General features: G+C 59.4%; 42 protein-coding genes (2 of these 42 running past the window's edge). 21 read left to right on the top strand and 21 right to left on the bottom strand.

Features of this window, described 5'->3' with window-relative positions:
* The 10 genes from ACSMEV_RS09780 to ACSMEV_RS09825 form a co-directional block, all read left to right on the top strand.
* Positions 1-7: the 3' end of a mannose-1-phosphate guanylyltransferase/mannose-6-phosphate isomerase gene (locus tag ACSMEV_RS09780; protein ID WP_459208208.1), read on the top strand. Its footprint begins 1436 nt before the window's first position; the window shows 7 of its 1443 coding nt (coding positions 1437-1443); its start codon lies off the left edge, out of view; its stop codon occupies positions 5-7.
* Between the two features lie 129 nt (positions 8-136).
* On the top strand, positions 137-1498 hold the full coding sequence (locus tag ACSMEV_RS09785) for a phosphohexomutase domain-containing protein (protein WP_459208209.1): 1362 nt from the start codon (positions 137-139) through the stop codon (positions 1496-1498).
* 2 nt (positions 1499-1500) lie between these two features.
* Positions 1501-2295: an ABC transporter permease gene (locus ACSMEV_RS09790; protein WP_459208210.1), complete on the top strand. Its 795-nt coding sequence runs from the start codon at positions 1501-1503 to the stop codon at positions 2293-2295.
* Positions 2292-3506: an ABC transporter ATP-binding protein gene (locus ACSMEV_RS09795; protein ID WP_296265236.1), complete on the top strand. Its 1215-nt coding sequence runs from the start codon at positions 2292-2294 to the stop codon at positions 3504-3506. Before ACSMEV_RS09790 ends, ACSMEV_RS09795 begins: the two co-directional genes overlap by 4 nt.
* On the top strand, positions 3503-4999 hold the full coding sequence (locus ACSMEV_RS09800) for a class I SAM-dependent methyltransferase (RefSeq protein WP_459208211.1): 1497 nt from the start codon (positions 3503-3505) through the stop codon (positions 4997-4999). The genes ACSMEV_RS09795 and ACSMEV_RS09800 overlap by 4 nt, the downstream gene beginning before the upstream one ends.
* Entirely contained in the window at positions 4999-7521 is a 2523-nt protein-coding gene (locus ACSMEV_RS09805) for a glycosyltransferase family 4 protein (protein ID WP_459208212.1), read from the top strand. The genes ACSMEV_RS09800 and ACSMEV_RS09805 overlap by 1 nt, the downstream gene beginning before the upstream one ends.
* Positions 7522-7623: 102 nt before the next feature.
* Positions 7624-9198 carry a DUF6311 domain-containing protein gene (locus ACSMEV_RS09810; RefSeq protein ID WP_459208213.1) on the top strand — a complete coding sequence of 525 codons (1575 nt, stop codon included), beginning with the start codon at positions 7624-7626 and terminating at the stop codon, positions 9196-9198.
* The gene (locus tag ACSMEV_RS09815; RefSeq protein ID WP_459208214.1) at positions 9195-10139 is read left to right on the top strand and encodes a glycosyltransferase family 2 protein; all 945 of its coding nucleotides are present in this window, start codon (positions 9195-9197) and stop codon (positions 10137-10139) included. The genes ACSMEV_RS09810 and ACSMEV_RS09815 overlap by 4 nt, the downstream gene beginning before the upstream one ends.
* Positions 10136-10528 (top strand): GtrA family protein, encoded by a 393-nt coding sequence (locus ACSMEV_RS09820; protein ID WP_296265246.1) that lies wholly within the window; start codon positions 10136-10138, stop codon positions 10526-10528. Before ACSMEV_RS09815 ends, ACSMEV_RS09820 begins: the two co-directional genes overlap by 4 nt.
* Positions 10529-10677: 149 nt before the next feature.
* Positions 10678-11667 carry an acyltransferase family protein gene (locus ACSMEV_RS09825; RefSeq protein ID WP_459208215.1) on the top strand — a complete coding sequence of 330 codons (990 nt, stop codon included), beginning with the start codon at positions 10678-10680 and terminating at the stop codon, positions 11665-11667.
* A gap of 74 nt (positions 11668-11741) precedes the next feature.
* Here ACSMEV_RS09825 and ACSMEV_RS09830 read toward each other — a convergent pair whose 3' ends face one another.
* From ACSMEV_RS09830 to ACSMEV_RS09900, 15 genes are all read right to left on the bottom strand, one after another.
* Positions 11742-12884 (bottom strand): acyltransferase family protein, encoded by a 1143-nt coding sequence (locus tag ACSMEV_RS09830; RefSeq protein WP_459208216.1) that lies wholly within the window; start codon positions 12882-12884, stop codon positions 11742-11744.
* Positions 12885-13381: 497 nt separating this feature from the next.
* Positions 13382-14287, bottom strand: coding sequence for a dTDP-4-dehydrorhamnose reductase (gene rfbD / locus ACSMEV_RS09835; RefSeq protein ID WP_459208217.1), 906 nt, complete (start codon positions 14285-14287; stop codon positions 13382-13384).
* Positions 14284-15360, bottom strand: a complete 1077-nt coding sequence (gene rfbB, locus ACSMEV_RS09840) for a dTDP-glucose 4,6-dehydratase (protein WP_459208218.1) — start codon at positions 15358-15360, stop codon at positions 14284-14286. Before rfbB ends, rfbD begins: the two co-directional genes overlap by 4 nt.
* A gap of 322 nt (positions 15361-15682) precedes the next feature.
* Positions 15683-16231, bottom strand: coding sequence for a dTDP-4-dehydrorhamnose 3,5-epimerase (rfbC, locus tag ACSMEV_RS09845; RefSeq protein WP_459208219.1), 549 nt, complete (start codon positions 16229-16231; stop codon positions 15683-15685).
* Positions 16231-17112 (bottom strand): glucose-1-phosphate thymidylyltransferase RfbA, encoded by an 882-nt coding sequence (rfbA, locus tag ACSMEV_RS09850; RefSeq protein WP_459208220.1) that lies wholly within the window; start codon positions 17110-17112, stop codon positions 16231-16233. The genes rfbC and rfbA overlap by 1 nt, the downstream gene beginning before the upstream one ends.
* A 257-nt stretch (positions 17113-17369) precedes the next feature.
* The gene (locus tag ACSMEV_RS09855) at positions 17370-18410 is read right to left on the bottom strand and encodes a hypothetical protein (RefSeq protein WP_459208221.1); all 1041 of its coding nucleotides are present in this window, start codon (positions 18408-18410) and stop codon (positions 17370-17372) included.
* A gap of 358 nt (positions 18411-18768) precedes the next feature.
* Complete coding sequence (locus ACSMEV_RS09860; protein WP_459208222.1) at positions 18769-20163, bottom strand: glycosyltransferase family 2 protein; 1395 nt, start codon at positions 20161-20163, stop codon at positions 18769-18771.
* A 493-nt stretch (positions 20164-20656) separates the two neighbouring features.
* A complete protein-coding gene (locus tag ACSMEV_RS09865; RefSeq protein ID WP_459208223.1) occupies positions 20657-21982 on the bottom strand; it encodes a glycosyltransferase family 2 protein in 1326 nt (441 codons plus the stop codon).
* A 562-nt stretch (positions 21983-22544) separates the two neighbouring features.
* Positions 22545-26726, bottom strand: a complete 4182-nt coding sequence (locus tag ACSMEV_RS09870; protein WP_459208224.1) for a CDP-glycerol glycerophosphotransferase family protein — start codon at positions 26724-26726, stop codon at positions 22545-22547.
* The gene (gene tagD, locus ACSMEV_RS09875) at positions 26723-27112 is read right to left on the bottom strand and encodes a glycerol-3-phosphate cytidylyltransferase (protein ID WP_459208225.1); all 390 of its coding nucleotides are present in this window, start codon (positions 27110-27112) and stop codon (positions 26723-26725) included. The genes ACSMEV_RS09870 and tagD overlap by 4 nt, the downstream gene beginning before the upstream one ends.
* A gap of 10 nt (positions 27113-27122) precedes the next feature.
* Positions 27123-29681 carry a CDP-glycerol glycerophosphotransferase family protein gene (locus ACSMEV_RS09880; RefSeq protein WP_459208226.1) on the bottom strand — a complete coding sequence of 853 codons (2559 nt, stop codon included), beginning with the start codon at positions 29679-29681 and terminating at the stop codon, positions 27123-27125.
* Positions 29671-32163: a glycosyltransferase family 2 protein gene (locus ACSMEV_RS09885; RefSeq protein ID WP_459208227.1), complete on the bottom strand. Its 2493-nt coding sequence runs from the start codon at positions 32161-32163 to the stop codon at positions 29671-29673. Before ACSMEV_RS09885 ends, ACSMEV_RS09880 begins: the two co-directional genes overlap by 11 nt.
* Positions 32163-34616, bottom strand: a complete 2454-nt coding sequence (locus ACSMEV_RS09890; RefSeq protein ID WP_459208228.1) for a glycosyltransferase family 2 protein — start codon at positions 34614-34616, stop codon at positions 32163-32165. The genes ACSMEV_RS09885 and ACSMEV_RS09890 overlap by 1 nt, the downstream gene beginning before the upstream one ends.
* A 149-nt stretch (positions 34617-34765) precedes the next feature.
* Positions 34766-36211, bottom strand: a complete 1446-nt coding sequence (locus ACSMEV_RS09895; RefSeq protein WP_459208229.1) for a DUF4214 domain-containing protein — start codon at positions 36209-36211, stop codon at positions 34766-34768.
* 17 nt (positions 36212-36228) lie between these two features.
* A complete protein-coding gene (locus ACSMEV_RS09900) occupies positions 36229-37047 on the bottom strand; it encodes a hypothetical protein (RefSeq protein ID WP_459208320.1) in 819 nt (272 codons plus the stop codon).
* Between the two features lie 639 nt (positions 37048-37686).
* On the opposite strand from ACSMEV_RS09900, the gene ACSMEV_RS09905 reads away from it, so the two are divergent.
* The 11 genes from ACSMEV_RS09905 (at position 37687) to mqo (ending at position 53049) form a co-directional block, all read left to right on the top strand.
* Positions 37687-39537 carry a type I secretion system permease/ATPase gene (locus tag ACSMEV_RS09905; protein WP_459208230.1) on the top strand — a complete coding sequence of 617 codons (1851 nt, stop codon included), beginning with the start codon at positions 37687-37689 and terminating at the stop codon, positions 39535-39537.
* Between the two features lie 13 nt (positions 39538-39550).
* On the top strand, positions 39551-40876 hold the full coding sequence (locus tag ACSMEV_RS09910; protein ID WP_459208231.1) for an HlyD family type I secretion periplasmic adaptor subunit: 1326 nt from the start codon (positions 39551-39553) through the stop codon (positions 40874-40876).
* A complete protein-coding gene (locus ACSMEV_RS09915; protein ID WP_459208232.1) occupies positions 40873-42288 on the top strand; it encodes a TolC family outer membrane protein in 1416 nt (471 codons plus the stop codon). The genes ACSMEV_RS09910 and ACSMEV_RS09915 overlap by 4 nt, the downstream gene beginning before the upstream one ends.
* Before the next feature lie 515 nt (positions 42289-42803).
* Positions 42804-43835 (top strand): GDP-mannose 4,6-dehydratase, encoded by a 1032-nt coding sequence (gene gmd / locus ACSMEV_RS09920; RefSeq protein ID WP_296265280.1) that lies wholly within the window; start codon positions 42804-42806, stop codon positions 43833-43835.
* The gene (locus ACSMEV_RS09925) at positions 43835-44731 is read left to right on the top strand and encodes a GDP-mannose 4,6-dehydratase (protein WP_459208233.1); all 897 of its coding nucleotides are present in this window, start codon (positions 43835-43837) and stop codon (positions 44729-44731) included. The genes gmd and ACSMEV_RS09925 overlap by 1 nt, the downstream gene beginning before the upstream one ends.
* Complete coding sequence (locus tag ACSMEV_RS09930; RefSeq protein ID WP_459208234.1) at positions 44731-45876, top strand: glycosyltransferase family 4 protein; 1146 nt, start codon at positions 44731-44733, stop codon at positions 45874-45876. Before ACSMEV_RS09925 ends, ACSMEV_RS09930 begins: the two co-directional genes overlap by 1 nt.
* Positions 45873-46994 carry a glycosyltransferase family 4 protein gene (locus ACSMEV_RS09935; protein ID WP_459208235.1) on the top strand — a complete coding sequence of 374 codons (1122 nt, stop codon included), beginning with the start codon at positions 45873-45875 and terminating at the stop codon, positions 46992-46994. Before ACSMEV_RS09930 ends, ACSMEV_RS09935 begins: the two co-directional genes overlap by 4 nt.
* A complete protein-coding gene (locus ACSMEV_RS09940; RefSeq protein WP_459208236.1) occupies positions 46991-47980 on the top strand; it encodes a UDP-glucose 4-epimerase family protein in 990 nt (329 codons plus the stop codon). The genes ACSMEV_RS09935 and ACSMEV_RS09940 overlap by 4 nt, the downstream gene beginning before the upstream one ends.
* Complete coding sequence (locus tag ACSMEV_RS09945; RefSeq protein WP_459208237.1) at positions 47977-48987, top strand: MraY family glycosyltransferase; 1011 nt, start codon at positions 47977-47979, stop codon at positions 48985-48987. Before ACSMEV_RS09940 ends, ACSMEV_RS09945 begins: the two co-directional genes overlap by 4 nt.
* A gap of 115 nt (positions 48988-49102) precedes the next feature.
* A complete protein-coding gene (locus ACSMEV_RS09950) occupies positions 49103-51097 on the top strand; it encodes a polysaccharide biosynthesis protein (protein ID WP_459208238.1) in 1995 nt (664 codons plus the stop codon).
* A 305-nt stretch (positions 51098-51402) separates the two neighbouring features.
* Complete coding sequence (gene mqo, locus ACSMEV_RS09955; RefSeq protein WP_459208239.1) at positions 51403-53049, top strand: malate dehydrogenase (quinone); 1647 nt, start codon at positions 51403-51405, stop codon at positions 53047-53049.
* A 93-nt stretch (positions 53050-53142) separates the two neighbouring features.
* Here mqo and ACSMEV_RS09960 read toward each other — a convergent pair whose 3' ends face one another.
* From ACSMEV_RS09960 to moaA, 6 genes are all read right to left on the bottom strand, one after another.
* The gene (locus tag ACSMEV_RS09960; protein ID WP_459208321.1) at positions 53143-53544 is read right to left on the bottom strand and encodes a type II toxin-antitoxin system HicB family antitoxin; all 402 of its coding nucleotides are present in this window, start codon (positions 53542-53544) and stop codon (positions 53143-53145) included.
* Between the two features lie 35 nt (positions 53545-53579).
* A complete protein-coding gene (locus ACSMEV_RS09965; RefSeq protein WP_314490214.1) occupies positions 53580-53762 on the bottom strand; it encodes a type II toxin-antitoxin system HicA family toxin in 183 nt (60 codons plus the stop codon).
* 102 nt (positions 53763-53864) lie between these two features.
* The gene (locus ACSMEV_RS09970; protein ID WP_459208240.1) at positions 53865-54410 is read right to left on the bottom strand and encodes a lipocalin family protein; all 546 of its coding nucleotides are present in this window, start codon (positions 54408-54410) and stop codon (positions 53865-53867) included.
* Positions 54411-54520: 110 nt separating this feature from the next.
* Positions 54521-55810 (bottom strand): M18 family aminopeptidase, encoded by a 1290-nt coding sequence (locus tag ACSMEV_RS09975; RefSeq protein ID WP_459208241.1) that lies wholly within the window; start codon positions 55808-55810, stop codon positions 54521-54523.
* Between the two features lie 53 nt (positions 55811-55863).
* Positions 55864-56745 carry a LysR family transcriptional regulator gene (locus ACSMEV_RS09980; RefSeq protein ID WP_459208242.1) on the bottom strand — a complete coding sequence of 294 codons (882 nt, stop codon included), beginning with the start codon at positions 56743-56745 and terminating at the stop codon, positions 55864-55866.
* Between the two features lie 127 nt (positions 56746-56872).
* Positions 56873-57671 carry the 3' portion of a GTP 3',8-cyclase MoaA gene (moaA, locus tag ACSMEV_RS09985; RefSeq protein WP_459208243.1) on the bottom strand. It continues 200 nt past the right edge of the window, so only the last 799 of its 999 coding nucleotides appear in the window; the start codon falls outside the window, past its right edge — the gene reads right to left on this strand; the stop codon is at positions 56873-56875.

The following is a 57671-nucleotide window of genomic DNA, read 5'->3' on the forward strand; positions in this document are numbered from 1 at the left end:
CGGTTGACTCCCAGCGTCTCCCGCCCGGCCCGTGCTGCTCTTTCGAGCATCACGGGCCGTTGAGCATTGGCCGCCGCATAAGCGGCCAGCGTACACATCGATCGCTGCCTGCGGGCGGCTCGTCAAAGTGAGAACCATGCACCCATCTATCCAGACCCGTTGCTTCAAGGCCTACGACATCCGTGGGCAAGTACCTGCCGACCTCAACGAAGACGTCGCCTACCGCATCGGCCGTGCGCTGGTCGCCGAGCTGGGCGGCAAGCGCTACGTCGTAGGCCGTGACATGCGTCTGGAAAGCCCCATGCTCGCCCAGGCCCTGACCCGCGGCCTGACCGAGGCCGGCGCCGACGTGCTGGACATCGGCCTATGCGGCACCGAGGAAGTCTACTTCGCCACCAGCCACCTTATGGCCGATGGCGGCATCATGATCACCGCCAGCCACAACCCCAAGGGCTACAACGGCATGAAGCTGGTGCGCGAGCACTCCAAGCCGATCAGCGGCGACTCGGGGCTGTTCGCCATTCGCGACCGTGTCGAAGCCGGCGAACTGGGCGATGTGGCTGCCAGCAAGGGCCAAGTCCACGAGGCCTTCGACAAGACCGCCTACATCGACCATTTGCTGACCTACATCGACGTGTCGGCGCTCAAGCCGCTGAAAGTCCTGGCCGATCCAGGCAATGGCGCCGTAGGTCCGGTGATCGAACTGCTCAAGGCACGCCTGCCGTTGCACATCGACGTCATCAATGGCGAGCCGGATGGCGAATTCCCCAACGGCGTGCCTAACCCGCTGCTGCCGGAAAATCGTGAACTGACCCGCAACGCCGTGCTCGAGCGCCAAGCCGACCTAGGTTTGGCCTGGGATGGCGACTTCGACCGCTGCTTCTTCTTCGACGGCCAGGGCCGCTTCATCGAGGGCTACTACCTGGTCGGCCTGCTGGCCGAGATGCTGCTGCGCAAGCACCCAGGCAGCAAGATCATCCACGACCCGCGCCTGACCTGGAACACCATCGAACAGGTGCAGGCCGCCGGCGGCCACGCCATCCAAAGCAAGACCGGACACGCCTTCATCAAGGAACGCATGCGCGCCGAAGACGCGGTATACGGCGGCGAAATGAGCGCCCACCACTACTTCCGCGACTTCGCCTACTGCGACAGCGGCAACATTCCTTGGCTGCTGGTGGCCGAGCTGATGAGCGTCAGTGGCAAGACCTTGGCGCAACTGGTGGACGAGCGCATCGCGGCATTCCCGTGCAGTGGCGAGATCAACTACCAGGTCGACGACGTCAAGGCGTCGGTGGAGAAGGTCCTGGCCTTCTACCTGCCCCAGGCCCCGGAGGTCGACCGCACCGACGGCATCAGCGTGGCCTTCGCCGACTGGCGCTTCAGCCTGCGCGGTTCCAACACCGAGCCGTTGCTGCGCCTGAACGTCGAAAGCCGCGGTGATGAGGCTCTGGTGGCCCAGCGTGTCGCTGAAATCGAACGTCTGATTCAAGGATAACTATGTTTGGCATGATCCGAGGCGTCTGGGAATACCGGAGCTTTATCCTCACTTCCATCAAGAACGAGTTCATATCACGGTTCGCGCGCAGCAAGCTCGGTGGCCTGTGGATGATCATCCATCCGCTGGCCCAGGTGGCGATCTATGCCTTGATCCTGTCCAACGTGCTCGGCGCGCGCCTGCCGGGCATCGAGAACAAGTACGCCTATGCGCTCTACCTGATCGCCGGCATCCTGGCTTGGAACCTGTTCTCCGAGATCGTCGGGCGTTGCCTGACGGTGTTCATCGAGCAGGGCAACCTGATGAAGAAGATGCGCTTTCCGCGCATCGCCTTGCCGGTGATCGTGGTGGGTTCGTGTTTGCTGAACAACCTGCTGCTGTTTCTGGCGGTGTTGGTGATCTTCACGGTGCTCGGCCATGCGCCCAGTGTGCAGATGCTCTGGCTGTTGCCACTGACCTTGGTGATCGTCGCCCTGGGCGTGGGCATCGGCTTGGTGATCGGCGTGCTGAACGTGTTCCTGCGCGACATCGGGCAGGTCATTCCCATCGTCATGCAGGTCTGGTTCTGGTTCACACCGATCGTCTACTCGGTGAACATCATTCCCGATTACCTCAAGGGCACCGTCGGCATCAACCCGATGTATCCCATCGTTACCGCCTACCACAACGTCATGGTCTACAAGACCGCGCCTGACCTACAGCAGGTCGGCATGGTACTGCTGATCGCCCTCGGGCTCATGCTGGTAGGCCTGTTCCTGTTCCGTCGGGCCTCGCCTGAAATGGTGGATTCACTATGAGCCTCTTGCGTGTCGACAACGTCGGCAAAGCCTACCGCACCTACCGATCCGAGTGGCAGCGCATCGCGCGCTGGTGCTACGTGCCGGTCAAGCCGAGCCAGGAGCACTGGGTACTCAAGCATGTCAGCTTCGACATTCAGCCAGGCGAAGCCATCGGCTTGGTCGGCCAGAACGGCGCGGGCAAGTCCACCTTGTTGAAGATGATCACCGGCACCTTGCAACCCACCGAGGGCAAGGTGCAGGTCAATGGGCGGATTGCCGCGATCCTCGAACTGGGCATGGGCTTCAACGGTGAGTTGACCGGACGCCAGAACGCCTACCACGCGGCCGGCCTGATGGGGTTCAACACCGAGCAGATCGATGGCGTGATCGACGACATCGAAGCCTTCGCCGAGATCGGCGAGTACTTCGATCAGGCGGTACGCACCTACTCCAGCGGCATGCAGATGCGCGTGGCGTTTGCCGTGGCGACGGCCTTCCGCCCGGAGATCCTGATCATCGACGAAGCTTTGTCAGTCGGCGACAGCTATTTCCAGCACAAGAGCTTCGGGCGCATCAAGGCCTTCCAGAAGGCCGGTACCACGTTGTTGATCGTGTCTCACGACCGGGGCTCGATTCAGGCCTTGTGCAACCGCGCCATTCTGCTCGACGGCGGCACCGTGATCCGTGACGGTGCGCCGGAAGAGGTCATGGATTACTACAATGCCATCATCGCGCAGAAGGAAAACGCCACCGTCGAGGTGACGACCCTGGCCGAAGGCGGCGTGCAGACGCGTTCGGGCAACGGCAAGGCCAGCCTGGAGCGCATTGCACTCCACAACCACGAGGGCGCGCCGGTCGAGTACGTAGGCGTGGGCGACGAAGTGTGCTTGGCGATCGACGTGCGGATCAACGCGCCGCTGCCCGAACTGGTAGTTGGCTACGTGATCAAGGACCGGCTCGGCCAAGACGTCTACGGCACCAACACCCACCACCTCAAGTGCGTGCGCAGCGACCTGGAAGAAGGGCAGCGGCTGTCCTATCGCTTCCGTTTCCCGGCCAACCTGGGGGTGGGGTCGTACTCGGTGGCGGTGGCGCTGCACGCCAGCGACAACCACATCGCAAACAATTACGAGTGGCGCGACCTGGCGCTGCTCTTCAACGTCGTGAACATGTCGGAGAGTACCTTCGTGGGCCTGGCGTGGATTCCTCCGACCGTGGAGTGCAAATGATGGACGGTTTCTACAGGGGCTTCGAGGACCGCTATCGCGGTTCTCGGGAATTGATCAGCCAACGCCTCGAAGCGTACCTGCCGTTTCTCGCACCGCTCAAGGACCTGTATACGGACTACCCGGTACTCGACCTGGGCTGTGGGCGAGGGGAGTGGCTCGAACTGTTGACCCGTGAAGGCTATGCGCCCACAGGCGTCGACCTCGACGAAGGCATGCTCGAAGCCTGCCGCGCACTCGGCTTGCCGGCCCGCAACATCGATGCGCTCAGCGCCCTGCGCGAGTTGCCCGATGCCAGCCTGGTAGCCGTCACCGGATTCCACATCGCCGAGCATGTGCCGTTTCCTGTGCTGCAGGAACTGGTCGCCGAAGCCTTGCGCGTGCTGCGCCCGGCCGGTTTGCTGATCCTCGAGACGCCCAACGCCGAGAGCCTGGTCGTCGGCACCAACAGCTTCTACCTGGACCCGACCCACGAGCGACCGCTGCCCAGCCTGCTGGTATCGTTCCTGGCCGAGTACAGCGGGTTCGAGCGGGCCAAGATCGTGCGCTTGCAGGAGCCTGCCGAGTTGCACGACCAGAGCCGACGCTTGGGTGTGCTCGATGTGATCACCGGCACCAGCCCCGATTACGCCATCGTTGCGCAGAAGCAGGCCGAGCCTGAGGCCATGACGGCTTTCGACGAGACGTTCGAGGCCGCCTACGGGATGGCGCTGGACCAGCTGGCAGCGCGCTACGACCATGCCATGGAGCATCGCCTTGCAGGCCTTGAGAACGAAGTGGCCACGGCCCGTGCGCAGCTCATGACCCGCGAGCAGTTCAGCGAAGCGCTCGAGTATGCGCACCGCGAGCAGACCCAGCAGTTGAACAATGCGCATTGCCAGCAGACCGAACAGCTTCGCCTGATCCAGGAGCGCCATGCGCTCGACATGGATGCAATGCGCCAGCAGACGGTCCTGATGCAGGAGCAGAACGCCGAGCTCACGGCGCAGATCGCGACCTTGCAGACCAGCCTCGAACAGTCCCTGGGCAATGCCCATACCTGGTACCTGCGGGCCACCGACATGGAAGCCCAGCTCAACCAGTCCTTGGGCAATGCCCATACCTGGTTCCTGCGTTCGAACCAGCATGAGCAGTACGTGGAGTCGCTGCACAAGAGTACTTCGTGGCGGATTACGGGTCCGTTGCGTTTGCTGGGCCGTACCGTACGCACGCCCAAGCAGGTCGCACGCTCGGCGCTCGGCCGCAGCTTGCCCCATGCGCGGCTCTGGTTGGCACGACGTCCGGCAGTGCGAAGCAAGGTGATGGCCTTGCTCGGGCGTTGCCCACGGTTGACCGAAAAGCTGTACAACCTCTACCGCAGCACCCAGGCCCCACAGCCGTCCGCCGATGGCAGCGTCGCGCCGCTGCCGCCGATGGTCGACCAAGCCCCCCTGACAGCCAGAGGCCGCACCATCGAGCAGGCGCTCTGGGCCGCCATCAAGAAGAGCAAGAACTGATGCGTATCGTGATTGACATGCAAGGCGCTCAAACCGAGAGCCGTTTCCGAGGCATCGGCCGCTATAGCGTCTCGCTCGCCCAAGGCATCGTGCGCAACAGCGCCGGCCATGAGGTGTACTTGGTGCTCAACGGCATGCTCCCCGAAGGCATCGAGAGCATCCGCACCGCTTTTGCCGACCTGTTGCCGCAGAGCAATATCCGCGTGTGGTACGCCGATGGCCCGGTGTCGAACATTCATGCCGAGAATATCCCACGCAGTGAAGTCGCCGAGCGCATCCGTCAGGCCTGCATCGACGCATTGCAGCCGGACATCGTGCATATCACCAGCCCATTGGAAGGGTTCGTCGACGACGCAGTCATCGGCGACCCGCTGCTGGACAAGCACGCACTGGTCAGCGCCACGCTGTATGACCTGATTCCGCTGGTCAGCCCCAACCAGTACCTGACCCACGCCGGGTACAAGACCTACTACATGGACAAGGTCGAAGCCTTCAAGCACTACGACGTGCTGTTGCCGATCTCCGAGGCTGCGCGTGCAGAGGCCTTGTCGCTGCTGTCGCTCGACGAAGCCAACGTGGTCAACGTCTCCAGCGCAGCGGACGACATTTTCCACCCGATTCCGTTGAGCAGCGATGAGCGTAATGCCTTGGCAGCCAAGTTCAGCCTGCGCGACGCCTTCGTGCTGTATTCCGGCGGCGCCGACGAGCGCAAGAACCTGACGCGCCTGATCAAGGCCTTCACCCAGGTCAAGCGTGACCTCCCCGACATCCAGCTGGTGTTCGCCGGCAAGATGTCCAACCACATCATCGAGCGTTACCGTGCCGAAGCCCTGAGCGAAGGATTGCAGGCGGACGACCTGGTGTTCACCGGCTTCATCACCGACGATGAACTGGTCGCCCTGTACAACACCTGCCAGCTGTACGTGTTCCCGTCCTGGCACGAAGGCTTCGGCCTGCCGCCGCTCGAAGCCATGAAGTGCGGTGCGCCGGTGATCGGTGCCAACACCTCGAGCGTGCCGGAAGTGATTGGCTGGGAAGAAGCCACCTTCGACCCGATGAGCGTCAAGGCCATCGCCGCCAAGATGAAGCAGGCGCTGGTCGACGACGAGTTCCGTGCGGCGCTGACCGTGCATGGTCTGCAACGCGCCAAGCTGTTCTCTTGGGACCGTACCGGCAAGATCGCGGTCGAGGCTTTCGAGCGTGCGGTGGCCGAACGTGACCAACGCTCCGCCGAGGCTCAGCCGGTCGTCGACGCCGTCCCGGCCCTGATCGAATCGCTCCTGGCCACCGGACAGCTGCACAACGGCGGCCTGGACATCGCCCGACTGGCCAAAGCCATCGACTATTCCGTTCAAGGCCCTTCGGGCATGCCGCGGCTGTTGGTGGACATCTCGCAACTGTGCCGGCACGACGGCAAGAGCGGTATCCAGCGCGTGGTGCGCAGCATCCTGCTCGAGTGGCTGAGCCACCCGCCAGCCGGCTACCAGGTCCAGCCGGTGTACACCAAGGTCGAAGAGTCCTTCTACCGGTACGCGACCCAGTTCACTGCGCAGTTCCTCGGCCACGACGCCGGCCAGGCGCAGGACGAAGCGCTCGACTATCGCGCAGGCGACGTCTACATCTGCCTGGACCTGCTGCTGGACGTGCTACCCCAGCGCCAACCGTATTTCGACACCCTGCATGCCCATGGCGTCAGCGTCTACTTCGTGGTCTACGACTTGTTGATCCTGCAGATGCGCCATTGCTTCTCCGATCACCTGTACCAGCACTACTTGAACTGGATCGGCACCATTGCCCGCTACGACGGCGCCCTGTGCATTTCCCAAGCTGTGGCCGACGAACTGAGCGAATGGATGACCGAGCATGGCCCGGCGCGCCAGCGCCCGCTACGCATCGGCGCCTTCCACCTGGGGGCGGACATCGACCAGTCGGTACCGTCCACTGGCGTTCCCGAAGATCCGGCTTTGCACATCGAAGTGCTGGAAGCGAATCCGAACTTCCTCATGGTCGGCACGCTCGAGCCACGCAAGGGCCACGCCCAGGCGTTTGCCGCGTTCGAGCAGCTGTGGGAAGCGGATGTCAAAGCGAATCTGATCATCGTGGGCAAGCGCGGTTGGCTGGTCGACGACCTGGCCAGCCGTATCGAAGCGCACCCACAGTTTGGCAAGCGGCTGCTGTGGCTCGACGGGGTCAGCGATGAGTACCTGGAGCATGTCTACAACCACAGCCAGTGCCTGATCGCCGCCTCGATCGGCGAAGGGTTCGGCCTGCCGCTGATCGAAGCCGCGCAGCATGGCATGCCGATCATCGCCCGTGACCTGCCGGTATTCCGCGAAGTGGCTGGCGAACATGCCTTGTACTTCAAAGGCGACGAACCGCAGGTACTGGCCGAGACCGTCGAGCGCTGGCTCGAACTGTTCGCCACGGGCGCGCACCCGACTTCGACCGACATGCCGTGGCTGACCTGGAAGCAGAGCGCCACGCAATTGATCGACGAAATCAGCCGCTTGCAGCGGATCTGACAGCCTGAGCCTTGAAATTAGAATGAGTGAGATGTTTGCGTTATGGATTTGAAGCTTGTCTCAACCGGGAGGGCGGGCTTTGCGTTCGCGTTGGTATTTGGGTTGTGTTTCGTACTGCGTTACTTCCCCATCGACTTCATCCTGGGCACCAATTCGTATTGGCTAACCGAAGTCGATGACGTCACGCAGTATTTCGCGGGCTTCAATGCGTTCTTCACGGCGCCGTTCAGCTACCCGCTGCTGGCGTTCGATGGCATCAACTACCCACAGGGCACACGCGCGACCTTCGTCGATGCGATCCCTTTGTATGCCTTCCTGTTGAAGGTGTTCGTGCCGAAGAGCTTCGCCCCGTTCAACCCCTTCGGCATCTGGATCGGCCTGTGCTTCGTCGCACAGGCAGTCTGCGCCTGGTGGATCCTGCGCGAACTGTGCGTGCGCTCCTGGCTGGCGCTGGCGGCGCTGGTGGTTTGCCTGACCACGATGCCCGAGTTCACTTCGCGCATCGCGCACGTTTCGCTGATGTCGCAGTGGATCGTACTGTGCGCCCTGGCCATGTACTTCCGTTGCCGGCGGACCGAACAGGCCCACCATGTGGCCTGGAGCGTCCTGCTGGTGGCCGGTTTCTACGTCAACGTCTACCTGTTCGTCATGGCCAGCGCCATCTATGTGGCCAGTTGCCTGGGCAGCCCGCAGCGCTTCAAGCCCGGCTACGGGCTGCGCGCCTGTGCGCCGTTCCTGATCCTGGCGGCGAGTCTGCTGATCACGATCTTCCCGCTGGGCGCCGCCACGGTCGCCAAAGAGGGTGGTTTCGGGGTCTTCTCCATGAACGTGCTGTCGCCGTTGCATGGCGGGCGTCATGTGCACTTCCCCAACCCGGAGATGCCGGGGCAGGGCGAGGGCTTCAACTACCTGGGCCTGGGGGTGCTGCTGGCCTTCGCGCTGAGCTTCGTATTGAATGCCCGCAGCGCCAATGGCGTGTTCGCACGGCACAAGGCGCTCACGTGGCTGATGGTCTTGTTCACCCTGTATGCGTTGTCCAACGAGATCTACCTGGGCACCACCCATCTGGTGTCGCTCACCTATCCTGCCGTGCTCGATGTCATCACCACGCAGTTCCGCGCCTCGGGCCGTTTTTTCTGGCCAGTGGGTTTCTGCATCGTCGTCTTCTCCATCGTGTTCCTGTATCGCCGCCTGAGCGCCGGCCTGTTCGCGCTCGCCATGCTGGCGCTGCTGGCCTTGCAAGTGCATGACCTGGCGCCTTACCGCGGCCTGCTGGTGGCCGTGGCCAACCGTCCGGCAGCGGCCGTGCTCACGCAGCCGACCTGGGACCAGCAAGCCACTCCCGACGTGCAGTATTTGTACTTCTTCCCCAAGTTCAAGTGTGGGCGGGAGGATGTGTTGCAGACCCTGATGCCGACCATGCGCTACGCCGCGGTGCACAACATCAAGATCAACACCGGTTATGTGTCGCGCTCGAGTGCCAATTGCAGCGTCGAAAGCACACAGGCGGAGATCGCCGGGTCCGACGCCACGCATTCGCTGTACGTCTTCAATACGGGCGATTTCCCGGAAGTCGACCGCGTCAAACAGCTTTTCCCCGCTGACCGTCAGCCTGAGTGCAAGGTGATCGACTTTGCCCACGTCTGCCGTGTCGATTCTGCGAAGGTAACTCAATGACCGAAGTGAACAAGCGCACGATCTCGCTGGTATCGCCGTTCTACAACGAAGAGAAAGGCGTGCAGGCGTTCTTCACGCGCATCAACGAAGTGTTCGCCGAGCTGGCGGACCGTTACGACCTCGAAGTGATCGCCATCAACGACGGCAGCCGCGACAGCACCTACGACGAGCTGGTAAAGGCCAAGGCGAGCAACCCTTACCTGACCATCGTCGACCTGTCGCGCAACTTCGGCAAGGAAGCCGCGCTCTCGGCCGGTCTGGATTTCGCCACCGGCGATGCCGTTGTGCCGATCGACTCCGACCTGCAGCACCCGCCGGAAGTGATTCTGGACCTGGTGCGCAAATGGGAAGACGGCGCCGAAGTGGTGCTGGCCAAGCGCGTGGACCGCGAGACCGACCGCCCCATCCAGAAGGTGACGGCCAATTACTTCTACCGCGTGCACAACCGCATCTCCGACATCGATATCCCGGCGGACGTAGGCGATTTCCGCCTAATGGACCGCAAGGTGGTCGAAGCCTTGAAAACCCTGCCAGAGAGCCGTCGGTTCATGAAAGGGCTGTTCGCCTGGGTGGGCTTCCGCACGGCCACCGTCGAATACAAGGTGGCCGCACGCGAACACGGCGCCTCCAGCTTCAACACCTGGAAGCTCTGGAACTTCGCTATCGAAGGTATCACCAGTTTCAGTTCGGTGCCGCTGCGGGTCTGGACCTACCTGGGTTGCGCCGTCTCGGCCATCTCCTTCCTGTATGCCGCTTACTTGCTGATCAAGACCGTACTGTTCGGCAGCGATCTGCCCGGTTATGCCTCGATCATGATCACGGTGCTGTTCGCCAGCGGCGTGCAACTGATCGGTATCGGCGTGCTGGGCGAGTATGTGGGGCGCATCTTCACCGAGTCGAAGAACCGGCCGGTGTACATCGTGCGCGACGTGATCAAGTGAAGCACCTCATCCCACCGCGGTATCACGAGTTCATCCGCTTCGGCCTGGTCGGCGTCACCAACACCTTGGTGCACGCCGGCATCGTCGTCGCGCTGATGGAGTTGCTCGCACCGCCTGCGTTCGTCGCCAATGGCATCGCCTTCGGTTTTGCCAACGTGATGTCCTACCTGCTCAACAGCCGGTTCACCTTCAGAACGCCGGCCACCTTCTCGGGGTACCGGCGATTCTTGACGGTGTCGTTGGTATCGCTGGCGCTGACCCTGCTGATCACTTCTGGGGTGGAGTACGCAGGGCTCCATTACGCCGTGGGCCTGGTACTGGTGATTTTCATCGTGCCGGTGCTGAACTACCTGGTGTTGAAACTCTGGGCTTTCAAACCTGCCACCTGAAGCCTGAAGCACCCGCAAGACACGCTGGGCCCGAAGGACCGGGCCAGCGACCTACCGGCCTCACGATTAGTCCTGCCGGTAGATACCCGTAATGTCACAATGTCAGTACCATGCCGCCTTTAGGAAATTTCCTACAAGGCTATGCGAAAATGGGTTTTCTGAGGTTATTGCTGGCATGCCTGGTAGCGGTCAGCCACATGGGCATCGACGTCAAGGGCTGGAACGTCGGCGTCGGGTCGGTGGTGATCTTCTACATGCTGGCCGGGCACGTGGTGGCCAAGCTCTGGACACGGCGCCCGTACGACCGCCTCCTGCCTTCCCTGGGTTGGTTCTACAAGGACCGAGCCCTGCGGATCTTTCCTCTATACCTGTGTGCTCTGCTGGCCGGTGGGCTCGTGTGGGCGACAGGGGCGCATTCCTACTTCCTCAGCAAGACCCCCGGGTTCGTGGACTGGATGAGCAACCTGACGGTCGTCCCGCTGAACTACTACATGTGGACGGGCATAGATCGCTTCACGCTGATCCCTCCAGCCTGGTCGCTGGGCGCCGAACTGCAGTTCTACCTCATCCTGCCGTTGCTGATGCTGCTGCCCTGGCTGGGCATCTTCGCGGCGGTCGGTAGCCTGGTGGTGTTCTCGCTCGCGCAATACGGCTGGTTGAACACCGACATCTTCGGCTACAGGCTTTTGCTAGGCGTGCTGTTCATCTTCCTGAGCGGTGTGGCGATCGAAAAGCGTTCCCGCCTGGGCAACCTGGCCCTGGCCGGCGTGTGGATCGCCTTGCTGGCGTATGTCGTGGGCCTGCAAGCGCAAGGGATCCGACGCCCCTTCGACCATGAAGTGGCCGTGGGCTACCTCGTCGGTCTTCCCCTCATCCTGTGGCTCTCGGGCCTTCGGCTACCTGGCTGGGTAAATACCCTGCAACGGCACGCCGGCACCTTGTCGTATGGGGTGTTCGTCTTCCACTTCTCGATGATCTGGCTGGTGGAGCCTTACGCGCTGTCGAACGGACCCAAGGCAGGGCTGGTTTTGCTAGGGTCGCTGCTGTTGGCCGGTGTGTTCCACTATGGGATCGAGCGGCCCGTGTGGCAGCGGTTCAGGACCAAGCTGCCGGCTCGGAGAGGATTGCACGGGTATTGAAGGCCAATGAGAACGCGCATGAGCGCAGCCAGGAAGCGACTGGATGTGTTTGGCTCAACCTTGACTGGGCTGGACTATTTAGCTGGGAGTGCCTCTTGTTGCAACGACGAGTCGGTAGCGACCTTTTTACGGAACAGCTGTTTACCCCAACGCATCGTAGGCGTTTCCACAAAGCGATGCAGCCCGTAAGCCAGTACCAGCACGAAAATCAGTGTCACAAGCCCGGACAGGGGGAATGACAGACCTTGGTCCATCCAGAAGCGAATCGACAAGTAGCCGATGATCGAATGCAGCACGTAGATGGAGTAGCTGATATTGGCGATGAAATCGAGCGGCGGGATTGGCCGGAAATGACGTCGCAGCGCGTAACTCATGGAGAACAAGATCAGGCCATAGATATAGTTTTGCGGGACATTGGGCATTTGGGCCAGCCATTGCGTGTGGGGCCAGCAGACGATGAACAACGTCAGCAGAATCGCAACATATGCGACGAGCTGGCGAGTTGTGTAAGTACCGGTGAAGTGGTGGTAGAACCCAGTCCCAATGAACATGAAGATGACGCACATCAGCTCGGTCTTCAGCGACTCGATCAGGCCAATGAGCATCGGCCAGTCGCCGATCCCTTGAGGCAGTACCTCACAGGCTGCCAACACAAGCGCAGAGAACAGAACGATTGGGTAACCGTTGCCGCTTTTGATCGACCGATAAAGCAGTGCGGCAATGAGGTAAAACTTGATTTCGATGGACAACGTCCAGTTCACCAGATCGATCGAAGGATAAGACGCGTTGCCTTGGACAAGCAGAAGGTTGGCCAATAGACGGTCCAACGGCATCGCAAAGGTTTGGCCCCAATACCGGCTCGACAGGTAGACCAGGCCCAGCATGATGAAGGAGGCAACAATGTACGTCGGGTAGATCCGAAGCAACCTTGCAACTAGGAAAGGCCTAGGTGTCATACGATTGAGCGAGAACGGGATAACGAATCCGCTGATCAGAAAGAAGATCGAGACGCCAAAGGGGCCATAGTTGAAAGTGGGTAGCGTGAGCCAGACGATCATGCTCGAAGAAGGACCTTCGACGACAGGCGCATGTATGTAGGAAGCCACTGTTTCGCGGGCAAACCAGTAGATACCGCACCAGTGGACAATGATGACGGCGATGACTGCTAGCCCTCTAAGCTGGTTGGCGAAGATGGCTCGATCCGTAGGCTGTTGCATGAAGTTCTCCCTGAGGTGATGTGAGTCTAACATCACGAAGGGGGTGGCTAGACCTGCTTTAGGAAAATAAGTTCAATATTCGGATCTGTTGAGGGAGATCTGCGCTTCTTCTCGTTGTTCGGGTGCACGAGGGCGGGTTTCAGTGCAATGGGAAACGCAAGAAAGGTGTGGATTCGATGATCTCGTGATGCATGAGCAGGGTGACTTGTGATGTGAGTATCGCGAGCACGTGGTCGGGTGCGCCTTGACCGGCGTTGTCAAGGGCAGCATGAGATTTCACAGGGGCGTGGTGATGGCAGGTCAAACCGCTAGAAGTAAGATGAGAAGGCTACGCTCCATTGAGTAGAGCGCTCGGAGTTCGTAGGCAAACGCCTATGTGATAGGTGCCAAATCATGGCTGCCTTATACCGACAAGCGTGACAAATAAAAGGACACCTTGGCTAGGAGTAGTCCCATCACCGAGCTCCCGGCCGGACGAATATCACGAAGAGCTGGCGTTATTTGTCCAGGGCTTCCATGAGCATGCGGGTAACGCCCCCCTGCCAATCAGGCAAGTGCAGTGCGAATGCCTGGCTAAGCTTGGTGGTGTTCAAGCGTGAGTTCAACGGGCGGCTGGCCGGCGTAGGGTATTCGCTGGTGGTGATCGGGTTTACCGCTTCGACCGCAAGCGTTTCGCCATGCGCCCGAGCGAACTGGATGACGTAGCTGGCGTATTCGTGCCAAGTCGTTTCACCTGAAGGCACGAGGTGATAGATGCCACTCAGTTCCGGCTTGTGCCAAGCCTGTCGAAGTGTAGCCACGGCCACGTCTGCGAGCAGATCTGCGCCTGTCGGCACGCCCACCTGGTCGGCAATGACGTTGAGGGTGGTACGATCCTTGGCCAGGCGCAACATGGTCTTGGCGAAGTTGTTGCCCCTCGCGGCATACACCCAACTGGTGCGGAAAATCAGATGCTTGCAGCCCGACGCCTGGATCAGCCGCTCGCCTTCGAGCTTGGTCGCACCGTAGTAATTGACCGGCGCAACGTCGTCGCTCTCCTTCCACGGGGTAGAGCCGGTACCGTCGAAGACGTAGTCGGTGGAGTAGTGCACCAACCACGCGTCCAGGCGCTTGGCTTCCTCGGCCATCGACTGGCTGGCCAGCGCGTTGACGGTATGGGCCATCTCCCGTTCGCTTTCGGCTTTGTCGACGGCTGTGTAGGCCGCCGCATTGACGATGACCTGTGGCGACACCGCACGAATGGCCGCCCGCAGGCCGTCGAGGTCTGTCAGGTCGCCTGCCAGATCACCATAGGGCGTGGTAGCTCGGTGGCGATCGAGCGCCACTACTTCACCCAGCACGCTCAGCGCACGTTGCAGTTCCCACCCTACCTGGCCATTTTTACCCAGCAGCAGGATTCTCATGCCTGGTCCGTACGCTTGGCATAGTTGCTGTCGATCCACTGCTGGTAGCTGCCGCTTTTCACATGGGCCACCCACTCAGGGTTGTCCAGGTACCACTGCACGGTCTTGCGAATGCCGGACTCGAAGGTTTCTTCCGGGGTCCAGCCGAGCTCGCGCTGGATCTTGCTGGCATCGATCGCATAGCGCAGATCGTGGCCTGGGCGGTCCTGCACATAGGTCAGCAGGTCGGCGTGAGGGCGGAATTTGGAGTCGGGCTGCAGCTCGTCGAGCAGCGAGCATACGGTGCGCACCACTTCGATGTTCTGCTTCTCGTTGTGACCGCCGATGTTGTAGGTCTCACCGACGTCGCCTTCGGTGACCACTTTATAGAGCGCGCGGGCATGGTCTTCGACATACAGCCAGTCGCGGATCTGGTCGCCTTTGCCGTAGATGGGCAAGGGTTTGCCTTCCAGCGCATTGAGAATGACCAGCGGGATCAGCTTCTCGGGGAAGTGGCAGGGACCATAGTTGTTCGAACAGTTGGTCACCAACGTAGGCAAACCATAGGTGCGCGCCCAGGCGCGGACCAAGTGGTCCGAGCTGGCCTTGCTGGCGGAGTAGGGCGAGCTTGGCTGGTAAGGCGTGGTCTCGGTGAACAGATCTTCCGGGCCTTCCAGGTCGCCGTACACTTCATCGGTGGAGATGTGATGGAAGCGGAAGGCCGCCTTGCGCTGTTCGTCCAATGCGTTCCAGTAGCCGCGTGCCGCCTCCAGCAGCGCGTAGGTGCCGATGATGTTGGTCTGGATGAACTCCGACGGGCCGCTGATCGAACGGTCGACGTGGGATTCGGCGGCCAGGTGCATGACGGCGTCAGGCTGGTGGTCGCGGAACACGCGGTCGAGCGCTTCGCGGTCGCAGATGTCGACGCGCTCGAAGGCGTAACGGTCGCTCTGGTCGACCGATTGCAGCGACTCCAGATTGCCGGCGTACGTCAGCTTGTCGACGTTGACCACCGAGTCCGCTGTGTTGGAAATGATGTGTCGCACGACTGCCGAGCCGATGAAGCCGGCACCACCTGTTACTAAGATCTTCACAAGAGTTTCTACCTTGAGGTTCTGACAGGGAGCGGGGACTCAGCATGCTCCATGCGCGTATGGCGTGTTCGTAAAGAGGCTATACGGAATTCTATCCGATTGACGCGCCTCTTCGGCAGCGGTGCTGGCGGTCAGTTCCACAGGGGTTTGCAGTCGTCAGCGGTCTGGGCATTCAGGTTGCTGCAAGCTTTCTTGAGGCTGGCCATGGTAGAGCGGAAAACACCTCTGGTTTCGCCGGAGTGACCGGATCCGAGCAGCGAGAGGTCACACGTGTCGCAGGCGCAAGTTCGAGCCGCCGCCGGCGGCGGCTCGAACTGTCGGCTCATTCGAACAGATCAGCTTGAGCGAGGGGTAGGCCTTGCTGGTCCTTGCCCGACAATAGCGGCGTGCAGTCGGCAGGCCATTCGATCCCAATCTGCGGATCGTTCCAGGCAATGCAGCGTTCGCTATGCGTGGAATAGAAGTCGGTGGTCTTGTAAAGGAATTCAGCGGTGTCGCTCAAAGTGATGAAACCGTGGGCGAAGCCGGGTGGGATCCACAGTTGATTATGGTTCTGCGCCGAAAGGTGGGCGCCTACCCATTGCCCGAAGGTAGGTGAAGAACGACGAATATCCACCGCAACATCGAAGACCTCACCCTGCACCACGCGCACTAGCTTGCCTTGGGCATGGGGCGGCAGTTGGTAATGCAGGCCACGCAGCACGTGCTTGGAAGAGCGCGAGTGGTTGTCCTGCACGAAGTCCGGGTTCACACCAGTGGCGGCTTCGAAAGCGCGTGCGTTGAAGCTTTCGTAGAAAAAGCCGCGGTCGTCGCCAAACACTTTCGGCGTGAGCAACACGACTTCGGGGATTGCCAAGCGAACGGCCTGCATCAGAACACCCTCTCTTTCAAAATGCTTTGCAGGTACTGGCCATAGCCATTTTTGACCAGAGGCTGGGCCAGGCGCTCGAGCTGCTCGGCATCGATCCAACCCGCGCGGTAGCAGATCTCTTCCGGGCAGGCGACCTTGAGGCCCTGACGGCGTTCGAGAGTGGCGATGTATTGGCCGGCCTCCAGAAGGCTGTCGTGCGTGCCCGTGTCGAGCCAGGCATAGCCACGACCCATGATCTCGACGTGCAGCTTTTGCTGTTGCAGGTAGAGCATGTTCAAGTCGGTGATTTCCAGCTCGCCCCGGGCAGAGGGGCGCAGGCTACGGGCCAGGTCGACGACTTGGTTGTCGTAGAAGTACAGGCCGGTGACCGCATAGTTGGACTTCGGCGCGGCGGGCTTTTCCTCCAGCGACAGTACGCGGCCGTGCTGGTCGAAATCGGCGACCCCGTACCGTTCAGGGTCTTGCACGTGATAGGCGAACACCGAAGCGCCTTGGTCGCGGGCGTTGGCATTGCGTAGCAAGGATTGGAAGTCGTGACCGTAGAAGATGTTGTCGCCCAGTACCAGCGCCGATGGATCGTTACCGATGAAGTCGGCACCGATGGTGAACGCCTGGGCCAGGCCGTCTGGGCTGGGCTGTACGGCGTAGGCGAGGTTCAGGCCCCAGTGGCTGCCGTCGCCCAGGAGTTGCTGGAAGCGAGGGGTGTCTTGGGGGGTGGAGATGATCAGGATGTCGCGGATGCCGGCCAGCAGCAGGGTGCTGAGCGGGTAGTAGATCATTGGTTTGTCGTAGACAGGCAGCAGCTGTTTGGAGACGGAGAGGGTGGCGGGGTGGAGGCGGGTGCCGGAGCCACCCGCGAGTATGATGCCTTTGCGAGTCATGGGAGCCCTTAGTGCGATAGGAGAAACCAAAATGCTGAAAGAAAACTAACGCCCCACCAGCACGAAAAAAAAGGAAATGCTAGCACGCAAAAGTAATTGTGACTACGCTAGTTACAATGAATTAAATTTGAAAAGGTTGAGTGCGTTGCGACAGAAAGCGTGCAGAGTTTCGGATGTGGATACGTTCTAGCTTTTGACCAGATGAACAGGCAAAAGCTAGAAGTCGATCAATGAAGGCTCGGATTATGTTAGGGTTTCTATCGAGCCTGTGATGCCAGTGAAAAAGTTATGAACAGCAGTTGCCCTTCGGGATTTTCCTTCGTTTGAACCACTTGTAAAACTACTATACTGCCGTCACGCATGACCTGGATACCTTCGTTTTCATTTTTGTAGGCATGGACTCCCAGCTTAGAAAGCTCAGAGAACAAGGTAGCAGGGGAAACGTAGTTTGAGCTTCTGATGCTGCCGTCGCTATTGAATACATTGATGCCGTAGTAATGATAAGGTGTAGTGTCTGTCTTGTTCGACCAGTAGCCGCCCATGGACATAACGTAACCGTCATTCAAAACGGCAAATCCTTGATGTTTAGGGATGTTGAATTTTTCTGATTCTCTGTAGCCGGCATAACGTGCTGGGAAACTAATATCTTCTATGTGCTCAAAGTTTTCATCGAGAACAAAATATTCACCTCGACTTTGGCCGATTGAGTCAGGTGTGGTTTTGTATTTCTCTAAATACCAGCGATCATTTTTACGGTAAAAGCTTTGTGCGACATTGTCGTATAAGATGGCGAGTTTTTTTGTAGAGCCAAAGTCACCATTGGGCTCAATGAGCTGATAGCGTGCAAGTTGGTTGTTGGAGCGAATATAAGCAATGTCTCCCTCTTCAGTGTGGTCGACTATGATGGATTCCGAGATCGATGCCTGTGGCTCATCTATGATGTAAGTAGAAATTAAAGAGCCGGTGCTCCATTGATATTTTTCGATAACTCCCCGGGAAGGATGGCCGTTGGAGTACCTAATTAAATAGAGTAGATCGCGCGGCTCATCGATCTGGAAACCTTGCGGGTAGGTGTAGCGAGCGCCAATCAACGCGTTGACACTTTTATAAGATTCGGATTGAGCATTGATGATTTTGCTAATGCTCAACTTCCCTTCCAGGCTGTTGGTTACGGACGTTTTGAATGTTTTGACGACTTTGGAAACTGCAAGATTTTGTACATCATCTGATCCGGTAGCAGATGCAGACATAATGCTTAACAGTGAAGCGACACAGACGACAACGCTTGCTTTTTTCATCTGCTTACCTTGAGGTGAATTTAAAAGGTGGTGTGTGCGTTAATGTATTGACAAGCGGCCAAATAGAAAGTGCAATTTAGTTTAGTGTTGTAATTATTATAAATTGTTCATTGAGCTTGTTCGCCACTTTCAACTGCCTTCAGTTTACTTGCCAGTACGTTTAGCAGGGGCAGTTTAAAACATAAGGTATCCTAAAGCAGGAATTTGCCTAGTTCAGGAGGCTGGAGAGGTTGACATCGACCTGAATATGAAGGGCGTTGAAGGGTGACGCACGCTGAGAAAGATCGGTGCCAAGCCCTGGTCCAACGCTAGGCTTGCGTTTTTAGTCAATGCTTGGCACGTATCGCTTTATTGCTTATTAAAACCAGCTAACCTGGGGGTAAACTTCTTTAATGCGAAATGTCTCCCAGTCTGAAGCCGAGTCGCGATTGACGATAATCAGTCCATCTTTGGCGGCGCAAACATATTTGCCCTCAAATCTTAGAGAGATTCCATCATTATCCGACGTGATTACTTCAAAGCTCGAAGAGTTAGCGATATCTGGTTGCAAGAGGATTGACTTGTCCGCTTGAACAGTCGCATACAGATTGCCATCTATGTTTCTACACAGTAATCTTGCCATGCCGTCAACTTCGAAGATTTCGACAGGCATAATGTTAGACTCAGGTTTAGTGAGCTGTGCGGGGTCGGAGGCCGCAACGATTAATGAGTCATCGCATGAGAGGTAACGACTATGGGCCGTCTTGATTATCCTTCCCTGCCAAGACGAAATTTTTTGCCCCCGGTGGTGAACAGGATTGCTCACCAGGTTCAGAGCGTCTGATGAAGAACCGTAATTGTCCCAATCTATACGGGTGACAAACCCCAAAGATATGGCCTCGTCTAGCGTTTTGCCGGACATGACATAAAACTTCTTGTAGGCCTCCAAAAGCCCATCTTCGCCTTTTTCATCAAAATGTTTTTTGATGATCGCCAAGCGTCTTTTAAACCTAGCATTCATTAGCTTTGCCACATCCTTCTGAATCCTCAAAAGGCTTTTTTCTTTAAAAGAGGGGTACGACTGCCCTTCGAAGTGGAGCATGTCGAGCAAGTCCGTTTCCACGTTTTCGAATAAGCGTGCCGAAAGCGGAACGGGTCTATGAACAGACATACGCTTGATTTCAGGGGACTTTCTGACAAATGTCTTGCCAGTGGTTACGCCCCAGTACCCCCCCCAAGAAACCGATTTGACTTCTTCTTCGAAGAATTTCGACAAGATTGAATCATTTCTGGTGAAGCGTCTGAAGTAATAAGTTTTAAAATCTTCCTCTAGATCGGCAACTCTATCGTATACGGCTTCCAGGGTTCTTAATACTACAGAAAAAACATTTTCTGGAAAGGCGGATAATACGGAAGAAACTTCTTTTCTTGCGTAAACCAGTTCATCCACGTCGACATGCAATAGCCATTCTGAACTCATTCGTATGCGAGCAGCCAACATGTTGGCATGTTGACGAATCTCAACTGTGTCAGGGCGACTTTTGATCGGAGGTACTGGCGGAAGATCGGGCACACTGGTCCAGTACTCTTCGTCGCAGATGGTCGCCTCTACCCTAGAGCCGAATGAATCTTTGTCGTAATCTGAAAAGTTAGCGTCATCAAAAAAAACGTAGACTTTATCAGCACCCAATTTTAGATAGTGGCTAATAAAGGCATCGACTTGATGGCGGGGTGCTCTAATTGTAGATGCTACAGACCAGCTTCCCTTACTCACGCGAATCACCTTGCGATACGTATAATTCGCTTCGACTATACCTGCGTCAGGAGAAGCTGCAAAGCTTAGGATGACAATGGACGCTCCTGTCTTTCCCCACGCTGACCCAGAACGAGATCGAGACGCTTGATTGGGAGGCTCACCGGCTCAGTTTTCACAGTCAGCGATTTTTTCTAGCGAATGCCATATTCAATTACCGATAACAAACCTGTAATTTAACAGCTCATCGCCAGTCGGCGGTCGGCACTAAAGGAGTCATGCTCGCGCCCTTGTTGGCCAGGTTGGCATGAAACGTTTTAAAAATTCCGAATAACGTGTCGAATGTTATCACCTTTGTGAATCACAAATGCGGATTCTAAAAAGCAGTGAGTGTATTGCGCATCAATCTATCGTTGCAATCCTCTGCTCGTCAACTTTAAATTGAATTAACTTAAAACCACGTCATCGAAATCCTTGTAAAAAAGCCCGCTTTTTTTAGCGGGCTCCTAAGGTGTCAGGTTAGTTGAGGGCGAATCTCGTGGATATAGATTTTCTCCCAACTGGAGGCCTTGTCCTTATCTACAGAAACGTCAAGTCCTGGGGCGATTGACATGTATTTTCCATCAAGGCTGAGGACCGAATAGTGCCCTTTGTCTTGTATGTCGAAATAGCACTCGGCTGAGCCTGATTTAGAGATTGAAAGCTTGGAATCGATGACTTCAATCCTCAACAGATTGTGTTCTCCCTTCACAAACATCCTGGCTTTGTTGCCGTACACTTCAATTTCCACAGGTAGCAAGTTCTTTTTGGTGAGCAAATTAACAGCGGTAGCTGCTTTAATGACCTGCTCTGCAGTGTCATATACCACAAACGATCGATGCGCCGATCCGATTATGGTGCCACCCCAGTTGCTGATGCGAGCACCTGAGTCATAAATTGGGTTGTTCAACAAAAGTCGTTGGTCGGAAACTGCCCCTAGCTTCCAGTCTAGGTTTACGACAACGCCCAGTTTTATGGCTTTCTGGAGTTTTTCGGGCGCCATGACGTAAAAGTCTTTGTAGACTTCAAGCATTCCCTGCTCACCTTTGGTCTCATACTCACGCTTTATAATGTCGAGACGAACCTTGTAGGTGTTTGGCATGTGCTTCGCGACATTCTTGAAAACCCGAAGTTTGAACTTTTCTTTAAAAAGTTCATAGCTTTGGCCTTCGAAATGAAGCAGGTCGATGTAGTAGGTGGGAACGTTAGATGTTAGGGCAGAGTCTACCGGCATTGGCCAGTGAACTGACATGAATTTGACTTCGGGATGTTTCCTGAAGAAGGATTTGCCGATTATCGTGCCCCATAAACCATTGGTTGCACATTTTAGGAGCTCATCGCTGTAGAGCTCCTTCAAAAGATCCTTTTGCTTGACCGCTTTCTTGAAGTATGTGGTTTTGGTCTCTTCCCCAGGAGACTTTACCTCATTATAGACAGCCTCAAGCGTTCTCAAGAGTACAGAAAACACAGTGGTAGGATATGTGGAGAGCACTTCCTCAACGTTCTTCTTTGCATAGATGAATTCGTCGACATCTACGTGAAGAATCCATTCGGAATGCATGATCTCCCTGGCGAAAAGTGCATTGACGCCCTGCCTAATCTCAACCGCATCTGGACGACCCACTCGGTGAGACATAGGCGGCGCTTTATAGACGCTCTCCCAATAAGCGTCATTGCAAACAAACGAGATCACCTTGCCTGCAAAGCGTTCGATGTCGTAAGACGCATACTCCGGGTCATCGAAAAATACGTAAACTTTATCGGCACCAAGGCCTACATAGTGCTCCAAAAATTCATTCACTTGATATTCTGGTGCTCGGATGGTCGACACCACAGACCAGCTTCCATTCCTCACTAGGCTCACCTTGGGGTTTGTATAGTCGCAACGACTATACCTTCGCCAGGCATACATGCAAAGCGCTAGATGGCCATAAGCCTGCTGGAAATTTTTTCCAAATTGATCTACCTATGCGTCGGGAGTCCTCATGCCCCACGATTTCGAAAATAGGCGGCGGGACCAGCGTTTTTTACTCATCTTCAGGGATACTCAACTGAGGGTTGCCGGCCAAGCCAGGCGTTGTATTGCCGCCAATCTCTGTAGGCCCCCTTCGCATCTGGGCTATGCCACGGGCCCCGAGATAGTGCTTTATCAATAGTCGTATCTGAACTGTCGAATCTCAAATCTCCTACGAAGCCTGCAGCTGTGCGAGAATTTTCGAAAACCTGCATATGGGTATGAATGATTAAAATATAGTCAAATTGCAGAATGGTAGTTCTGGAGCGGCGTGAGCCGCCCCAGAGTGTTTGGGCATACATGACTCGTCATTTGAGCGAAGTCGATTACTATGAAGGCAAAGTCATTGCTAGATGGCTACAGCCCTTTTAAACATCTCTGCAACATTACTGTTGTATTGTTCAGCGCTGAATGCCTTGAACGTCAAAGGAGTTTTCAGGTGCTGCTTCATAGCATCGGCAAGTCCCGCTACGCTGTTTTCAACCAGTAACCCATACCCTGGAATTAAGATGCTATGCGGCCCTGGAATGTCTGTGGAGATTACGGGTTTGCCTAACACCAATGCCTCAATAATCGCCAAGCCTTGACCTTCATGGTCTGAGGAAAAAACAAATAGATCCAAAGACTTTATGAGTGGGTAAGGATTTTGTCTGATACCTGCCAACAGAACCCGATCTTCGAGGTCTAGTTCGGTGATGTGCTGTTGAAGATTAGACCATTGCGAACCGTCCCCGACAATGACGAGTTTGATGTCTGCCTTGGTTTCATTGTAAACCTGAGAAAATGCAGTGATCAGCTTATGATGCCCTTTCTCGGGTGATAGCCTGCCAACGGTTCCGAACGACTGAGACTCTCCTACCCAAGCCAAAATATCAGCATCCACAGGGCTGACTGATTTTGTAACGATTTCTTCGATATTGATAAAGTTGTCACAATATACAAACTTCTCTTCTGAGACGTTTGTCTGTGGCATCAGGTTTATGATGTTCTGATGATTGACGCTTTCAGAAACGGAAATGAGCTTGTCATAGCAGGGGTAGAGTTTGAATATCCCAGACAGAAATTCATATTTAGTAAGGTATTCTTCCATCATGTTGTTATGAAGGTATACGACTTTTTTGGAATTCTCAGGACCGTAGCCGAGCAATCCAGTCCAGAATTTCCCGTACCCTTCGAACTGAATCGTGACATCGAACTGCGCACAGCCAAAGACCCTTTTGAACTCTTTTCGCATGAGTTTGCGATAGACTTCCCACATTTCCTCTGAGTGAAGGGTGTCTTGTGTGTTAAACGTGTCCGCAACCAGCTTTTCCTCAGGCGAATAATTCACCATGCCTACTCGGCTTATGATCTGAACTTTCTTACTGACCGAAGCGAGTTTGTTGAGGCGATAAGGATCCGCTTCAATGGTGTCTGGGTCGATGACGAGCGTGATGCTGTATTTTTCGTCATCAATCGCGTTGATGAGGCTGAGACAAGATTGAGTGATGCCGTTTGGGGGTAGAGCGCCGGCATAAATCAGGATGGATTTTCTTGGATCTTTGAATCGGTCGAGCGCATAGGTCTTATCATTTTCAAAAATAAGGTTTATGGCGCGCTCTGTCGCATGCCCATTAGAGGCGTCAAAATACTTTGAGTTTTCATCTGTGATTACGAGTGGTTCTTGCGGCGTGCTGACAAGTTCTTCAATCTTTCTCACCAGGCTTTCACGTGTAGTAACCATCGAGCCAGGAATTGAATCAAGATCCAGATACATGCCCCTCGTGGAGCAGTATTCGTCATGGTCATAGGCATAGTAGATGATCGGTTTGCCAGTAGGCATGAAGTCGAAGCAGATGCTCGAGTAGTCAGTAATCAAGATGTCCACGATTGAAAGGAGCTCCGAGGTCTCGATATCTGAAGGCACTGACTTGAAGCCTTGCTCTGCTATCAGTTCTTCAGACATGTGGTGCCCACGGAACAGTACATTGCACGGGAGTCGCTCCAGCGTCTCCAAGTCATTCACCAGCTGTACCAAGTCAACGGTTGCCTCCGAAGTGGTTCCTCTCCAAGTGGGCGCATAGAGTACAGTAGGTAGCGAATCTTCGATTTTTAGCTTTTTAGCAAGCAAGGACTGTGCGCTAGGCTCTTTAAATATTACACGGTCGTTTCGAGGGTAACCTGTTTCTGCGATGATCCCTGTAAAGCTTCCAGCGATATCATGCGATCGAACCATGACATCTGAGGTATGTGAATTAGGGCTGATGAGGTGCGTGGCATGCAAAAAGTTTCTGGAGACATTCTTGTGCGCCATGAACGAATTCTTATTATCCTTGCCTAGCCCCTTCATGGGTGTGCCGTGCCAGGTATTCAGATAGATTTGCTCTGGACGCCGTACAAACCACGGCATGAATGTATTGTTGTTTATTAGATATTTTGCGGTTGCGATATATCGGCGGTATAAGTAGCTGTTCCGTTCAGCCAAGATCACCGTTTTGGATTTTTTCATTTCCGCAGGTGCAGTGCTGATGTCGGTAAGCGCCCAAACATGAGTTAGGTGCTTGTACTTGTCATTCGATGACAGTGCTTTATATATGGCGTAAGGATTGCAACTTACAGAGGCGCCGTGGAAGCTCTCGTAGAAAATCACGTTCTCTTCGATGGGGAGTGTTTCGATCAGCTCATTGTATTCGATGGCATTTCTCAGGCCGTTGTTCTTTTCGTACTTGGAATAATCGAAGCCGTAAGCCCGTTTAATAATTCTGCTTTGTTCAAACGCCTCGCTGGCTTGCTCGAATTCCTCTGCACACATCAATGAGTGGCCGAGCAAGTAATGCCACCTTTGGTTATGAACATTGCTGCGTGCGATCAACGCCTTGAAAGCCTCTGCCGCCCCTTGCCAATGGCCCTGCTTGTGAAGTTCCTGGGCAAGCTCGACATAGAGTTGTGCGTTGAATGACATTTTCTCGGAAATCGCACTGAGTGCGTATAGCCGATCCAGCAGTTCGATAGAGGTCTTCTGGCTTTCCTGGTCCTCGGCTGTCTTCTCGCTCGTTTCTTCCAAAATCTCAGGCTCAGCATAAGTAAGCCTTTCTTTGGTTGACTTCAAGAACGCTAAACAGGCCGCTTTGTGTTGCCCGGCAAGCTTCAGGGTATAGCCTTGACGATAGAACCAGTAGGCTTCGAGTTTGTTGCTGCGCGTCGCGGCAGTGCCGTATGCCTCTGCCGCGTCTGAGAATCGCTCAGCGCGTTCTAAGACGAATCCGAGCCGGTAATACCAGTAATTGTGCGTGGAGTCGAGACCGATCGCCAATTTGTAGTGGGTGATCGCAGCCTCCCAGTCGAAGCAACGGTCATAAGCCATGCCCAGTCTGTAGTAGAGCTCCGCATCGGTAGGCGTTTCCTCGAGTTGTTGGCTATAGCGTTGTGCTGCTTCCTTCCAGAGGCCGCGTGCTTGGTGGAGCGCTCCGACCCCAAAGCGATTGACCGTTGCGTCTTTGCTTAGCTGGATACTCTTTTTATAACAGGTTTCTGCTAAATCATTTTCTTGCAGCCGCTCATACAAGTGGCCCAATCGATAAAGCCAGTTGGAATTATTGGCTTCGATCGCAAGCGCCTTCTCATAGCACGCGGCTGCCTCTGCATAGCGGTTAAGCTTCTCGCATACTTCGGCATATCGGACCCACAAGTCCTGGCGTTGTGGCGACAATTCGCAGGCCGTCTGCAAGGTATCCGCCGCTTGCCACCATTTTTTCTGAGTCGTGTAAACGCGCGCAAGCGTTTCGAGATGTTCTGAAGCTTTGGACGTGGCGCAAATATGGCTGTAGATCAACTCGGCGTTCACGACGCGGCCAATGCGCTCCAAATAAGCGGCCACAGCCAAAGACGTCGTAAGGTCGGGCGAGCTACCCAGGAATACTTTGCACGCCTGATCCAGTTGGGAAAGTTCAAGCTTGCCGCCAGGCTTGATCGACAGATTGTTGGCGATACCGAACTCTAAATAATGGATCAGTGGGTTCAGTTCGCGTAGGTCGTTTTGCTGGTGTGTCAGCCAATACCAACCCGTATCGAAAGCTGCAGACGGGTTTCTGAATTCAGAAGCGCCATACGTCACAAAATGATCGAGGGGGTCTACGTTGCTGCCCGCGACGTCAGGGTAGGTTTTGACATAAAAATCCCGATCGAATAAAGACGAATCCGAGATCCTCTTCACGGCTGACATCTGCTCGGGATTTATGCCCGCAGCACGGACGGACTGCGTCATGGTCGAGCTCGCCAAGTCGCGGTCCTGTTTGAGCTCTACAAAATGCACAAAAGCGTTCTTTCCAATCGATTCAGGGTATTGCTTGTTGTACGAGACAGGATCGAAATCCTTTCGAGGAAGACGACCTTCTTGAGCACCATATAAAACGTAGTGATCAATTGGCGGAATACCGCTTGCCTTCACGTCCGGGTACGACTCATTGTAGAAGTCGTTGTCGAACAGGCCCGAGGCAGTCAGGACAGTTATTTCGCGCAGGATACGTTTGCGTTCAGCGTTCAGGTTATTCATACGAGTGACAGACTGGTTTTGATTTCGGTCGTGGAAATGGCTGGGGTACGGTCCAGGTAAATGACTTCGCAGTGCGCTTTGAGCATGTCGAATTTGCCTTCCCAGTCATTACCCATGACAAATATTTGCGCGTCATATTTACTGATATCGGAAACCTTCTGTTCCCAGTTCTCTTCTGGGAATACGAAGTCGACGTAGCGAATCGACTCGAGGACAATTTTCCGATTTTCATAATTGAGTAGAGAAGACTTGTGCTTGCCAGCGTTGAATTCGTCTGACGACAGGCCAACGATCAGTCGATCTCCTAGTTCGCGTGCGCGCTTGAGGAGGTTGATGTGGCCGCGGTGCAAGATGTCGAATGTCCCGTACGTGATAACCGTTTTCAATTCATACTCCTTAATCTATTAGTTGTTTAACTCGTTCGATCAGTCTTGCTGAGTTACGGTCATCACAGTGGTCAAAGAAAATCTTCTTCTTCCAATCGTAACTGGCGGTCCTCTCTGTAACGCAATCGGTTTCGGTAAGTTTCAAAGCCTCGTAGAGCGCCTCGAAGCTAAAGCAAACGGCGCCTGGAAACACATGCTCAAGCTCATAAAACAACCCACGCTCAACATCCGCGTAGTATTCATAGTCATAAGCGAAGCTCACCATCGGCTTGCCCGTCAGCATGAAGTCGATGAAGCAGCTCGAATAATCCGTGATCAACAAGCGCGCGGACCGGTATAGGACCTCGACGTTGCGGTAATGTTCATCACCCAGGTCAAGGGCGCCCAACGCTTGCAACTGTTCGGCGTAGGAGCCCGTCCGGTCGGCCATGTGCTCTCTGACGCCCAGCACCAGGTCGTGCGCGGCCAGCCACTGCCGTAACTGTGCAAGCTCTGCCTCTTTGAATTGATAACAGGCATTGCCTTGTCCGTTGCGGAACGTCGGCATGAACAACACCAGCCCGCGGCCGGCCAATTCAGCCTCCAGTCGCCGGCTTTCAGCTTGCAAATCGTTCGGCAACCGCTCGAACGCGCGCAGAATGAAGTCGTTGCGCGGCAACCCGGTCAGCCACACGTCGTTGTAGGTCAACGGGTAGAAGGCCGTTGCCATGGCCAACGTGTCGATGCTCGAAGAACTGATCACCGCTCTGCAGCGCGCATGCTCTTCAGCGATGGCGTCACGTTTGGTCTGTTGGTCCAGAGAGGCATAACCAATGCGTTTGAGCGGTATGCCGTGCCACAGATTGATCAAGTCGTGCAGGTCGCTCGACAACGGATAGACCAGGTTGCGCGTGGGCGTGTGTTTAATGAAAAGGATTTTAGCGCGCAAGAGATGGTATTGGCCTTCGGGGCTCTCCAACGGAACGACAATGACGTTGCGGCCCTCCAGCGTCACCGGTTTACCACGCGTGAGAACGATCTTGCGGATGCTTTCGTCGTCTTTGATCTCTTCGAACACCGCCCGCTCGTTGCCGGAGAACACGCCAGAGAAGGCGCACACCGGAAAGGCCCACCAGTGGTCGTATTTGGGCACATGGTGATCGGCTTCGATGAACTCGGCGTCCGTCAGTAGCGCCTCGGGGATCTGCTCGTCGTCGGCGAGCCTGGACGTGCCGATATACAGATTGTGTTCGAGCACCTCCGGGTCGGTGATCCGTACCAGGTTGCGTTCCATGGCCTCGACATTGGCCTTCGGCGCACAGGCCAGGATCTTGTCTTTCCACCGGTACAGCTTGGGCACTTGGTAGTGGTTGGCCGTCAGCAGGTAACGCTTGAAGAGGGGGAAACCCGCTTCCAGCAGTTTGAAGTGCTGATTGCTGTAGATGGGGTGGAAGGGGTACAGGCTTGGTATGAACGTGTCGAAGACGAAACCGCGCGTGATCAGGTAGCGGGTCAGACCGACCTCGTATTTGAGGATGACGTTCTGTTTGCTGGGCTGCCGGGTCACCGCAGCCAGTTGCCTGCGGAATCCTGGGTCGGCGACCACGGGCCGGCGATAGGCCACGAAATACGAGCCGATCAGGAAGTCGTAGGTGTCGTCTTCTTCGAACCGTTCGAGCAGGGAGACCCGTACCGTGTCCATCGGGATGGGATGCTTGAACTGGTTGCTGGGTATGGCCTTGGTCATGGCGATGCCTTTCGTCGCCTGCAACCCCCACCAGTCGCAGCGGCGCGCGTCCATACGCTCGAACACGGCGTCGAAATCGGTGACCAGATAACAGCTGTCGTTGGCCAACAGCAGCTCGTCGTATCGGTCGATGGTGTCCCACCCGACCAGTGACGTGGCCAGCAGAGAATAGGAGCCGAAGTCATAGCATTGATGACGCTTTGCCCATGCGCCTTTGACGATACCGGCCAGCTTGTCCAGCTCGCCTTCCTGCATCGCGCAGTCGGCGAGATAGAAGACATCGGCATGGGCACTGAGCGCACGCAAGTATTCGACGACGTACTCGTCGACCACACCGTCAGGGTCATACCCCGCGAACAGGCAGATGCGCTTGATCGGCCGCTCGAGGTGGGTGGCGGCCTGTGCGCTCGAGGCGAATGGCCCCTGCGGGCGTGGCGAGGCGCCTGCGGCTCGGCCGAGGTGCAGGAAGTGCGCCAGCGGGTTGACCGCATCGCTGGCCGGGTCCAGGTACGTCGACCAATACCACCACACATCGAACGCCGCGCAAGGTTTGCGCAGTTCTTTCCAGCCACTCTCACAGAAATGGTACAGCGCGTTTATGTCGCATTGGGCGACATCCGGATTGTTCGTCAGGTAGTAGTGGGTGTCGAAGTAGGCATTCGGATTACGGTTTTCCCGCGCACCGTGCCGCGCGAAATGCACCAGCGGGTCGATGCCGCTTGCGGCGACGTCCGGGTACTGCTCGAGGTAGTAGGCCGCATCGAAAGTACCTGAACGCCACAGGGTCGCGATGACCAGGTCCGATCCCGCTTCGGGTGGCGGTGGCGGGAGCTTAACCGACATGCGCTGTCTCCCGATCGCGTGGCGCGTGGCCAACCTGGGTCGACGCAGTGCGCCAGTCGAGTGCGTTGCCAACAGCCGGCTGCGCGTCTTCGTAGCAGACTTTGCCGCCACCGTGGCGTACCTCGCTCATGCGCGGCGGCAAAGCCAGCCCACCATAGGGGCCGCTGAGGTAATCGTGGCTGAGCGCAGGGTGATAGAAGGGGTCCTGCTCGCCTTTGGAGAACCAGCGCTCGGTGAAGTGCTTCTGTTCACGTTGGGCCCTGGCGCGTTTTTCCGGGGCGATGTCCTTGCCGCGGCTGGCCGACTCCGCATGGATGAGCTGTGCGTTCGCACACCACACGATCTTCAAGCCAAGTTCACGCACGCGCATGCAGAAGTCGACATCGTTGAAGGCGACCGGATAGCGCACTTCGTCCAGGCCACCCAAGGTCTGGAAGACCGAGGCATGGACCAACAGGCACGCGGCCGTCACGGCCGTTTGCTGCCGAGTCAGTTGATTGGTCGCCAGGTAGCCCGCGTCGTGCTCCGCCAATTGGTTGCCAGCATGTGCGGCCAGGCCGTTGATGCCCGCCACCACACCGCCATGCTGCACCATACGGTTGGGCCACAGCAGTTTGGCGCCCACGGCGCCCACACCGGGCCGCAACAGTTGGCTGACCATTTCCTTCAACCAGCCGGCGTCGAGGATCTCGATGTCGTTGTTGACCAGCCCGATGATCTGGCCGGTCGCGTGTTGCACGGCCGCATTGTTGATCTCGGAATAGTTGAACGGGTACGGATGTGGGACCACCTTGACGCCCCGGTCGGGCAGCTCGGCAAGGTAAGCGAGGGTTTCCGGCACAACCGACAGGTTGTCCATCACGATGATTTCGAGATCGGGGTAGTCCGTCTGGCTCAGCAACCCTTCGATACAAGTGCGCAGCAGAACAAGCTGATCCTTGGTCGGGATCACCAGGCTGACTTTCGGCAGCGAGGTCGGCAGGGGCCAGACGACTCGCAACAGGCTTGGGTAGTCAGGAAGTGGCGTTACCTGGGCGCCCGGCGCGAGCGTCTCGCACAGCCAACGGACCGCTTCCAGCCTGCGCGGACAAGGTGCCTCGAGTTCGGGGCTGCTGGCGCTGTCTGCATGGCGGTGGTAGAGCACCTGGGGGAGATGCGCCACATGGGCCTGCGCTTGTTCGGTGCTCAGGACCACGGCCGAGATCAGCAGGTGCCAATCGAACGCACGGTGTCCCGCGCTGTGCAACCGCTCCACGGCGTGGGCGATCGTATCCTTGTGGAAGACCGAGCCGCGCGTGAAGGTATCGGCGCCAAGAAAGGCATCCAGGTCCCAGACCGGCTTGAACCAAGGATGGCCCCGTTCCCCACTGGGCAGATCCTGGTCGCAATCGGCATAACCCCATGCGGCGCCCTCGGCCAACAGCAAACTCAGTTGCGCCAGGGCATCGGCCCTTAGGCGATCGCCGGCCCACAGCGGCACGATGCAGGTACAGCCTTCGCGCAGCAGTGCCAGCAGCGCCGGGGCGAGATCGTTCGCTTGCGTTTTGACAAGGTGCAGCGGGCTTTCACCAGAGGCGTTCAGGCTAGCCAGGGTATGCGCTTCGAGCGCGCAGCCGCTTTCTCCGATCAGTAGAACGCCGACCTCATGAGCTGCCGGCGCCTGCATGGCGCTCGGGCGCTGGAAGGCATCGGCCCAGGCGGAATACAGGTGCCAACCTGCACTTTTGGGCAGGCGCAGGCTCTGCTCCTTCGCCACCGCCTCGATCAGGCCGAGCAGCGGCTCGTCATGTCGTGCGGCCAGTTGCTTGACCAGGCCTTCGACCCCTTCGGGGGCGCAGCACAGCGTGATGGGACTTCCGGCCAGAGGTTCGCCCGACTCGCTCTCGATGCTCAACGTATGGGGCTTGCCGTCGGCGAAGGACCAGGGTAAATCCACCACGAAGCCATGGTCGCTGCTGTCTCGGTAGGCCAGGGCCTGACTGTGCTGGTCGCATACCACTTGCATCACCTGACGGTCACCTTCGCGAACGCGGATCGTCATGCGCCGCTGCGGTGCCTGCGGGTCCCACGCCCAGCCACCGATACGCAGGCCGCCGGTATGCCAGACCTGCGATGCGATCAACTCAGGCTCTTGGCCGAACGGGGCGGGGAGGGTGATGGCGCCTGCCAGCGAAACGGGTTCGTTGGCGACCTTGACGCTGATATGGCGCGCCTGGTTCAGCCAGCTTTGACGCAACTGCACGGCGAACCCATTGAACTGATCGCCTTGCGTCGCTTTGGTCTCGAACAGGTCGGCACGTGCGATGGCCACGCTGGCGCCGTCGATATGGATCTCGACGATGAGGCGCTGGCCAGGGTCCAGGGTATCCAGAGCCCATCCTTGCAGGACGTCGCCGTACAGTCCGGTGATCTGGCCCATGAATCGGGTCGCGGGAAGCGAAGCGGTGTCCGCTGGGGATTCGTCCAAGACGTGTCGTGACATCAGGCCGGCTCGGTAATGGAAAGGGAGTGGAAAGGGAGCAGGGCGGCAGCATCGCCCTGTGCCGTGAACGGTGCATGCAAAGGAAGGTCCAGATCCCGGGCAAGTGCCGCGGCGCGCCATCCCGACACGGGGCAGGCCTGTAGGCTGACCACGGCGCCGCAGCCCGACATCGCGGCGTTTTCCGCCATCGACAGTACGGCCAGGTCCGGCAAGGTATGCACCGCGCCCGTGGCGAGCAGGCGCTTGCTCCAGGGTTGTGTGGCTTCGATCAGAAAGAGGGCCGGCGACCGCTCCCGGGTGACCCGCTGGGCAAGCGCCAGCCATTGCATCGCTAGAGACTCGTCACTCAAGTCGTCGCCGATCAACCAGGTATTGGTCTGCATGTCGTTGTCGAGGGAGGCAGGTGCCGTCACGGCAGCCAGCACCAATTGGGCGCCGGGCAGGGCCGCCGCATGACGGACCAGGGATGCGTCCGAGGGCACTTCGATGCGCTGCGCCGAGGCGGCGAATCGAAGGCTGAGCTCGCTGGCGTTCGCGACGAGCAAGGCATCGTCGTGGCAGCGGATGCTACACGGTAGGCCCAGCTGGGTCGGCAAGTCGTAGACCGGCGAAGGCGCGTTTTTCAGCCCTTCGAACACCAGGTCGCTGAGCGGCAGACCGCGCAGATCTTCAATCAGGTGCGCCCATTCGCTCGGCGCATAGTCCAGGCTGATCTCCAGCGGCAGCAGTTGCGCATGGAGCGTGACCCAGTTGCGTAGACCGTCGCGGTGCCACGTCAGGCTGAAGGGCGCTTTCGGGCGATTACCGTCGTGCAGGTGCAGGGGTGAGCGGGCTTGCTTCGACAGGTCCTGGTGCTCGGCCAGCCAATGGGACAGCCGTGCACGCTGTAGCGCTTGCCGGGCGGGCTTGATCGGATCGCGTCGGCAGAAGGCTTCGTAGCGGGCTTCGGCATCGGGGTAGCGCTGGCGAAGGATGGCGTTGTTGTAGGCCACACGCAGGTTCTTCTCTTCGCCGAACGACACACCGCCTTGGTGCGCGACGAACACGTTCGGAGCGCCCAGGTGTTTCCAGCCAAAGCTGCGAGCGCGAAGGCACCAGTCGGTTTCTTCGCCGTAACCGCGCAACAGCTCGATCTCGTCCAGGTAACCGACCTGGGCGATGGCTTCGCGTTTGATGTACAGACAGAAACCACAGCCTGTCTCGATTTCGACAGGCGGCGCAGGGTTGCGCTTGGCGAGTGTGTCGAGTTCGGCATGCTGGGCGGCTGACGGCATCGGTTGGCTGATGCGGCTTCGCGGAAAACTCATCAGTTCGCCGTTATTGGTGAAGGGGGTGACCGAGGCCGTGCGTGGGTCGCTGTAGGCCACCTGACGCAACCGGTCGATCCAATCCCCATGCACTCGAGTGTCGGCGTTTAGCCAGATCACGTCTTTGTCCAGGCCCAACGCCATGGCGCGGTTCATGCTGCGGATGAAACCCAGGTTGGTAGGGTTCTGCACCAGGGTGATCTTGCTCTTGCCTGCCAGCACTTTCAGCGCCTTGCGCAGCGCGGGAAGGGGAGTGGCATCTTCGATCACCACGAGGCGGTGTGGCGTGCGGTTGAGCCGACGGGCTTCGATGGCGCTGTGGATGCATGCAAGCGTTTCTTCCAGGCCGTTGTAGACCGGGATGAGCACGTCCACGGCTGTGGGCTTGGCGAGGCGGGCGAGCGGTGTAGGGGGCGTCCAGGCCGGAATAGCCTGGACGGGGCTGCCTTGCAAGGGCTGGCCGGTCTTGAAGCGGGCGGCTACCACCGCGCCGGCCTTGGGCAGCTTGGCGCGGATGCCCCCATGGCTGGACGCGATGCCAGCGGCCGTCAGCAGCGCATCGGGGCGGCTGGCCGGCACATCGACCACTTGCCCGTTGAGCTCGAACTGTACGACACAAGCTTCACTTGGGTTTTTCAGATCGATTGCCCAGCCTTGGATTTCCTGCGCGCTCGGCTCGTAACGGACGACGCCCACAGGGCCAGGATGCTGCGTCTTGGTATCCAACAGCTTGAGCACGAGGCCCAGCTCTTGCGGCGAAGCGATCTCCGGCAATTGAGCAAGAATGAGGCGCTCGATCTGCTCCGGCGTGTCCGATTGGCTGCGCGCATGCCACAGGATCTGCCGCAGGCCGGCATCGTTAGGCTGTTTTTGCCAAGCGGCAGCCAGATAGCGGGTCGCGAGTTGCGGTTGCGCTTGGTCCAGCAGGCAGCGGCCTAGCAGCGCATGCAGGTCCGAGCGCTTGGGCAGGGCTTTGACGGCGTTGCTGAAATAAACGAATGCGAGCTTGGGTTGCTTGGGTAGTGCCTCGATACCTTTCCAGACGAGTGCTTCTGGACGGTACTCGGGTACGTGCAAGGCCCGGTCGAGCGCCGAGGCGGCGCTGGCGTGCTCGTGTGCCTGGCGATGCCGGTGAAAAATGTCCATGAGCGTTTCTCGCCCATGGTCGAGTTGTCTGGACATAAGCTGGCGTATTCGGGGGAGATAAATAAAAAGAGGGGCAACTCGAAAGTCACCCCTTTTCGCATACGTCCCGGCCTTGCGGCCGGGCGTATCCTTCACTACGACAGTGCTAGTTACACGTTACCGTGCAGAACTACCACGTTGTCGATGTGATCGACAGCTTCTTGCGAACCGACGATACCGATGGCGACGTCAGCGTGCGAAACGCCGGCAGCCAGAGCTTCGGTCCAAGCAGCCTTGCCGCCTTCGTCGGCAGTGCGGCCCAGGGCCGACTGGTACAGGGAGTCGACGAAGTCGCCGTTGGCTTTGTCCAGAGCTTCGGACGAACCAACGATGCTCTTCGCGACGTCTGCACGGCTTACACCGTTGTACAGAGCCGATACCCAGTTCTGCAGGCCGCCTTCTTCGGCTTCGCGACCCAGTACGTTGGTGTACAGGCTCGAAACGAATTCGCCGTTGGAAGCGTCCAGCTCTTGAGCTTCGGCCGAGACGGAGATGCTAGCGGCGACGTCTGCCAGCGAACCACCGTTCTGCAGCACTTCTTGCCAAACTTGCGAACCGCCTGCGTCAGCATCGCGACCCAGCAGAGCTTGGTACAGCTCGTTGACGTCAGCAGCGTTGACTGCGCCGCCGAATTCGGACGATTGCAGGAAGGTGTTGGCGATGTCGCTCAGCGAAGTGCCAGCGTTGACAGCTTCAACGAAGGTTTTCGCGCCGTCAGCGTCAGCGTCGCGGCCCAGCACGCCTTGGTACAGACGCAGCGCAGCAGCTTCAGCGTCGCTGTGAGCCAGTGCGATGGTGTCCAGAGTGCCGTCTTCGTTGTTGAAGGTCAGGAACTCAGCGTTGGTGATCGCGGCAGTTTGGTTGCCGGTCAGGTTGACGTTGAAGTTGTTGCCAACGGTCAGGTCGTAGTCGGAGCTCGAACCGTCCAGTTGAACGACGTCGAAGCCTGCGCCAGTGTCGACGACATCAGCGTGGTTGCTGCCGCTCAGGATGACGGTGTCATTGCCCGAACCGGTGGTCACGTTGTTGTTGCCCAGGCCAGCGATAACGGTGTTGTTGCCGTTGCCGGTGGTGATGGTGTCGTTGCCGTCGCCCGAATCGATCAGGGTGTTTTGGTCGCCTTTGACGTTGATGACGTCGTCGCCGTTACCGGTAGCGACTACCAGGTCGACAGCGGAAGCGTCGACTGCAACGCGTGCTTCGGAAGCAGCGAAGGTCTGAACGTCGCCAGCAGCGGCTTGACCTTGCAGGTTGACGACCAGGTTGGCATCGCTCTGCAGCACGTAAGCGCTGACGCCAGCGTTTTCAGCAGCGGCCAGGTCGACGACGACTTGGTCACCTTGAGCGCCTTCGACTTCGCCGAAGACGATGTCAGCGGTGCCGGAGGTCGGCAGCTGAACGGTGTTGCCAGTGATGCCGGCGATACCAACGGTGTCGGTGGAATCCAGGTTCAGGAGGCTGTTGATCGCTGCCAGGGTAGCGTCGGACAGGTTGGCGCTGTCGGCGGACAGGCTGGTTTGCAGATCGCTGCTCGATTGTGGGCTATCGTATTGCATGAGTAATTCCTGTTACATCAAGCCGATTGGCTTGCACTACTGAGAGTCTGCTCGGTTGCAGAGTTGTCCCACGGAGACTTATAGCGGGCAGCGTTCATCTTCGTAACGGGTTTGATACAGATATGCAGGGCTACCAAAGGTTCCATACCGGTAGGGCCGTGCATGATCTGGTTGGGCACGATCAGTTGCGGCGCATGGCCGCGGAACACGATGTGGCCCAGTAATTCGTAAAAATGGCGGTTCGGGCCGACCAGGCTGAAGCCTGCGGCTACCAGGCCAAGCGACTGATTGCGCATGCCTGTGTAGGCGCCGGTCGCCACGTTTGGCCTAGGGCCTGAGCCTGCGGTGGTCGAGGTATAGACCAAGTCGATGCCTTCGGGTTTGTTCGCCCACTCCACGCTGAAACCTTCGAGCAGGCGCGTGTCGTCTTGCTGGCCTATCCAACCTTTGCGCGACACTACATCGCCTTCGCCTTGCACGTAGGCAGTCAGCGTAAGAACGGCTGGTGCGTGATCGGATTCGATGGCGGTAGCCGGAACGGCGGTCGCGACAACAGCGAAGCTGCGCATGATGGCCGGCGAGGTGTCGATGCGATCGATGCGCAGGTCGATAGGTTCGATGGTGGCATCGAACATATGGTATTCGGTGATCAGGACGGTAGTAGCGCCGCCTTTGACGCGCGCTACGATGGTGTCGCCCAGCTTGTGCAGCATGTTCTTGCTGATGCCTTCGCCTGGGAAGAAGTCGATCGAGCCTTTGCCGAGCGGCGCTTGTTGCAGCGCGATGCAAACCGGTTTGTCCTGTGGAGGCTGCGACGCATAACGGAAAATGTACATTCCCGGCTCTAGTAGCGTCACGCGAGAGCTGATTTTCAAGCCGTCAAGGGTATGCGAAGGCAATGACATGGCTTTTCAAGCTCCTTTGAACATAAAGCACATCAAACTGCTGGAGAGGTGGAACCGGATTCCTGCAAATGCGCAGCGTGTATAGGGTTCCCTCCGATGCCGAAGGGTAAGCGATGGACAGATATTGTCAATCAATGTTCATAAAAAAAATTTCTTTATGTGGATAGAACTTACGGTTATTTGGGAGGGTCTGTCAGCGATCTGTGATGTGACCTACGTAAAATCGACATAAACGAACTTTCATGTAGAAAATGCTTAAAATTCAACCAGTTAAGTATAGTATCCGGGATTCGTTGCGTTACCCGTCAATATTCAAACGCGAGCGCCGGTTGTGATAAGCGTCACAATCGCCGACCGCGCACAGTTCGATACCCCCGGTATCGTTGTCCTGCTTCGAATGCCTTCGATCCAGGCGCTTGCTAACTGAAAAGTAGGTACTAGTTCATGCAGCTACCGCTTGTCGCTCGCACCGGTTAAGCCTGTCCTTTTCGTCCCCCGCCAGGCGCGCCCCTCTCTTCAAGGGGGTGTTACACTGCGCGCCGTTTTTGCCCTCGCGTTAGTACGGATGCCATGAGTCGTATAAAAGAAAATAACTTGCGTGCCGCCCTCCGGGCCTGCAAGAGCAGCTTTCTCTCCGTGGGCTTTTTCAGCCTGTTCGTGAACACGCTGATGCTGGTGCCCACCTTCTTCATGATTCAGGTGTCTGGTCGGGTCGTGCCGTCGAGCAGCGAGTCCACCCTGCTGATGCTGACGCTGATCATGACGGTGCTGATGATCACGCTGGGCTCGCTCGAGTGGGTGCGCTCGCGGATCATGGTGCGCATCAGCAACCGTCTGGACGTGTTGCTCAGCCGCGATGTGTACCGTGCCAGCTTCCGGCGCGCCCTCAATAGCGGCGGTGGCGACGCGACCGCCCAATCGCTCAATGACCTGACCTCGCTGCGGCAGTTCTTCACGGGTCCGGGGCTGTTCGCGTTCTTCGATGCGCCCTGGTTCCCCATCTATACCCTCGTGATGTTCCTGTTCCATCCGTGGTTCGGCTGGATGACGCTGGCGTGTGGCTTCATCCTGACTGTGCTGGCGTTCGTCAACCATCGGGTCACGGGCGATGCGCTGGCCGAGGCGAACAAGGAAAGCGTCGTGTCCAACATTGCCACCACCAAGACGCTGCGCAATGCCGAAGTGATCGAGTCGATGGGCATGCTCGACACCTTGATGAACCGTTGGGCCAAGCGGCAGCGCAAAGTGCTCAAGCTGCAATCGGACGCCAGCGACAAGGGCGGTGCAGTGAGCTCGGTGTCCAAGACGTTCCGTATGTGGGCGCAGTCGATCATGCTCGCGATGGGGGGGTATCTGGTGATCACTCACCAGATCAACCCAGGTTTGCTCATGGCAGGCTCTTTGCTGCTGGGTCGTGCGCTGGCCCCTATCGACATGATGATCGGAAGTTGGAAAGGCTTTGTCGCGGCCAAGGTGCAATACGACCGGTTGGACAAAGTGCTCGAAGATCAGAACGCCGAACCCGAGCGTATGAAGTTGCCGGCTCCGGAAGGCCACATCCAGGTCGAAAACCTTGTGTTGGCACCCCCGGGCAGCAAGACGCCGGTGCTGCGCAACATCAGCTTCGTGGCGCCGGCCGGTTCCATCGTCGGCATCATCGGCCCTAGCGCCGCCGGCAAGTCGACGCTGGTGCGTGGCCTGATGGGTATCTGGCCCAGCCAGCATGGCGTGGTGCGCCTCGACGGGGCAGACATCAGTGCCTGGGACAAGCATGACCTTGGGCCCTATGTCGGCTACCTGCCGCAGGACATCGAACTGTTCGAAGGCACCATCAGCGAGAACATCGCCCGCTTCGAGAAGGTCGACCCGGAAAAGGTCGTGGAAGCGGCGCAGACGGCCGGCGTGCACGAGATGATCCTCATGCAGCCCGACGGCTACGACACGGTCATCGGCAGCGATGGTGTCAACCTGTCCGGCGGTCAGCGCCAGCGCATCGGTCTGGCCCGCGCACTGTATGGCAAACCCCGTCTGATCGTGCTCGACGAGCCCAACTCGAACCTCGACGATGTGGGAGAAAAAGCGCTCGGTGTCGCGCTGCAGAAGATCAAGGAGAGTGGGGCGACGGTGTTCATCGTCTCGCACCGTCCCAACATTCTGTCGCGTCTGGATCGTGTGTTGGTGATGTCTGCCGGCACCATCACCCTGTACGGCGAGCGTGACAAGGTCATCGCCCAGTTGGCCCAGCAGCAGCAACAGGCGGGCACGCAGCCACGCATCACCAAGGGCGCCCCCGGCGCACCGGGCGCCTCGGCGGCGCCTGCACCTGCTCCTGCCGCACCGGGCACACCGCCTGCGCCACCCGCCGCGCCCGCCGGGGACACCCCAGCCGCGCCGTCCCCTGCAACCCCGAACGGCGTGTGAAAGGACTTCATCGATGACCAGCAAAGCCATAGCCCAGTTCGACCACAACTTCGATGACATGCCCACGTCCGACCGCGGCATCCGCCGCATCGGCCTGACCATCGTCCTGGTGACCTTCGGTATCTTCGGCACCTGGGCCGCGTTCGCGCCCCTGAGCAATGCCGTGCACGGCTCCGGTTTCGTGACCGTGCAGAGCTACCGCAAGACCGTGCAGCATCTGGAAGGCGGCATCGTCAAGGAGCTGCTGGCCCGAGACGGCGACAGCGTCAAGAAAGGCGACCCTGTCATCGTCCTGGACGAGTCCCAGCTCAGCGCCGAGTACGAATCCACGCGCAACCAATTGATCGTGGCACGCTACAAGGAAGCCCGCTTGCGGGCCGAGCGCGATCAGCTCGACACCATTCCGGCCGTCAAGCTTTCAGGCACCGATTCCGACCGTGCCCAGGAGGCGCTCGCTGGGGAGCAGCAGGTGTTCGTATCCCGCAAGGCCTCGCGCCTGGGCGAGATCTCGGTGCGTCGCGAGCAGATCAGTCAGCTCAAGGCGCAGATCGTGGGCCTGGAAGAGATGATCCGGACCAAACAGGGACTCGAGAAGTCCTATAGCGGCGAGATCGTCCAGCTCAAGGACCTGCTGGCCCAGGGCTTCGTCGACAACCAGCGCCTGCTGGAGTCGCAGCGCAAGCTCGACATGCTGCGCACGGAGGTGGCCGACCACAAGTCGAACATCGCCAAAACCAAATTGCAGATCAGCGAAACCGAGCTGCAAATCGTGCAGCTGGACAAGAAATTCAACGCCGACGTGGCCGACGAACTGGCCCAGGTGCAGGCCCAGGTCTTCGACCTGCAAGAAAAGGAGGCCGCGCTCCAGGACCGACTTTCGCGTGTGGTCATTCGCGCCCCGGAAAGCGGCATGGTGCTGGACATGAAGGTGCATACCGTAGGCGGTGTGGTACAGGCCGGTACGCCGTTGATGGATATCGTGCCGCTGTCGTCCGATCTGGTCATCGAGGCCAGAGTGGCGCCGGTCGACATCGACCGACTGGAGTTGGGCAAGACGGCCGATATCCGCTTCAGTGCCTTCAACAATGCGACCACGCCGGTCATCGAAGGCAAGCTCACGCGTATCTCGGCCGACCGTCTGACCGACGAGCGTACCGGCGACCCGTACTACCTGGTCCGCGTCAACGTCACCGAAGACGGTATGAAGAAGCTGGCCAACCGTAAGCTACAGCCCGGCATGCCGGCTGAAGTGCTGATCAATGCAGGCGACCGCACCATGCTCGAGTACCTCCTCAAGCCGGCGCGCAACATGTTCGCCGAATCGATGATCGAGGAATGATCGTGCTGCGTTTGTTACCCGGTGTAGTGCTGAGTCTCGCCATCGCACAGGCCATGGCCGCCGAGCCGGTGGTGCCCAAAGACGTTCCGCCCAAGCAGGTGTCGGCTTCGACCTATGCGCTGGACTTGGGGGCGTTGTACAAAGAGGCGCGGCTGGAAGATCCACGTGTGCTGGCGGCCTACCTGCGTGCACGGTCGGCCTCCGAGCAGCAGCGTGCTGCGTTGGGCGGCTTGCTGCCGCAGCTTTCCGCCAACAGCAGCGCCAACCGTATCCTGCGCAAGGACGAGACCGACCGTGAGATCTACAACAACAAAAGCAATTCGCTGACCCTCACCCAATACCTCTACAACAAGACGGCCTGGGAAACCTGGCAGAAGACCAAGAGCGTCACGCGCCAGCGCGACGAGCAGGCCGAAGATGCCCACTCCGAGGCTGCCGTCGAACTCGCCAAGCGCTATTTCGTGGCCTTGGCCGCCGACGACGAACTGGAACTGGTCCAGGCCGAGCGCCGCGCCACGCAGAAGAACCTCGACCGCGTGACGTCGATGTTCGAGCAGCAGATGGCCAAGATCACCGACAAGCTCGACCTCCAGGCGCGGGTGGATTTCCTCGCGGCCCAAGAGGTCGAGGCGCGCAATCAGGTGCAGGTGAGCCGCGAGGCGTTGTCCGAACTGGTGGGGCGACCGATCACCGAACGTTTGAGCCGGGTGCGCAGCGATGTGGCCCTGGAGGCACCGCCGCGGCCGTTGGAGAACTTCGTGGCCCAGGCGATCGAAACCAACCCGTTGCTCAAGGCGTACCAGTACGGTGCCGATGCGGCCAACGCCGCGGTGCGCGAAGGCAAGGGCGGGCATTACCCGCAGGTGTCGTTGAACCTGAGCGCCCAGCGCAGCGACGTGGGTTATGACAATACCCAAGCACCGCGCAGCGACAGCTATGTGGCGAGTGTCGGGATTTCGCTGCCTCTATACAGCGGCGGCTCGACGTCGGCACGGGTGCGTGGGCTGTACGACGACCAGTTGGCGGCCGAGCAGGATCTGGAGGCAGTCCGCCGCCAGGTGGTCAAAGAAACCACCACGTCCTATCTGACCGCCCAGGCGGCGGTCGAGAAGATCCGCGCCAACCGCAACGCGCTGTCCTCGGCCCAGCAGTCGAGCATCGCCGCGCAGAAGGCCTTCACCTACGGTGTGGTCAACGCAGTGGACGTGTTGAACAGCGTCCAGAGCGAGTTCAAGGCCCGCCGGGACCTGCTCAAGTCGCAGTACGACTTCATCACCAATCTGTTCATGCTGAACCGCTGGAGCGGGCAGTTGAACCAGGAGAGCGTCGACAGCGTGAACGTCTGGCTCAGCCCGGAACCGGACAAGGGATTGCCTGGCGGGGATCTGGCCAAGGCCGATACCAAGCGTTGAGTGAGCGAGGCAGGATAGGGGGGGCGGTTGAGGTGCCGGGTTTATCTGGCATCCGCTGTTGTGGTCGTTGGGCCGGCGTTGCCGGCCATCGCGGCTAAAGCCGCTCCCACACGGCCCTCAGCTGTACCCCAACCCCGGGTTGCACCCCCGACCGTGGACTGCACCTCCGACGTTGTGGGAGCGGCTTCAGCCGCGATGGGCCGCAACGCGGCCCCAATCCGGACACAACACCGATCCCGACTCAGCGCACAGACCTGCCCGACTCGCCTACCGCAACCAAACCGGATTCATCTCACATCCGCGAACGAAAAATCCGCTCTGCTGTCCTTACCCCGGCATGCGCATTCCGGCGAAAGCCGGCTTGTGCAATCCTGTCACATGATCTACGTCGAGCACGATGCTGCGGTAGATGTATACTCCCCACCCACCGTTCACGCCGGCCTGCTTGGCGGCCCTCGGGCTCGTCCTCGGCATTTGAATGCCCTTTATCGTACTAACGGAGTTGGTTAATTCGCATGAAAGCAATCGTCACTGGGATCACTGGTCAAGACGGCGCCTACCTGGCAGAACTGCTGTTGGAAAAGGGCTACACCGTCTATGGCACCTACCGCCGTACCAGCTCCGTCAACTTCTGGCGTATTGAAGAACTGGGCATCCAGAACAATCCCAACCTGCACCTGGTCGAGTACGACCTGACCGACCTGTCCGCCAGCATCCGCCTGCTGCAGACCACCGGCGCCACCGAGGTATACAACCTGGCCGCGCAGAGCTTCGTCGGCGTGTCGTTCGAACAGCCGCTGACCACCGCCGAAATCACCGGCCTGGGCGCTGTGAACCTGCTCGAAGCCATCCGTATCGTCAACCCGAAGGTGCGCTTCTACCAGGCCTCCACTTCGGAGATGTTCGGCAAGGTCCAGGCCATTCCGCAGATCGAGAGCACCCCGTTCTACCCACGCAGCCCTTATGGCGTGGCCAAGCTGTACGCGCACTGGATGACCATCAACTACCGCGAGTCGTACGGCATCTTCGCCACCAGCGGCATCCTGTTCAACCACGAGTCGCCGCTGCGTGGCCGTGAGTTCGTGACCCGCAAGATCACCGACACCGTCGCCAAGATCAAGCTGGGCCTGCAGGAAACCCTGGAGCTGGGCAACCTCGACGCCAAGCGCGACTGGGGCTTCGCCAAGGAATACGTCGAAGGCATGTGGCGCATGCTGCAAGCCGAAGAGCCGGACACCTTCGTCCTGGCCACCAACCGTACCGAAACCGTGCGCGACTTCGTCAGCATGGCCTTCAAGGCGGTCGACATCACCCTGAACTGGAAAGGCGAAGCCGAAGCCGAGCAGGGCATCTGCGCCGCGACCGGCAAAGTGCTGGTCTCGATCAATCCCAAGTTCTACCGCCCGACCGAAGTCGACCTGCTGATCGGCAACCCGGCCAAGGCCAAGGAAGTATTGGGCTGGGAGCCGAAGACCTCGCTCGAAGAGCTGTGCCGCATGATGGTCGAAGCCGACCTGCGCCGTAACGAGCAAGGGTTCTCGTTCTGATGACCCAGGCCAGCAAACGCGCACTGATCACCGGTATCCACGGTTTCACCGGCCGCTACATGGCCGCCGAACTCAAAGCCCATGGCTATGAAGTCGTCGGTACGGGCAGCCAAGCCTCCAACGAGCCGGGTTACGTTCAGGCCGACCTCACCGATGCGGTGGGGCTTCGCGCATTGCTGGCCGACCTGCAGCCCGATGTCGTCGTGCATCTGGCTGCGCTCGCCTTCGTCGGCCATGGTGTGGCCGATGCGTTCTATCAGGTCAACCTGATCGGCACGCGCAACCTCCTCGAGGCCATCGCCGCCTGCGGCAAGCGCCCGGACTGCGTGCTGCTCGCCAGCAGCGCCAACGTCTACGGCAACGCTTCCGACGGCATGCTCAGCGAGGCCACGCCACCGGCACCGGCGAACGACTACGCGGTAAGCAAGCTGGGCATGGAATACATGGCCAGCCTGTGGCAAGACCGCCTGCCCATCGTCATCACACGCCCCTTCAATTACTCGGGGGTCGGGCAGGGCGAGAATTTCCTGTTGTCCAAGATCGTGTCGCACTTCCGCCGTCGGGCGTCGGTGATCGAGTTGGGCAACCTCGATGTATGGCGCGATTTCAGCGATGTGCGCGCGGTGGTTGCGGCCTACCGCGGTTTGCTGGAAGTGGCGCCCATTGGCCAGACGGTCAATGTCAGTTCCGGCGTGGCGCACTCGCTGCGCGATGTCATCGCACTGTGCGAGCAGATCACTGGGCACAGCATGGAAGTCACTGTGAATCCTGCGTTCGTCCGGGCCAACGAGGTCAAGACGCTGACGGGTGACAACGCCCGGCTGCGCAGCCTGGTACCGGGATGGTCGACGCCGCCTTTGCGGGAGACGTTGGCCTGGATGCTGGATGGGCAATAATGAAGGTCGTGCTCTCCGTCGATCTCGTCCGCTTCCCGCTGACGGGCATTGGCCGCTACACCTACGAATTGGCACGGCACTTGGAAGCCAGCCCGGCAATCGACGAGCTGCGTTACATGGCGGGTCGGCACTTTCTGCCGAGTTTGCCCAATGCGTGCGATGCTTCTGACAGGCAGCACGGGCTAAAGCGCATCGTTCAGAAGATGCCGATCGCCATCGAGGCGTATCGTTGGCTGATGCCGCGCTTGAAAGCCCAGGCGCTCAAGGGGAAAGAGGATTTCCTCTACCATAGCCCCAATTATTACCTGCCGCCGTTCAAGGGGCTGAAGGTCGCCACGTTCCATGACCTGTCGCCGTTCACCTGGTCGCAATGCCATCCGCCGCACGTGGCTCGTTTCCTGCGAAAGGAGCTGAGCCAGACCATCCAGCGCGCTGACCGCCTCATCACCGACTCGGAGTTCACGCGACAGGAACTGGCCGCCTACTTCGATTGGCCCTTGGACCGTATCGATGCCGTGCCGTTGGCCAGCTCGTCTGCGTTCCACCCGCGCGAAGCTGCCGAACTACAGCCGACGCTGGCGCGCCATGGGTTGATGCCTGGTGGCTACAGCTTGTTCGTCGGCACCATCGAGCCGCGCAAGAATATCGAGACGTTGCTCGATGCCTATCAGCGCTTGCCGTCGCATACCAGGGCCCGTTGGCCATTGGTGCTGACTGGTTATCAAGGTTGGCGCAGCGATTCGATCCATCAGCGGCTGGAGTCTGCTCGCAGAGAAGGATGGGCTCACTACCTGGGCTTCGTACCTGGCCATGAGCTGCCGTTACTGTTCGCCGGCGCCCGCCTGTTCACCTTTCCAAGCCTGTACGAGGGGTTCGGCCTGCCCGTATTGGAGGCGATGAGTTCCGGTGTGCCGGTAGTCTGCTCCAATACGTCGTCACTGCCGGAAGTCTCGGGCGACGCGGCATTGATGTGCGACGCCATGGACGTCGAGGCACTGACGGCTTTGATCGCCAAAGGCCTGGAAGACGAAGCCTGGCGCACGGCCGCGATCGTTGCCGGCCTGGCCCATGCGGCCCGCTTCTCCTGGCAGCGTTGTGCCCTCGACACGCTTGATTGCTATCGACGCACGGTGGCCCAGTCATGACCAAGGTGCTGCATTTTTTCAAGACCTATTACCCCGAGACTATGGGTGGCATCGAACAGGTCGTTTTCCAGCTCGCCGAAGGAAGTGTGGCGCGCGGGTTGCAGGCCGAGGTGCTGTCGCTGAGCAAGCGCGGCGCCGCTCGCGGTGAACGCGTTGGCCGCCATGTGGCGCATCGCTCGCGGCTCGACCTGCATGTGGCTTCGACCGGATTCTCGCGTTCGGCCTTCAAGGATTTCGCCGAGCTGGCGAGCCAGGCCGACATCGTGCATTACCACTACCCTTGGCCCTACATGGATGTGGTGCATTTCGTCAGCCGCTTGAAGAAACCGACGGTAGTCAGCTACCACTCCGATATCGTCAAGCAAAAAACCCTGCTCAAACTGTATCAACCGTTGATGAACCGCTTCTTGGGCAGCGTCGACCGCATCGTCGCCTCTTCGCCCAACTATGTGGCCAGCAGCGAGGTGTTGCAGCGTTTCCAGCACAAGGTCGACATCATCCCCTATGGCCTGGACCAGGCAACTTACCCCGTTCCCAGTGAGGCCAAGCGAGCGTACTGGCGTGACCGGCTCGGCGCCCGGTTTTTCCTGTTCGTCGGCGCCTTGCGTTACTACAAAGGCCTCGATTGCCTGATAGAAGCAGCCAAGCAGGCCAATTTGCCGGTGGTCATCGTGGGGCATGGGCACCTGGAACAGACGTTGCGCGCTCAGGCGCAGGCCATTGGCGCCAGCAGCGTCCACTTCGTCGGTGGGTTGGACGATGAAGATAAAGTGGCCTTGCTCGAATCTTGCGAAGCCTTTGTCTTTCCCTCGCACCTGCGTTCCGAATCCTTCGGCATTTCGCTGCTGGAAGCCGCCATGTATGGCAAGCCGATGATCTCGTGCGAAATCGGCAGCGGCACCACGTTCATCAACCTGCATGGCCAGACCGGGCTGGTGACGCCGCCGCGAAACCCTGGCGAGCTGGCCCGCGCCATGCTCGAACTCTGGAACGACCCGATGCGCGCAGCCGAAATGGGGCGTCAGGCGCGGCAGCGCTATGAGTCGGTGTTTTCAGCCGAACAGATGATCGACAGCTACGTGCACTTGTACCAACGCCTGCTCGACGGTCGTCCATGAGCGACTGCGCAGCACCGACCCTGGGCGGCATCCTCGTCACCGGCGCCAACGGCTTCGTCGGCCGTGCTCTGGTGGAGCATTTGTCCGCCTCGCAGCCGCACCCGGTGGTCGCCGCCGTCAGGCGAACCGATGCGGCGTTGCCCTCGCAAGTGTCCAAGCTTACGGCGCCTGATCTAGGTCCAGGCGCAGACTGGTCACCCGTCCTGCAAGGCATCGACTGCGTAGTCCATGCCGCAGCACGCGTGCATGTCATGCAAGACACCGCAACCGACCCGCTCGAAGCCTTCCGCCAGGTCAACACCGCCGGCACCTTGGCGCTGGCCGCCGAGGCCGCGCAGGCCGGTGTCCGGCGCTTCGTCTTCATCAGTTCGATCAAGGTCAACGGCGAGCACACGCTGCCCGGCCAGCCGTTCAGCGCCGACCAGGCGCCTCACCCCAGCGATCCCTATGGCATCTCCAAGCACGAGGCCGAGCAAGGGTTGCTGCGGTTGGCCCGGGAAACCGCCATGGAGGTGGTCATCGTTCGCCCCGTGCTGGTCTATGGTCCAGGTGTCGGGGCGAATGTAGCGAGCATGATGCGTTGGCTGGCCCGCGGTGTGCCCTTGCCACTGGGTGCCATCGACAACCGGCGTAGCCTGGTGAGCCTGGCCAACCTGGTGGACTTCGTGGCGCTGTGCGTGGCGCATCCCCAGGCGGCCAACCAGATCTTTCTGGTCAGCGATGGGGAAGACCTGTCCACCACCGACCTGCTGCGGCGGATGTCGCGCGCCTTGGGGCGCCGCCCCTTGTTGCTGCCGGTTCCTGCTGCGTGTTTGGCGTGGGCGGCGCGGCTGCTGGGCAAGGCGGGTGTCGCCCAGCGCTTGCTGGGCTCGTTGCAGGTCGATATCGAAAAGAACGAGCAGCGACTGGGCTGGCAGCCCGCCGTTGCGGTCGATGTGGCGTTGCAGGCCACCGCCCGTCATTTTCTGGAGCATCAACGTCGATGACTTTCGCCTGGCTGCTGATCGCGGTGGCGATCGCTTCATTTCTGCTCACGGCCGTGATCCGTCGCTATGCGCTAGCGCGCAGCCTCATGGACATCCCGAACGCGCGCAGCTCGCACACGGTGCCTACGCCGCGCGGCGGCGGTGTGGCGATCGTGCTGACCTTCCTGCCGGCGCTGCTGTCGCTCTGGCAACAGGGCTGGGCGACGGGCTCGCAAGTGTTGGCCTTGGGCGGCGCCGGGCTGCTGGTCGCCATCGTCGGGTTCGTCGACGACCACGGCCATATCCCGGCCCGCTGGCGCTTGCTGGGGCATTTTGCGGCGGCGCTTGGGCTGCTGATCGGTCTGGGCGGTGCGCCGTCGCTCACGGTGGCCGGAATTCCAGTACACTCGGCGTGGCTATTGTCGCCCTTTTTGGCGGTCTATCTGGTCTGGCTGTTGAACCTGTACAACTTCATGGACGGCATCGACGGCATCGCCGGTATCGAAGCCTTGTGCGCGTGCGCTGCCATGGCTGTGATCTACGGTATGGGTGGGCATGCCCAGGCAATGACTGGACCTTTGTTGCTGGCCGCTGCGGTGTCGGGATTTCTGCTATGGAATTTCCCGCCGGCCAAAATCTTCATGGGCGACGCGGGCAGTGGCTTTTTGGGGCTGATTCTGGGCGGTCTGTCGCTGCAAGGCGCCTGGTTGGACGGCCAGTACTTCTGGGCGTGGGTGATCGTGCTCGGGGTGTTCATCGTCGATGCAACGGTCACGCTGTTGCGCCGCTTGCTGGCAGGCGAGAAGGTTTACGAGGCCCATCGCAGCCACGCGTACCAGCACGCGGCCCGGCGTTTCGGCAGGCACCTGCCGGTGACGCTTTGCACCGCGGCCGTGACCCTGTGCTGGCTGCTGCCGATGGCCCTGTGCGTCACCTGGCTTGGCCTCGATGGCGCGCTGGCTACGCTGATCGCCTACGTGCCACTGGTCGCATTGGCACTGAAATTCCGAGCGGGGCGAGCAGAGTAGAGGCACGCCTCGCGTCGTACGCATACGAGTACTGCGGACATTGACAACCACACGCATGCGCTGGCCACGGCCAGGCATGCGACAGCGGAGAAAGCGCGCCTGCGGGCCGGTACCTATGGACAAGTTGCGCAACTACCTCGTCAATCTGCCACGTCGCAAGAAACGCCTGATTCAGGTGACGACCGACGTCTTCCTGGTTTGGCTGGCACTCTGGCTGGCCTTCGTCGTGCGGCTGGGCATCGACGAAATGTACAACCCGCTGCTCGGCCATCCCTGGCTGTTCGTTGCCGCGCCCATCGTCTCGATCCCGTTGTTCATCCGCTTTGGCATGTACCGGGCCGTGATGCGTTACTTCGGCAACGACGCGTTGGTGGCCATCGTCAAGGCCGTCAGCCTGGCCTCCTTGCTATTGACGCTCGTGGTCTTCTGGTACAGCGCGCCGCCGCAAGTCGTGCCTCGTTCGATCATCTTCAACTATTGGTGGCTGAGCCTGGTGATCGTGGGTGGCTTGCGCCTCGCCATGCGCCAGTACTTCATGGGCGACTGGTTCACCACCGCGCAGCACGTGCCTTTCGCCACGCGCGACGACGGCTTGCCGAAGGTCGCCGTGTACGGGGCCGGGACGGCGGGCAACCAGTTGGTCGCAGCGTTGCGCATGGGCAAGGTGATGCGTCCGGTGGCCTTCATCGACGACGATCCGGGCATCGCCGATCGGATGATCGCCGGCTTGCAGGTCTACAAGCCCGATCGCATCCAGCGCATGGTCGACGCCACCGGCGCCGAGGAAATCCTTCTGGCCCTGCCGTCCATCTCGCGCAGCCGTCGCCGTGAGATCCTCGGCAACCTCGAACGCTTCGCGCTGCATGTGCGCAGTGTGCCCGGCATCATGGACCTCGCCAGCGGGCGGGTGAAGGTCGACGACATCCAGGAAGTGGACATCGCCGACCTGCTGGGGCGCGATGCCGTCCCGGCGCAGCACGACCTGCTGGAACACTGCATCGCCGAACAATCGGTGCTGGTCACCGGTGCCGGCGGCTCGATCGGCTCCGAACTGTGCCGGCAGATCGTCGACTTGCGGCCCAAGGTCCTGATCCTGTTCGACCATGCCGAATTCAACCTCTACAGCATCGCCGCCGAGCTCGAAGCGCATATCGCCCGTGCGCATCTGAGGGTCCGACTGGTCCCCATTCTGGGCTCGGTGCGCAACCAGGCGCTGACGCTGGACATCATGAAGACCTGGCAGGTGGATACGGTCTATCACGCGGCGGCCTACAAGCACGTGCCGATCGTCGAGCACAACGTCGCCGAAGGTGTGCTCAACAACGTGATGGGCACGCTCTGCACCGCCCAGGCCGCGCTACAGGCCGGCGTGGCGAGCTTCGTGCTCATTTCCACCGACAAGGCCGTGCGCCCCACCAATGTGATGGGCAGCACCAAGCGCCTGGCCGAAATGACCCTGCAGGCGCTGAGCCGCGAACCGGCGCCGGTGCTGCTGGGCGATGCCGACAACGTGGCACGGGTCAACAAGACCCGTTTCACCATGGTCCGTTTCGGCAACGTGCTGGGCTCGTCCGGCTCGGTGATTCCGTTGTTCCACAAGCAGATCAAGGAAGGCGGGCCACTGTCGGTCACTCATCCCAATATCACCCGTTACTTCATGACCATCTCGGAAGCGGCGCAGCTGGTGATCCAGGCCGGATCGATGGGGCAGGGCGGCGACGTCTTCGTGCTCGACATGGGCAAGCCGGTGAAGATCGTCGAGCTGGCGGAGAAGATGATCCACCTCTCGGGCTTCAGCGTGCGTTCGGAGCGCAACCCCATGGGCGACATCGCCATCGAGTTCACGGGCTTGCGCCCGGGCGAGAAGCTGTACGAGGAGTTGCTGATCGGCGACAACGTCGAGCCTACTCGGCACCCGATGATCATGTCGGCGACCGAGGATTTCCTCACTTGGACGGTGCTCAAAGGGCAGCTGAACGAGTTGCTGACCGCTGTGGAGAGCAACAACTGCCCGCGGGTGCGCAAGCTGCTGCGCGAGCTGGTCTGCGGGTATGTGCCGCAAGGGGAGATCGTCGACTGGATCTATCAGCAACAGCGGCAGGATTCGTGAGCTCAGGTGCATGCGTCGCCAGGCTGCACCCGTGGATGAGGCTCGGTGCAAAGCCGAAGCCGTCACCGACGCAGGTGCGCTGAGACAACCTGTCGCCTTGACGGTTCCCTTTAATTTGTTTGTGCCGATGTTTCCGTTACAATAGCGAAACGTTTCAGCTGGCAGGGTTGCCTGACCCTCCGGCCGAGCGTTGCTGTTTCTCTGGCTGCTGACTCCAATGATCAATAACAAGCGCGCGCTGAAGGACAGACACATCACAGGTCAGGCACCCGCCGTCCTTACGTGCTAACGATTGGAATTGATCAATGTTCAAACATGCTGGCAAGGCCCTGCTGGGTCTGGCTGTCGCCGCGGGCTTCATGCACGCGCAGGCTGCAGAAACCAAGAAAGTAGACGTGCTGCTGGTCGGCGGCGGGATCATGAGCTCCACCCTGGCGGTCTGGCTCACTGAGCTCGAGCCGTCCTGGTCGATGGAAATGGTCGAGCGCCTCGACGGCGTCGCCGAAGAAAGCTCCAACGGCTGGAACAACGCCGGTACCGGCCACTCCGCGCTGGCCGAGCTGAACTACACCCCCGAAGACAAAGACGGCAAGATCAACATCAGCAAGGCGATCGAGATCAACGAAGCCTTCCAGATCTCCCGTCAGTTCTGGTCGTGGCAGGTCCGTCAGGGCGTGCTGAACAACCCGCGCTCGTTCATCAACACCACGCCGCACATGAGCTTCGTGTGGGGCGACGACAACATCAAGTTCCTCAAGAAACGTTACGAGGCCTTGCAGGCGAGCCCGCTGTTCCGTCCGATGCAGTACTCCGAGGACCACGCGCAGATCGCCAAGTGGGTCCCGCTGATGATGGAAGGCCGTGACCCGAGCCAGAAGCTGGCGGTCACCTGGACCCCGATCGGCACTGACGTCAACTTCGGCGAGATCACCCGCCAGTTCGTCAAGCACCTGCAAACCCGCGACAACTTCGACCTGAAGCTGTCCAGCGAAGTGCAGGACATCACCCGTAACGACGACGGCTCCTGGCACGTTGCGTACAAGAACCTCAAGGACGGTAGCGAGACCGCGACCGACGCCAAGTTCCTGTTCATCGGCGCCGGCGGTGGCGCACTCAAGCTGCTGCAGAAATCCGGCATCGAAGAGGCCAAGGAATACGCGGGCTTCCCGGTCGGCGGTTCGTTCCTGGTCACCGAGAACCCAACGGTCGCCATGCAGCACATGGCCAAGGCCTATGGCATCGCCTCGACCGGCGCGCCACCCATGTCGGTGCCGCACCTGGACACCCGCGTGCTCGACGGCAAGCGCGTGATCCTGTTCGGGCCATTCGCCACCTTCTCCACCAAGTTCCTCAAGAACGGCTCGTACCTCGACCTGCTCAAGAGCACTACGCTGCATAACATGTGGCCGATGACCAAAGTCGGTGTCGACCAGTACCCGCTGGTGGAATACCTCGCCGGTCAGCTGATGCTCTCGGACGACGACCGCTTCGCCGCCCTGCAGACCTACTTCCCGCACGCCAAGAAAGAAGACTGGCGCCTGTGGCAGGCCGGTCAGCGCGTGCAGATCATCAAGCGTGACGCCGAACACGGTGGCGTGCTGAAGCTGGGTACCGAAGTGGTGGCGTCGAAAGACCGTACCCTGGCCGGCCTGCTGGGCGCTTCGCCAGGTGCCTCGACCGCTGCGCCGATCATGCTCAACGTGCTCGAAACCATCTTCAAGGAGAAGGTCGCGACGCCTGAGTGGCAAGCCAAGCTGCACGAGATCGTGCCGAGCTATGGCACCAAGCTCAACGATTCGGCTGCCGCCGTACAGAAAGAGTGGAACTACACCGCCGAGGTCCTGCAACTGGCCAAACCGCCGGTGATTGACGCCAGCGTCGGTGACACCGCCACTGCCGCTGCCCCGGCCAAGCCGGTGGAAAGCAATCCGTCGGCCGACATGGCGCTGTAAGGCTCTGTGTCGCTGCCGCTCGGGCGGTAGGGATCGAATGAAAAAACCACGGGTCGCCAGGTGGGCGGCCCGTGGTTTTTTTGTGCTTGCGCTTTAGCGGTTGAGTTTTTCCAGAGCAGCGTCAGCTAGAAAAGAGGAGCGACTCTTTATGTTGTGCAGATGGACGTAGCGATCTATCTGTTGGATCACAGTGCCCGGCAGGGTGACATTGACCTTCTCGGTCTTGCCCAGGTAAGGACTGATATCGATGTCCAGCATGCCCCAGCCCATACCGACCAGATCGCTGTTGTGGCGGTGTTGCGCGGCACTGCTGGGTAAAGGAATGGGTTGGCCGTCTGTTGCAAGGGCTTCGAGCATGATGTGCGCAACTTCTAGCGCCGCTGCGTAAGCCTGCTCGAAATCGTCTCCCGCTGTAACCGCACCTGGAATATCGGGGATCTGGATGCCAACGGCGGTCTGTTCGTCGCCCCATTCGATGCAGATAGGGTATTGCATGGTGATGCCCTCCAGGGCTGAAAGGTCTCGATGTTTCATGCCAGTCCAGCCCTCGTCCTAATGCTCTTGAGTGTTCCGATTGGAAGGTCCTTTTTAGGATGCGGAACAGGAATCGTATTTGGATTAGTAGGGTGCTTGAACACATGGTGGCTGCCGGTGATGCGTTGAAGCACCCAGCCAGCAGCCTCGAGTTCTTTTATGAGCAATCTGCTAGACACCTTCCGCCTCCCTTTCAATGAAAAGCGGAATGTACCTCTAGGGGCATGATTTTATCAGCTAGCATCATTTCTGGAAGTGTCAGACAGAATTTGATCCGGGCTTTATTGCCGCCAGATCAACGCCGACGTATCGAACCCTTGCTCACGCGCGACCTTCAGCAGCTCGTCCCGCGTGGCCTGGCTGACTTCGGGCGTGCGCGACAGCAGCCACAGGTAATCCCGGTCCGGGTGCCCGACCACGGCCACCTTGTACTCGGGATCGTGGTAGATCACCCAGTAATGACCCTTGGTCAGTCTCGGGGCCAAGCGGCTGAACCAGTTGTCGAAGCGCACCCACAGCTTGTCGGTGCGCCCGGCCACCTGCGGTTCGGCGATGCCCTGGACTTCGTTGACCTCGCCGTTCTTCTCGCGGCAGCGGTTGAGCACATCGATGCGGCCATCGTCGCGCAGGCCGTAGTGGGCTTCGGACTGCACGCATTTGCGCTGGAAGAACATCGGCAGCCGGGCCAGCTCGTACCATGTGCCTTGGTAGCGTTCGAGGTCGACCTGCATGGTGCTTGGCGGCGGGCTGGAGCGCTTGGCGTTGTTGCTGCAAGCGACGAGGGCGAGGGCGATGCAACCGAGGGTGAGCAGTGCGCGGGTCTTCATGAGTCCTCCCAGGGAAAGGAAAGCCGCCGGCGAAGGGCTCGCGCGGCGGCGTCTGGGAGTTTGGATGCCCTGCGCCGCAAAAAGTTGAATGCGGCGGCCAGGCCACGGCCTCAGGGCAGATCGACGCTGCGGTAGAAGGCCGTCAGCACCTTGACCAGGTGCGCCAGGTCGTGGCTGCCGCACAGCTCACGGATCGAGTGCATGGCGAAGGTGGGCAGGCCGATGTCGACGGTGCGCACGCCCAGGTGGCTGGCGGTGATCGGGCCTATGGTCGAACCGCAGCCCATGTCGCTGCGCACCACGAAGCTCTGCACCGGTACTTCCTCGGCCATGCACAGGTGGCGGAAGAAGCCCGCCGTCTCGCTGTTGGTGGCGTAGCGCTGGTTGCTGTTGACCTTGATCACGGGGCCGGCGTTGAGCTTGGGGCCGTGGTTGCCGTCGTGCTTGTCGGCGTAGTTGGGGTGTACGCCATGGGCGTTGTCGGCCGAAATCATCAGCGAGCGCTGGATGGCGCGCACGTACTCGTCCTGGCCGGACAGCAGGCGTTGCAGGGTCTGTTCGAGCATCGGGCCGTCGGCGCCGCAGGCCGAGGACGAGCCGATCTCTTCGTGGTCGGTGCACACCAGCACGCAGGTCTGCTCGCTGTCGGCATCCAGCAGCGCTTGCAGGCCGGCGTAGCACGACAGCAGGTTGTCGAGCCGGGCACCGGCGATGAAGTCGCCGTTCAGACCGATCAGGGCGGCGTCCTGGGTGTCGTAGAAGCTCAGCTCGTAGTCGAGCACCACATCGGCGATCAGTTCGTGCTCGCGGGCCAGTTGCTCGGTGAGCAGGGCACGGAAGTCGACGCGCTCGTTGCCGGCCACTTGGGCCAGGATCGGTGGCAGCTCGTTCTGCGGGTTGATGGCCCAGCCTTCGTTGGCACCGCGGTTGAGGTGGATGGCCAGGTTCGGAATGATGGCGATCGGCAGGGTGAAGTCGATCAACTGGCTTTCGACCTTGCCGTCGCGGCGGAAGGTCACCCGCCCGGCCAACGACAGGTCACGGTCGAACCAGGGTGCCAGCAGCGCGCCGCCGTAGACTTCCACGCCCAATTGCAGAAAACCCTGGCGTTGCAGCTCGGGCTGCGGCTTGACCCGCAGGCAAGGGCTGTCGGTGTGCGCGCCGACCATGCGGATGCCGCCCTGCACGGGCGACTGGCGGCCCAGGCTGATGGCGATCAGGGACGAATCGTTGCGGGTGACGTAATAGCGCCCGCCAGGCACCGTGGCCCAGCTGTCGCGTTCGTCGAGGCGTTGGTAGCCCGCCGCCTCCAGGCGCTGGGCCAGGCTCGCGGTCGCGTGGAAAGGGGTGGGGGAAGCCTTGAGGAAATCGATCAGGCCGGCATTGAGGGCGTCGCGCATAGGTCACTCCAGACAGCAGAGGCGCGAGTTTAACGCAGTTTGTCGCGGTGCGATCAGGCCGCGAAGAGTTTCTGCGCCTGGGCGAAGCATTGCTCGGCGATCGCCGAACGCGGTGCGCTGCGGCGCAGCAGCAGGCCTACTTGGCTACGGATGCTGGCGTCTTCGAGCGGCAGGATCTGCAAGTGCTCGCCCAGCGCTTCCAGGTTTAGATCCAGCGGCATGACGGCGCAGCACAGGCCGCAGCCCACGGCCTGCACCAATTGGAAGGTGGAGTCGCTTTCCAGCACTGCGCGTGGCTCCAGGCCGCGGCTGCGCAGGCTCAGGTCCAGCGATTGGCGGTAGTGCATGGCCTTGCTCGGCAGGCCCAGGGGCAAGCCGGCCAGGTCTTCCCAATGCAGCGGCCCGTCGAGCGGAAAATGGCGGGTGTCGTGCAGCAGGCCCATGGTCGTGAGGCCCAGCTCGATGACTTCGAAGTAGCGGGTGTCCACTTGATCCAAATAGCAGATGCCCAAATCCAGCTGGTTGCGGCTCAGACCGTCGATGATCTGCTCGGAGCTCAGCGACGACAGTTGGAATTGCAAGCCCGGGTGCGACTGGCGCAGCGGCAGCAGCAAAGCCATGGGGTTGAAACTGGCGAGCGGCACCGTGCCCAAGCGCAGGCTGCCCACCACCTGGCCGCGGCAACTGGCGGCCTCGGCGTTCAGGCCGTCGTGGGCGGCCATCAGCGTGCGCGCCCAGGCCAGGATGCGCTCGCCGGCTTCGGTGAAACCCTCGAAGCGCTGGCCGCGCTCCACCAAGGTCAGTTCCAGCTCGTCTTCGAGGTTGCGCAGGCGCATGGACAAGGTCGGCTGGGTGACATGGCACAACGCCGCCGCTTGGCCGAAATGCCGGGTCTGGTCCAGGGCGATGAGGAACTTGAGCTGCTTGATGTCCATGGGAAAGCCTGCGCGCGCATGAGCGCTCGACCTTAACCAAGTCCGGGGTGTCCCGCTATCGATTAATGGAGCAGAGCGATCGGTCGCCAGAGGGGGAAGGTGGCGATGGATCGACAGTGACGCGCGATCAACCGCCCGTCATGTTCATGAAGCGCACGATCTGCACCTCACCACCCACTTCGAAGTGATGGCGGTAGGGCTTGAGCTGTACCGCTTCGCGAATGGCCTTTTCCAGGCGCTCGCTGTCGCCTGGGTGGGCGCGCACTACGTGTTTGAGGTCCAGCGAATGCTCGTTGCCCAGGCACAGCAGCAGGCGGCCTTCCACGGTCAACCTCACACGGTTGCAGGTAGCGCAGAAATTATGGCTGTGCGGCGAAATGAACCCGACCCGCGTATGCGGCGCTTCGGCCAGGCGCCAGTAGCGCGCCGGGCCCTGGGAGGTCTCGGCCGATTCGACCAGGGTGAAATGCGCGGCCAGGCGCTCGCGCACCTCGTCGCTGGAGCAGAACGACTCGGCGCGTGCATGCTCGTCGATCACGCCCAGCGGCATTTCTTCGATGAAGGAAATGTCCAGCTCGCGCTCGATGGCGAAACGCACCAGGTCGACGATCTCGTGGTCGTTGCGGCCTTTGAGCACCACGGCGTTGAGTTTGGTACGGCGAAAACCCGCCGCGCGCGCGGCATCGATCCCGGCGATCACTTGGGCCAGGTCGCCGGTGCGGGTGAGCTGGCGGAAACGCTCGGGGTCGAGGCTGTCGAGGCTGATGTTGAGGCGGGTGACGCCGGCGTCGAACAAGGGCTGCGCCAGGCGGCCCAGTTGCGAGCCGTTGCTGGTCAGGCACAGTTCGCGCAAGCCCGGCAGCGCACCGATGCGTTGGCACAGACCGACGATGCCCTGGCGCACCAGCGGCTCGCCGCCGGTCAGG

The sequence above is a fragment of the Pseudomonas sp. MLB6B genome, from assembly GCF_054508135.1.

What these genes read in the sequence shown, in the direction of transcription:
- ACSMEV_RS09925 (WP_459208233.1), top strand. Translation starts at nt 43,835, where the DNA reads ATGACCCAGGCCAGCAAACGCGCACTGATCACCGGTATCCACGGTTTC.
- ACSMEV_RS09870 (WP_459208224.1), bottom strand. Translation starts at nt 26,726, where the DNA reads ATGAATAACCTGAACGCTGAACGCAAACGTATCCTGCGCGAAATAACT.
- ACSMEV_RS09895 (WP_459208229.1), bottom strand. Translation starts at nt 36,211, where the DNA reads ATGCAATACGATAGCCCACAATCGAGCAGCGATCTGCAAACCAGCCTG.
- mqo (WP_459208239.1), top strand. Translation starts at nt 51,403, where the DNA reads ATGTTCAAACATGCTGGCAAGGCCCTGCTGGGTCTGGCTGTCGCCGCG.
- ACSMEV_RS09900 (WP_459208320.1), bottom strand. Translation starts at nt 37,047, where the DNA reads ATGTACATTTTCCGTTATGCGTCGCAGCCTCCACAGGACAAACCGGTT.
- ACSMEV_RS09970 (WP_459208240.1), bottom strand. Translation starts at nt 54,410, where the DNA reads ATGAAGACCCGCGCACTGCTCACCCTCGGTTGCATCGCCCTCGCCCTC.
- rfbC (WP_459208219.1), bottom strand. Translation starts at nt 16,231, where the DNA reads ATGCAGGCCGTTCGCTTGGCAATCCCCGAAGTCGTGTTGCTCACGCCG.
- ACSMEV_RS09855 (WP_459208221.1), bottom strand. Translation starts at nt 18,410, where the DNA reads ATGAAAAAAGCAAGCGTTGTCGTCTGTGTCGCTTCACTGTTAAGCATT.
- ACSMEV_RS09795 (WP_296265236.1), top strand. Translation starts at nt 2,292, where the DNA reads ATGAGCCTCTTGCGTGTCGACAACGTCGGCAAAGCCTACCGCACCTAC.
- ACSMEV_RS09885 (WP_459208227.1), bottom strand. Translation starts at nt 32,163, where the DNA reads ATGTCACGACACGTCTTGGACGAATCCCCAGCGGACACCGCTTCGCTT.
- ACSMEV_RS09940 (WP_459208236.1), top strand. Translation starts at nt 46,991, where the DNA reads ATGAGCGACTGCGCAGCACCGACCCTGGGCGGCATCCTCGTCACCGGC.
- ACSMEV_RS09790 (WP_459208210.1), top strand. Translation starts at nt 1,501, where the DNA reads ATGTTTGGCATGATCCGAGGCGTCTGGGAATACCGGAGCTTTATCCTC.
- ACSMEV_RS09915 (WP_459208232.1), top strand. Translation starts at nt 40,873, where the DNA reads ATGATCGTGCTGCGTTTGTTACCCGGTGTAGTGCTGAGTCTCGCCATC.
- ACSMEV_RS09980 (WP_459208242.1), bottom strand. Translation starts at nt 56,745, where the DNA reads ATGGACATCAAGCAGCTCAAGTTCCTCATCGCCCTGGACCAGACCCGG.
- ACSMEV_RS09880 (WP_459208226.1), bottom strand. Translation starts at nt 29,681, where the DNA reads ATGTCGGTTAAGCTCCCGCCACCGCCACCCGAAGCGGGATCGGACCTG.
- ACSMEV_RS09950 (WP_459208238.1), top strand. Translation starts at nt 49,103, where the DNA reads ATGGACAAGTTGCGCAACTACCTCGTCAATCTGCCACGTCGCAAGAAA.
- ACSMEV_RS09960 (WP_459208321.1), bottom strand. Translation starts at nt 53,544, where the DNA reads ATGCAATACCCTATCTGCATCGAATGGGGCGACGAACAGACCGCCGTT.
- rfbA (WP_459208220.1), bottom strand. Translation starts at nt 17,112, where the DNA reads ATGACTCGCAAAGGCATCATACTCGCGGGTGGCTCCGGCACCCGCCTC.
- ACSMEV_RS09910 (WP_459208231.1), top strand. Translation starts at nt 39,551, where the DNA reads ATGACCAGCAAAGCCATAGCCCAGTTCGACCACAACTTCGATGACATG.
- ACSMEV_RS09935 (WP_459208235.1), top strand. Translation starts at nt 45,873, where the DNA reads ATGACCAAGGTGCTGCATTTTTTCAAGACCTATTACCCCGAGACTATG.
- ACSMEV_RS09930 (WP_459208234.1), top strand. Translation starts at nt 44,731, where the DNA reads ATGAAGGTCGTGCTCTCCGTCGATCTCGTCCGCTTCCCGCTGACGGGC.
- ACSMEV_RS09975 (WP_459208241.1), bottom strand. Translation starts at nt 55,810, where the DNA reads ATGCGCGACGCCCTCAATGCCGGCCTGATCGATTTCCTCAAGGCTTCC.
- gmd (WP_296265280.1), top strand. Translation starts at nt 42,804, where the DNA reads ATGAAAGCAATCGTCACTGGGATCACTGGTCAAGACGGCGCCTACCTG.
- ACSMEV_RS09800 (WP_459208211.1), top strand. Translation starts at nt 3,503, where the DNA reads ATGATGGACGGTTTCTACAGGGGCTTCGAGGACCGCTATCGCGGTTCT.
- ACSMEV_RS09805 (WP_459208212.1), top strand. Translation starts at nt 4,999, where the DNA reads ATGCGTATCGTGATTGACATGCAAGGCGCTCAAACCGAGAGCCGTTTC.
- ACSMEV_RS09815 (WP_459208214.1), top strand. Translation starts at nt 9,195, where the DNA reads ATGACCGAAGTGAACAAGCGCACGATCTCGCTGGTATCGCCGTTCTAC.
- ACSMEV_RS09825 (WP_459208215.1), top strand. Translation starts at nt 10,678, where the DNA reads ATGGGTTTTCTGAGGTTATTGCTGGCATGCCTGGTAGCGGTCAGCCAC.
- ACSMEV_RS09905 (WP_459208230.1), top strand. Translation starts at nt 37,687, where the DNA reads ATGAGTCGTATAAAAGAAAATAACTTGCGTGCCGCCCTCCGGGCCTGC.
- ACSMEV_RS09830 (WP_459208216.1), bottom strand. Translation starts at nt 12,884, where the DNA reads ATGCAACAGCCTACGGATCGAGCCATCTTCGCCAACCAGCTTAGAGGG.
- rfbD (WP_459208217.1), bottom strand. Translation starts at nt 14,287, where the DNA reads ATGAGAATCCTGCTGCTGGGTAAAAATGGCCAGGTAGGGTGGGAACTG.
- ACSMEV_RS09785 (WP_459208209.1), top strand. Translation starts at nt 137, where the DNA reads ATGCACCCATCTATCCAGACCCGTTGCTTCAAGGCCTACGACATCCGT.
- ACSMEV_RS09945 (WP_459208237.1), top strand. Translation starts at nt 47,977, where the DNA reads ATGACTTTCGCCTGGCTGCTGATCGCGGTGGCGATCGCTTCATTTCTG.
- ACSMEV_RS09890 (WP_459208228.1), bottom strand. Translation starts at nt 34,616, where the DNA reads ATGGACATTTTTCACCGGCATCGCCAGGCACACGAGCACGCCAGCGCC.